Genomic DNA, 57,671 nt, shown 5'->3' with positions numbered 1-57,671 from the left:
TAGAGCATTTGCAGGTTGTGGAGTGATCGCCGCGATGGCGATTATCGGGCCGTGAAGATATGTTGAGAACTGTGTGCTTATGCATGTCCCCCGGCGCTTATATTGCTCGGGAGGAGTACGCACAGATTGAATTGTCTTTTTCCTGGCATAAAACTATACTCCCCGCACAGGGCAATAGTCCTGTGCAGTTGTATGGAAGCCCCGGTAATCTAACCTGTCGCCAAACTAGAGAGATTATCGGGGTTTTTCTTTTCTGATTTGGTCCTGCCGCCTCAGATTCCCTGCCACCTTGCGGCGTGGCCAGCCATCAATTCTAAACTTTCCGTAATCTATCACCCACTCATGCTTTGAGCAATAACGTGAATGATTCACGTACCTCTTTTACGCACGAGTTCTTCACGAATGAGCCGCTCAAGGAGTTCAGACTGTGAAATACCCTCATCCTGACAAAGACCAACGAGAGCATCTTTTACCTCGTTCTCAAGGTAGACTCTGAGCACTTTATGCGTCTCACGCATTCTTGCCTGATAAGCTTGCGTGCGTTCTTTATCGGAAGCTGGATTTTTCCGATCGCGCGAGTTTTTCTTAGCGGTGGATGATGTTACTGAATCGCGGGCGCTCATGCTCGTACCCTGCTGCAAAATAAGACTTTCCGCAGAATAGCATAAGCCAAATCAGTAATATGCCTAATTTACGCTAACAGAAAAGCCACTGGCGAAAGGCTCATCTGTAACTATGAAAAGTGAGTAATGCGGATCAGTATGGAAGTTGGTAAGTGGTACCTTCATCCCAGCGGGACTGCCAGTGCTGCAGGTAGCGGCTGGCCAGTTCCGGCATGTTTTCAATGAGCAGCGCATTTTCGCTGTTACGCCGGGCAGCTGCCCGGGTGTAGTTATAGCTGCCGGTTTCCACCGTCCGCCCGTCTGCAACGATAAACTTGTCATGCATCGCGGCGTACCGGCCGTTCAGACGAACCGGAATATCACGCGCAGTAAGCAAATTTATCGCCGCCCGGCTGCTGCGGTTCTGATTCGCTTTCTCATCGAGCACTACGCGCACATCAACGCCGCGCATTCTGGCTCTTATCAGCGCCGCGGCTACCTCAGGGGAGGTGAAGCTGTACCCGGCGAGACGGATGTCAGACTTCGCGCGATCTATGATCCCGAGAACCAGCGCTTCAGCGCCGCCCTCGGGGGAAAATCCCGCGCTGACGCCGGACGCGGCATAAGCCTCCCCTGCTGGCACAAACGTTATCAGACCGCTCAGAAACAGCGGCAGAACAAAAATTCTCATGGATTTCTCCGGGGGTCGTGAGCGTGCCGGATTCATAATCCTGGACGCGAGGGACCGGTCAACCGCAGGGCGGCAGGCCGTTAATTCAGTCAGGTTTTCCTGTCACCAGCACGTTTAAAAGGCTCAGATCCGAGTAGGTCTGCCTGACCAACTGCACGCCGGTAAAAAACACGGCGACGTTCAGAAGCGGCAGCAGGCTCAGGCTAACGTCATGCAGGGCCATACCCGCTAACGGCGGCAGGATCAGCGCGCTTACTCCAGTGGCCGCCATGACGGCCGTCAGGTTTCGCCCGCGCACGAATCGCCAGTTTTCCCGCTTCACCAGTTGTGGATGCAGTAGCAGCGTGACCGGCATCATGCCAGGGCGCGACTTCATCTCCCGCAGGCGCGACGTATCCACCTCAGGCAGCCTGTGTTCAGCCACAAAGCCGCTGATAACGTCATCCACTGCCTGACGAATTCCGGCGGAACAGTGCCCGTCGCTGCCACGGCTCCACCGGCGTAACAACAGACCCGGCTCGCGGATTTCCGACAGCCAGGCGAACAGCATCATCAGGGCAACGATCGCCGTCGCGGCGCCAAGCATTACAGTCATAGCGTTTACTCCATCGTTTTCTGGGATTTCTGGCCAAACTCCGGCTCAGGCTCGCTGCGCTCATGGCGCATCACGTTGACTTCGTCGTTCATCATTGCGCGGTCGTCCCGCTCCGGCGACAGGTCGTAGTCGCGGTAGTCGAATGTCTCCTCTTCCTGCAGTTCCGCCAGCGCCGCAGCCAGCGCGGCTTCGCGTTCGCTGTCTTTGTCCTCTAATGCCTCACGGGCTTCATCCTGCACCGCCGGCTCCGGCTCTTTCTCCTCCTGGTCCAGGGCGGCCTTAACTGCTTTCTCCAGCGCCTCGGCTTCTCGACGATCCAGCTCTTCGCCCCCGGATGCATCTGCCGTTGCCGCTGCAGCGGCGCGGCTGCTGCCCGGGCGTTCACTGTAGTCAGCAGCGAGCACAACCGGGCTTCCCGTGTTGTCCTTCATCAGCTGCAGCGCTGCCGCTAAATCTGTCGCTTCAAGCACCTTTCCGTGCTTTTCGCCGCGCTGCAGCACGATGCGGTGACCGTCCGCTGCCCCTTCATAGTGGGCGCCTGAAAAATCCACCTCCCCGCCTGAGGGCGATACCGGAACGTGGAGGTTCCCACGCTGGCGGCCGTGCTCATTGATCACCGGCCAGAGCATCTCCGGGGTCTTACCGGCCATAAAGCGCGCATCGGCCGTCAGGTCCCGGTCGACACGGTCCGCCAGGCGCGTGCCGGACACCGGCAGGCTTTTGTCCCACACCTGCATCTCGCGGTCCGCGCGCACGTCCTCCGCGCGCATCAGCACGTCATGCACCGTCTGGCGCCGCCCGCTTTTACTCTCCACCTTCGTTGCCCAGCCGGACAGGTTGTCAAAATAGGTCTGCACGTGCTCCTTTGCCCTGGAAAGCTGTACGTAGGTGCTGTCCAGCGCCGCCATCCGCCCTCTGGCACCCTCTTCGCCAAACAGGCCAATGAGGTACTTAACCGACGCGCCCTGCGAGCTGTAGGTGGTGACGGCGTAGCCATAGTCCATGTGGCGGTCGGCATAGTGCGCGGTGGGATTGAATGACAGCTGCCGGTCACCGGTGTCGAGCAGAATGGTTCCCTCCTCCGTAATGCCTGACACCACTGCCATGTCGCTGGCACGTACGTTGCGGTCACGATCCGTTGCCGTCAGGCGGATTTTCTCGCCCGGGCTGATGTCCCGCGTGACCTCCTTAAACACCGCCACGTCTTCCTTGCGCAGCTCCGCGGGTCTGATCCAGCGGTCTGGCGAGCCATCAAGCCCGGCCATGCGCACCACGCCGCTCTCCTTATCCGTTTCTCCCACCCGGAAATACTGCTCGCCCCGGCGCATCACGTTATCCACCTGCGTTTCCCAGAACGCCTGGCGGCCCAGATCCGCGTTGCTGTTGTTCACACGCACGAGCAGGGGCACCGTGACGCTGTCACCCAGCGCGCCCTGCGTCTGTAGCCGGTCGTGCACCGCGCTGTTAATAGCCTCGCGGTCGGCGTTGAGCTCCGCCACTATCAGCGTATGGTCGCGCGCCTCCGGCGTCCGGCCTGCGTAGTCATCCGCAATCATCCCGATGAGGTCTGGTTTTTCGGGTTCCCCGCCGACACTTGGCTCCCCGGCTTCCCGTGCCAGGCTGTTGCCATCGATGGTGCTGCTCTCCGGCACCCAGGCACTGTCCTGACGCGGCACGCCGAGGGGGCTCGTATCTGCCGTGATGCGCACCGCCTCGCGTACGTTCCCGGCAATAACCGCCTCCACGGCGGGCTTAAGCGCGGGGATCTGACGCACGATTTCCTTCATCACCGCGACATCGGCCGCGCTGCGCTCCAGGGCTAGCGCAAACGGCGCGCCGGACTCCAGCGACTTCAACTGGTCCCGGTCGCCGCTCAGCACCGCCCGGCCGCCGCCTTCGGCGATCACGTTCATCAGGGAGGCCATCTGGGCATTGCCGTTCATGGAGGATTCGTCGATGACGAATACGGTGTTGCGAAAGTCACGCGCCTGGCCGGCGGCCTGCCACTGGCTGCTTTCGCTGAGGAAGCTCGCGATGGTCTGCGCCGGGATACCCGCGCCAGACAGCTCGCTCACGGCGCGGTGCGTGGGCGCCAGCCCGCGAATGTCCGGGCCGTCTTCTGCGGCGGAGAGCGCTGTAGCTACGGTGCGGAACTGCGTGGTTTTCCCCACGCCGGCATAGCCCTGAATGGCGGTAAAGCGATCGCGGGTGGTCAGAATGAGGTTACCCGACTCGCGCTGCCCGTCCGTGAGACCGGCGGCTTTCTCATCGTTCAGACCGGTTGCCAGCAGCGGCTTCACGCTGTTTTTTCCTTCGGCAATGTGGCGCAGAATCGACACCTCGTTTTCGAAGTTCTCGCGTGAAATGTACTTCCCTGCTGCGCCCTGCTCCGCGCTGAGCTCAAAAATTTCACCGCGTTGCACCAGACGCGACAGCTCCGCCTGCGCACGCTCAGGCGAGACGCTGCGGTCGGCGTTGATGACGCCGGCCAGCGCCCGGACGCCCGTGAACGTCACGTCCGTACCGGTGGCGGTCTCAATGGCCAGCCGCATAGCGCGTTCCGCCTGCGACATCTTCCGTGAAGCCAGCTCGCGAAGCGCACCGGTCAGGTCACTGTCATCCGCGAGCGACTTGATGCCCTGCGTCACGCTGACCACCGGGCGGTTTTCCTCCAGACGGCGGTTGATGGTGGTCTCGTCCAGTGGGGTGAAGGCAATGACATCCGAGCCGCTTCGGCGCAGCATGTTCACGGATGCATCGTTGACCTCCTTGCCTGCCAGCACGGCTACAACGCTGCCTTCAGTACGACGGGTGGCGCCAAAGGATTCCGCGTAGGCGTAGTCCGCATAGAGCGGCGCGTTGCGGTCGAGCTTTACCTGCTCGCCCTTTGCGTTCTCCAGGGTGATGACGTCCTTAAACAGCCAGCGTCCCTCCTTCACGCCGGTAACGGTCAGCCGCTCTCCGCTGCCGGCACGGCTTCCAAGATCGGCCGTGGCACGCAGCTGCTCACCCTCGCGCAGTTCCAGTTTTTTCTCCCGAAACAGCCGGTAATGGCTGTCAATACTGCTGATGCTCACGCCCTGCGTCTGACCCTTTTCGTCTTTCAGGGTCAGCAGGTTGTGGCGCTCGCTGACGCCGGTGATGGTAAATACCCTCTTCTGACCCTGGCCCTCGTGCTGCTCCAGCACCATGCCTTCCCGGTATACGCTGCGATCGTTGCGGGTGCTGGCATCCAGCCATACCGGCACCCGGACTGTAGCCACCCCAAGCACCCGCCCGAGCTGCCCGTCATCGGTCAGGATTTCACGGGTGCGGGCCGTGAGCTGGTCGCGGGCGCGGGCATTCCCTGCCTGCAGCGACACCGGCCGCCCCTGCGCTTTTTCCTGAGCGTAATAGCGCGCCGCCACGCTGAGTCGGTCTTCAACCGTATCCTTCTGCACCATCGTCACACGCACATTTTCTGTCTTCGGTGAGGCGGTGAACTGCTTTACGCCCGCCGCGCTCAGCACCTCTGACGCAAATCCCGCCGTGCGCCGCGCGTGGGTATCGGTCACAAGCGTCGTACCGTCGTGCTGCGCCGCCGTTTTCAGTGCGTCATGGAGGCCGGAGGTGCTGAAGCGTTCGGCTTCCGCAACCAGTACCAGCGGGCGTACAGGCAGCTCAGCGGTTTTCATCTCCTCTCCCGTCAAAAGCATCACGCCCGGCCTGTCACCGAAGGTGACCACCTGACGTTTTCGCGCAGCGCCGTCGGCGGCCACGACGATCAACGGACGTTTGCTTTCGCTGGCCATCGCCATGATGCTGCGGTTGAGGTCACTCATGAACTGCGTGCCGCCGCGCACGTCAATCAGTGACACCGCGCGATCGGCGTCGGCAACCTGCGCCAGCACGCCACGCTCACCTGCCGGCGCCTTAAGCCCACCCTGCTTTTCCGCGAGCCCACCGGCCAGTTGCGTCAGGCGCGCCTCGTCACGGACGTGAGCGGCAGTAGTGAACAGCGTCTGGTTCTTGTCCACGGCGATAAGCGCACCGCGTCCGATGGCGTTATCAATGGCGCTACGCGCCTGCCCGTAGACGCCCGGGGCGACGGGCACGTGATTGAGCACGCTGGTCATCACGTCGTCGTAGGTCACGCGCACGCTTTTTGACGACAGGCGCTCGATGGCCTCACGCACTGCGCTCTCCAGCACTGGTGGTGTGGCAGCCTTTTTCTCCTGCACGGCGCTTTCGGCTTCACGCTGCTGGCGGCGTTCCGCCAGCTTCACTCTGAACGTATCAACGTCAAAGCCGGTGTCCTTCAGCACCGACTGCCAGTGCTCACGCAGCATCTCCGGATCTTCAAAATGCTTGGCCTGCCTGGAATCCAGCGCGGCCATGCTTTTTTGCTTCGCCGTAGCGTCTTCCCCCACGAGATCGATGATGTCCTGACGGCGTGAAGAAAAGGGTTTTACCGGCACACCGGTGATATCCCACTCGCCGCGCGGACCGGTGTCTTCGGTCTGGTAGCCCGCCGGTTCGATGATGGAACGGAAATGCCCCCGATACAGCACCCCGATGCTGACCTGCTCATTCCACACCACGTCCGTAAAACCCTGTTTGCCGCTGATGTCGGTGGACAGCGTTTTCCAGCCGTTTTGCGAGAGCGTGGCGTTGGCCACCACCGCGTGCGTGTGCATCTGGGGCTCCAGATTGCGGCTGGTGTCGTGCATGAAGGTCGCAATCACCAGGTTGCCGGTTTTCTCCATTTCGGTGATGCCGTCGGTCATGGTGCGCGTGGTGGCGAGCTTTTCCACCTCATCCAGCGTGCGCCGAACGGCCTCCTTGTGTGCGTCCACGAGAAAGGTGTCGCCGGTCACCAGCGCCAGCACCGAGGCACTTTTGGGCGCTGAAAAGGTCAGGTCATAGCCGGGACGGTGTTTATTGACCCCACCCTCCATGCGGCGCATGTCGGTACCGTCGGGGAGCTGGCCTTCCAGCACCGCCACGAAGGTGTCGCGGTTGACCGGCCCCTCAAGGCCCAGATTTTCAGCGCCCGTGCCGTACCACTCGGTGGACTGCTCGCCGAGAAAGTAATAGTTATCTTCGTTGGTATAGTAGGCACCGGCTTTACCGGCGCTTTTGATGGTTGAAACAGACAGCATGGGGCACCTCAGTTACGGTCCAGGCCAAAATCCGCGGATTTATGTTTCACCACGTCCATAACCTGAAGTGGCCTCTCGCTTTCGGATGGCGCTGCTGGCGCTGGCGCAGGGCTTTCCGGTGCGGCTGACGGCGTGGACTCAGGTACAGGGGGTGGGAACGCGGTAACACGACCGCCGGCTTCTTCCTGAGCTGACTGAGCGTCTGTTTTCGCTGAAGCAGGCGTTGCGGTTTCATCTGCAGGTGCCGTTGCGGGTGGTTTAGCATCCGGCTTGCTCTCTGCTGCATCCGGGGCATCCCCGCTTCCCTGTGCTTCAGCGCCTGAAGCGGCGTCACCAAATAGCCGCCCCACAATCTGGCCCGTCTGGTTGTCGCTGGTTTCGCCGGAGAGCGTTGCCTCAATGGCCGGGTCAAACACGTCGTCAACGTCTCGCGGAATGCGGCCTTCTGCGATCGCGCGGTAAGGCTTCCAGGCAAGCTTCATGCGCACTACCGGCCACTCGCCTGGCAGGGTGATGTAGCACTCAAGGTCGTTCAGGCTCTGTACGTCGGAATAGCTGACCAGGAACTCGTTGATCTCGTCCTTGGAGAACTGCACGCCGTCCCGGATGATGTCGATGCCGTAGCTGTATTGATCCTTGAACTTCTTATGTCGCTTCTCGCCGATTTCCTTCTGCACCCAGTCCGCAATCGACCCGCTGGGCGCGCGATAGAACACGCGAGTATTGAGCAGATCCCAGATGGATTTGGCCGCGTTGGTACCGTACGTCTCTTCCATCTGTGGGAAGTTCTGCAGACCGGCGACGGTGCAGCCGCCGAACTTACGCCCCTCGGCGCAGAACTCCGGCAGAATGGGCAGCTTATGCAGCGACGGAAGCTCGTCGAGAAAAATCCAGATGCGGCGGTTGCGGTCGGCTTTCAGCCCGAGGATCCCGGACATGGTCATGTAGATCCACGCGCTCAGCAGCGGCTTCAGCGCATTATGGTTCTGGCCATCGCTGGAGATGAAAATCCACGGGTTATCGCCGCTTGCATCTTCGGTATGGATCCAGTCGCGAATGTTAAACGGGCGGCGGCCGCCCTGGTCGAGCCCCTGCAGATAACGGAGCGAACGCACGTAGGTGGTAAGAATGGTGCGGATGGTCATCGCGGTTTTCTCGATGCTGCCGTCCACGAGATTTGCCGCATCCGTGCCCTCCAGGAACTGGCGCAGGTCCGCCAGGCTGATGGACATCAGCTTTTTGAGCAGCTCGCCGATGCTGCGATTTTTCTCGCGCGCCATGCGCCGGGCGGTGGCCACAAACAGCGAGCGCGCCGACAGCACCCAGAACGGATCGCTGCTGCCGCTGCTGTCGGGGAGCAGCGAAGTCGCAAAGTTTTCAAAATCCCCGATGGTCAGGCACTCTTCCCACAGGTCCCACGGGGCGCAGCGCGCGTCAAACGGGTTGAGGATGAGGTCTTTGTCCTGACGGAAGAACGTCGGGATAAAGTTGTTACCTTTGTCATAGATAATGACGCGGTCGCCGCGCGCGCGCAGCTGCGTCAGCAGGTCGTTCAGCGCGGTACTTTTGCCCGACCCCACGGTGCCGTGAAAGCCGAAGTTCTGCATCTCCGAGTCTTTCAGAATGTGCAAATCACAGATGCTGAGCGGCGACATCACGCCGGCATTTTTCAGTAACCGGTTGACGACCTTATAGCTGGTTGCCAGCACGCGACCGCCGGTGAGTTCACTCTCGCGCTGCTTCGCGCCCTTGCTGCCCAGAAACCAGGTGATGGCCATGATGGCTGCGACAAAGCTGAACGCTGAGATTCCCCAGCCGTAAAAAGCGGTGTCCTTGACGTGCTGCCCCATCAGCACAAAGTACGGGTCGTTCATCACCTGCAGCGCGGTGTGCTTGAACGCCACCACCTCGCCGTTTGGCCGCTCAAAGTGGAAGGTCCAGCCCGCCTGTGAGTGTTTGCCGGTGAGCTTTGCCAGCGGCATGATGAACCAGCTGATAAGCCAGTAGGCGCTGCCGTGAATGAACTCCTGCAGCGTGAGGCGCAGCAGCATCCAGCTGAAAAATACCAGTGCGGAAAACAGTACGACCCAGTAGGAGGCGATGTTCATGATCTGCACAAACATGCCGATCATGTATTTCATCACCTGACCGCCCTGGGTAAAGTCGCGGGCGTTGAGGCTCATTGAAATTCCTTAGTGTGGAGCAGAGACGAGCACACAGGGCTGCGGACAGGCGAAAGCCAGGCAGGTATCTGCGCGGGGTTTAATTACGGTGCGAACGTGCCGGGGTGGGCTGACGTGATGTTCCGCCTCCTCCTCCGGACGCAGGGTGCGTCAGGAAGTGCGGCGGGCGGTCTCAGCTGACTGAAACCTGAAACAGCGGCTGGTTAATCTGATTGCGGACAAACTGACTGTCGGCGTCGCTCAGCGACCGGTAATGCGCAGAGTGGAGCTGAATGCTGTTCATCAGGTCGGTGGTATTGGTGAAGAACACCGGACACGCCTGCGTGACGTCCTGCAGCACGGGCTCAATGATGTGGGTAAACGCATCTGCCAGCCCCTCCTCTTTCAGGTCATTTTCGACCATCTCCGCATACTCACTCAGCGGGCATACCGTTACGCCAGGAGAGTCATACAATACGCGTAGCGTCCCGGCGTAGTCCCGAACCTTGCAGTCAAATGCGTCTTCCAGTGACGGTAAACGGCTGTTGCTGCCCACAGGTGATAACAGGCGCTCAGGCTCCACCGTGGCGGCCGTGTAGTATTCGGTCTGCTGCCGGATAATCCCGGCCGGATCGGCGCGACGCCAGATAGCGGGCTCGCGCACGGACGGCTTGTCTCCGGCATTCACGCTCAGGCGTGGCTGACAGGAGGCGGGGATCCAGTTTCTGGCCACCGCCGGAGTTTTATCCCTGAAAGGCGTATTAAACACACCGTTCCACAGGTGAATGGCGTCCGTAGCCGCATCGTCATCGCCAACAATATGCATGTGCACCCGATGCGTTGAGACATTTCCCTGCACCGCCCAGCGGGTAATAACTGTCAGGTCAGTCACAGCCTTATCGGTATTAAGCAGAATGCCATGAACAGCTTTACGTCCCTTTTTACGGCAGACATAGTGCAGGCGTTTATTTGGGGAAGGAAACCGGACAGTAATATCTCTTTCATTCTGCAGATGCAGACCCAGCTCAGGAATTTCGACGTCGATTAGGTCTACAGAGATATTGGAATAATTCAGAAAGAAAGACGGACATAGATGGATTAACATTATCACCCTCAAAATTCGATAAAAGCGCAGCCCCGCTTATTCACGGGGGGGCATTTATAAAGAACAAAAAGAATTAGTGGCCGAGATGATTTTTCACTGCAGATGCTGTCCCAAGCAAGCCTGACAACTGAAATCGCGATAGATCTATAGTTAATATAAAAAGACCAATGAGGGTTAGTGCAAAGTTTCCGAATACAAGAGCACCGATGTTGATTTCTGTGGAAATTGCCACCATTCCCAATACAACTATGACTACAAACCATGCAAAGCTGTAGGCCTTAAGCTTTGATACTAAAACTTTCGTTAATTTCAACCCCCTTACTTCAGGGATGTTTATCATACTAAATAAATTCACATATCCAGATGAGAAAGCAAATATAAACAGCCAATTTAAGAGCCCAAAAGCTAGAACACCTAAGCCAATTAAGATATCCCCACTCATGTCAGGAAGGAAAAATGAGAGGGCAGCAAAGATAATATATACCGATAAGTGGTACCTGAGACATTTTAAAGGATAAAAGAAGGATGGAACTATCCTTTTCGAGGATAAAATAGCCTCTGCCATTACTTTTGAATCAGACTTTATTTCATCATAACTAATATTCATCTAATCACCTTTTCCTATCATCTAGATCCCTCTCTGTTTCATTTAAGAAATCTTTATAGTCCTGAGAGTCTTTTAGATTGAAACCCCTTTGTTCTTGATGTTTATCTGCTGCTTCTTTATTACGCAGATATTCGTTTGAACTAACCGTATACTCCCCCATACGAGATGCTATAGCACTGTCAGTTTCACTCTTGCCTTTATCTAGATCTCCTTGCGCATCGCTTGCTCTATTCTTGACCATACCTTGCTGAGCTTCAACATCATATTTCACATCGTTGCGAATATCGTTTTTGACCACGCCTGCTTCAATACTTTGATTCGCGTGATTGTATGCCCCCCCAAACTGAGCCTCTGCTCTATTCGTCGGGGCCCCCATCCCTTCACCCGTGCTTCCTGCATTATGCGCATAATTGCCGTCAATGCGGCCTTGTAGTTTTTCAGCAAAGAAATCCTGAACAAGCCCGTCGCGCTGTTTCTGAACGCCTTCATCTGATGTATTGGTAAGGATGGTTTCGGCATTACCTGGCGAGCGCTGCATTGCCCACTGCACAAACTGCTGCGTGTAATTATCGCGAGCCCCCGCGCTGAGCGTTTCAGTCTCAGAAGCCATTTTCTGCATCTCATGCGTATGAGCCTGGCTGGCCGTGTACTGTGCATATTTGCTGTCAGAGGTAGTGATACCGGAAGAGATTTGGTTCATCAGACCGGACGCGTTATTATTTACATGCTGACCGTTATAAGAGGTGTTGTAGTTACGCAGTACATCCATTCCCTGACTGAAGTCCTGAGATTCACGAGCCGAAATCGTCTGCGAGTTATCATTACCGCTCTGACCACCCTCCGTCGTTTGTGATGTTGAACCTGAGCGCCCTGTCGCTTCTAAGCCACCATGTACATCAATTTTGCCCGAAACCCCTGTGGCATAGGATCCTACTTTCCCCCAGAGCGATTTATTGCTGTCAAAACTGGCCTGCCCGCGCGTACCACCATTAATTGCCAGATCACGCGATTTATTTTCAAGCTCCGAATAGGCTTCACTCAGGCTGATATTGTTTCGGTTCGCATAATCCTGCGCCACGCTCTGCATTTTGTTCACACGTTCAGCATCCGTCACGGTCATGCCTGTCTGAGAGGACAGCGTGGTCGAATCACTGTTTCCAAACTGCTCATGGAACTGCTTGAGCTGCGATCCGGTTTCCTGCACCGAATGATTGTAGCCCTGCGCCGCCATCTCGGTCTGAGCCATACTGTCGCGCACCGATCGCTGCGCAGCACTTGCCAGGTTGCGGTCCAGGTGAAGGTCAACCGGCAGGCGACTGGTTGCACCGGATGAGTCGTAAACCGTCTGCCCGTCCTGCGTCATCGTACGTGTGGCGCCGTTACCCAATTGCATGGTGGCCATCCCCTCGCGGTAGGCGCGATTCAGGTCCGTTTTGTGCCCGTTGATGTTGTCCAGCTGCACGTTACCCACGCTCAGGTTGCCTGACGCCACCGCAGCCGAATCAGATGCTGAGGCGCTGCTGAGCGCGCTGCCCAGGCTTGAGCTGAGGCTCGCGAAGCCCTGACCCAGTCCGGTAAAGAGGCGGAACGCCAGGAACGGGATGGAGAGCATCAGCCAGCCCGCAATACCTGCCGTGGTGGTGCTGGTTTCCATCAGGCGGTTCATGTTGGAAAGCGTCGGTCCCGTGGCGTGGAAACTGTTCTGCGTGCTGTAGTTCACCGCAAAGTTAAAGATGGCGAACATCACCGGCCAGAGCATCAGGCTGCCCATAAAGTTCAGGTAGCTTTTGATGACGGACCAGGCAATTTCCCGTACGTACAGGGCAAGCACCATCACCGGGAAGATACAGATGCAGAACAACAACAGCACTGTGTGCAGCTGCGGCAACACTTCCGTTGCGATGGTGTAGCTGACCGCGTGCGACAGGCGCAGCTTCATCAGCGACTGCTCGGACGCGATGTCCACCATTGAAGCAGTGTCGTTCATGCCCTTCACGTAGCTGTTCAGGCCGCGACGCAGGCCCGCCACGGCGATGTTCTGCATCATGATGCTCTGGGCCGATTTGCTGCTGCCGAGGAAGTAGTCGTAAGAACCTGCAAGCTGCTCGGCATAAACCGTCTGCGGGGCGTTGTTACCCGGCAGCATGCGAACCGCGTGGGCCATAAACGTTGTACCGGTGGTGTTACTCTCCGCCGTCAGCAGGGTTTTCAGACGCGGCGCCGCGTCGCGGCAGACCATGAATGTGGTGCCCGTGGCGTCCCGCCAGTACACCGCGCGCAACGGGCTCGGGTTGCTGAAAATCTGCGCCTGCACGTCTTCGGACTCCATCACGTCCTGCATGCTGTACTTGTTGTTCAGCATGATGTCCGGCACCACGCAGTTTTTCGCGTACTCCCCCATGTTGTAGGTCAGTACCGGGTTGCGACTGTCGATGGTAAAGCTGTCCTGCATCAGCTTGCTCGCGAACAGCATCCCGGTTTTGGTGTAGGACCGCTCATCCGGGAAGTGAAAGATGTCTTCATAGGTGGTCGTGAGCGTATAGCCCACACCGGTCGCCAGGTACAGCGGCATGGCGAGCCCCACCGGCACGTTATCCACCCGTCCGATGGTGTCCGGTGCGGTCAGGTCGTTAACCACCACCGTCACCTTAGGCGTCAGCAGCAGCGCGGTGACCAGCGTGAACGTTAACCCCCAGCCGAACATCGCGGTGAGGTTGTGCGTCCGCAGGTAGGTCATCACGCAGAAGGCGATGCCGATCATTTCCGCCACCCAGATCGTGCTGCGCCAGCCGCCGTTTTCCATCACCGTGGCCACCGCGTTCAGTCCCATGGTGATCATGCCGCCGGAGCTGACCACCCAGATATCAAGCGCCATACGTTATCCCCCAAACTGGTAGTTCGACAGCACGCTGTCGGAGACGGATGAAGAGAGCTGCTGGCGCGTTTCGGACAGGCTACGGTCATACTCGGCCAGCCCGTTCTGCTGCACCTGAATGCGCTGCACGCGCGCGCTCAGCTCGTTGCGCACCTGGCGCAGGTTCTCGCGGAAGTGTTTGTTCTCTTCTTCGGTATCCAGCGTCCCCGCCGCGCCGCTCGCGGCCACGTCAATCAGCCCGTTGATGTAGGACATCACCATGTCGGCCGCGATGTACTCCGCCAGGCTGCTGACCACGCTCTGATCCATGCCCACTGACGCCGAGTCGATGGTGTAGCGCAGGATGCGCACGCGGGTGCTGTTGATGAGCGCCTTCTCGTTCTCCGTCATCGCCGTGTCGCTGCGGGCCTTGTCAAAGATGTCGTTGAGCATGTCCCGCACCCGGCCGGTCATCCCCTCGTCCTCGCTGAGCGTCAGGTCCGCAATGGTCGGGGACAGGCAGGTGGTGTTGTCGTTGCAGCGGTAAATCTTCTCGGTCCCGCCGTTCAGCAGCGTGTTGAACATCGACTCGCTGCCGCCGCGCGGCTGCAGAAACGTCGGGTTGCCGTTGGCGTCATAAATCACCGTGCCCACCATCGACATGATGAACTCCTTGAGCGCCCGATCGTTGCTGAAGAACTGGTTGAGCTTCGTGAAGGTGTCCCATGTCAGGTTGCGGTTGCGCGGAATGCGCTTTTTCTCGTCGTCGGTCGCCTTGTTAAACACGCTGTTGGTTTCGCCACCGACGCCGCAGCCCTGACGCGACGCCGCCCAGTCAGAGAACACGTCGTGCTTGGTACCGAGGTCCTGACAAATCTGCGAGCTGGCCGCCTGCGTTTTGGGCCACAAACCACCGACGATGGACTGCGCCGCCTGGCAGGTCGAGATGTTCATGTTGTTGGTGTCGGCCGCGAGCTTCTGCAGGTAGTCCTTCACCGCCTTACACTGCGGGCAGATGGTTTCCAGCCCGAGGTCGAAGGCGTAGCCCGCCGCGTTGCTCAGTATCTGCTTGCCCATGATTTTAATGCTGTCGCTGTTGATGAAGCTGAACGAGCCAAGGTAGGCATCGATACCGCCGCAGCCTGACTTGATGTCCGGGAGCGTCACGGAAATCAGCTGGATGTTGCGCACCGGTGCGCGAATGAAGAGATTCCCCCCGGTCAGATAGCCCGCCGACTGCCCTTTCCAGGCGGCCCCCTGCGTATAATTTCCCCCGCCGCCGCCCATGTCGTTAAAGAACTTGTTGATGTCGTTCTGAACGTCAGCATTTGTGGCAGTGGAGAACAGCAGGCCGGCTACAAGGCCCGCACTTAGCAAGAACTTACTCATCACAGCACCCCCAGACGCACGGCCAGCGCAAACGACTCATCCAGACGCTGCTTCAGCGCCTCCTCGCTCATTTCTCCCTGCGACAGCGGGATAGTGACCAGCGACTGCGTGTTGATGATGAAGTCGGTGGGCGTTGCCTGCGGCAGCTCCGCAAAGAAGTCCTTCAGGATGCCGTCGTTCACCGGCATCACCGTCGGGAAGACCGCGTCGCCCTTGCCGTCAAAGCTGTAAACGAAAATACCGATGCCGGTCTGTTCTGAAACCGACTTCAGGGTCGGGTTGAAGCGGTGGCAGTACGGGCAGTCGGAGCGGACAAAGTGCACGATCTGCCAGTGCCCCACGTCCAGGCGGCGACCATCGCTCAGGTGGTACCATACTGGTCTGACGGGTGCGGGCTGCTCTGCTGGCGCGGGCGTTTCTTTTTGTGGCTGGGATTCGACTGGCGCATCCGCGCCCCCTTTCGCCTGCTCCAGGCGGGCAATGTCGTCAATCGTGCTGGCGCTGGCCATAACCGGCGCGAGCATCAGCAGCGCGGCAAAAAGTTTCGCAATCATGTTTAATCCTCGGGCTGGAAGTCGGTAACGATGTTGAGCATGCGGCGCGCCAGGTCATCCTGGGTGATGAAGCCGTACGCCAGCGGCTGGTACTGCTTCGTGCGCGGCTCCACCAGGTAGATGGCCGGGAAGTGGTCAATTTTCATTTTCTCTGCCTGACCGGCGTTCTGCCGGGTGTCCGGCAGGTCCGGGCTTGCGCGTCCGTCCACGGTCACGGGGATGACGGTGAGGCCGTATTGCTCGCTGAACTCCTTCACCACCCCGCCGAGCCGGTTGTCCAGCGGCTCGTTGCCGCGATAGAAGAAGAACACGCCGTAGCGCTGGTTCACGTAGCGGATGGCCGCCTGCTGCTTCTGGCGCTGCTCGGTGTACTGGATGTTCGCAGTGCCGTTGTAGAACGGGTGTTTCAGGCTGTAGTCGAGCTCCGGGTTGTCCAGCAGCACCTTTTCCCAGCGCGAGGCGAAGAGGCTCGCCTGATTCACCATCCAGTCCTGAACGACCTTATAGCGCCGGATATTCTCTGTGGAGGGGTGCAGCATCGCTTCGTTCATCAGGTTGTCGCGAAACGCCTGCAGCCGCTTCATCTTCTGCGTGGGCGATTCCTGTGGGGGTGCGGCAGGTTGCGCCGGCTGTTCCTCCTCTTCTTTTTTGACCGGCTCGTTGTACCAGTACCAGCCCACGGCCGGGTCGTAGTGGTAGCCGTCAGGCTGTTTGTCTTCCGCTGCGTACAGCGGCATCGCCGCCAGCAGCAGCGACAGGCAGAGGTGTTTTTTCACGGCTGGTCTCCTGACTTCAGGCTGTTCTGGATGTCCGACTGGATGCGATCCGTGAGCGCCCCTTCATCGGGCAGCTTCACGTTGCTGTTGAGGTCGTCGTAGAAATCGCTGAAGTCGATGTGATCAAACTTAATGCCCTGCAGTTCGGCAATTTTGATGCCCCGGCAGTCGGGGCTGCTGGCATCCCCAAAGCTGATGCCCAGCTGGTCGCGGCGGCCCTGCTCCTGCACGATGCGGGCAAGCTTGCTGTCAAACACGCAGTAGCCCTCTTTCTTCTGCAGGCAGACGCCGAGCACCTTGCGCGAGCAGTAAGAGCCAACCTTTACGACGAGCTTCTTCTCCTTGCCGGTGCCGATTTCTTTCTCTTCGGTGTTGCACTGCGCGAGGCCCGCGTCCTGACCCCAGCCGCCGCTTTTGCAGCAGTTGCTGAAGCCCGCCGCGCTCTGTCGGCAGGACATGCCCTTGCCGGTAAACGCGGTGACCTGATTCGGATCGATGCCTTCCACGTTCTCGCCGTAGGCGGCGAGCGCGGCCAGCTGCGATACGGCCTGCTCGAAGTTCTGGTTTTCACCCGCCTGCATGGCCGAACAGCTGCCGTCCGAGCAGTAGAACTCGGAGCCGCAGAGGTAGCCGGTGCTCTTTACGGTGTGCGCGCACTGATAAGTGAGCTTATTGAAGACGCAGAAGTTGCCAGTTTTCTGCGTGCAGGTGCGGGTGCCTTCGCTGCAGTTAGGGTCGTCGATGTACGTCTGGCAGGTGTTGGTGTCGTCTTCATACAGGTTCCACTGCGTGGTGTAGCCCCAGCAGTCGCTGTAAAGGCTGTAGGCCTGACCGCCAACGGTCACCGAGCGGGTTTCACCGGGCTCGCTGCACACCTCGCTCATTTTCACGGCGTCGCCCATGTCCGCCGGGCAGCTGCTGGTCCACTGAAGATCGGCTTTAACCGTGTCGCGCACGCCCTGCATCGGCAGGGTAATGCGGAAAATGTTGGTGCCCGCCACAATGGTGCGAACGAGACCGTCGCGCGCAGCAGAGTAATGCCCGTCGGTGTCATAGCGGATGAACAGGGAAACGATCTGGCCTTTCGTCACGTTCTGGGTGGGAATCGAAAACGTGCCGTTGCGGTTGGGTTTTCCTTTTACTGTGGTGCCTAGCGCCTGAATGGAGTACCAGAGGCGGTTAGCCGACTCACCGTGGTATGAAGGGTCGCGCGGAAACAGAAATTCCCACGTACCGCTGCTGATGGTGCCGTCCTCCGGTACCGTGAAGTCAAAGCGGATCCAGTAATTATCGAGCAGCACCGGCGAGGCGCTACCGGCATTGAGCACCAACTGGGTGCTGTAGGCCTCGCGCGACCCGGTGGTCACGATGGTCGCCTTGCGGGTACAGGACTGCGTCAGGCTGTTGGCCAGCTCGCAGGCGTGCGTGGTGTAGGTGGTCTTGTTCAGCTCCTGCGCCACGCACTGGCTGCCGTTCACGCCGGTAATGGCGTTCGCGTTTTCACGTATCTCGTCACTGTACTTCATCATGTCCGAGTCGTAGCTGAGCTTGTCCGCCGGGTTATTCACGTACGATTCGCGCGCCGTCTGCCCGAGGTCGGACTCCGAGAGCGCTTTCTGACCCTGCACGTCGATGTCGCTCGACGTCTGCGTCGGGTCGCTGTAAAGGTCGCGCTGCGGCGCGTCCGCGCTGTAGTTGTCGAAATAACTCTCCGGATCGGCGCTGGTCGTGCCGTTTGCGGATTTACCGGCGCTGATGCCTTCCTGGTTCGACGCATCCATGGATGCCGCCTGAACGCTTGCGGACAGGCAGGCCAGCAGCAGTCCCTGAAGCCAGGCGCGTGTGGGTGTGTTCATCTGGGTTTTCCGTAAGCGTGAAAGGTTGCCCGCCGCAGCGGGCAGATCGTCAGGGGTTGGCCCGGCAGTCGCCGCGCTGGCCGATCATGTCCAGCGCCTGACTCAGCGCGACGTTGCCGTACACGATGTCAAAGTGGTCGCCGCACTTCTTCACCAGCGCCGGAACCTGCTTCACGCCGTAGCGCGCAAAGCGCACCGGATCTATCTGCACGCCACGCACCTTGTAGGTGGTGATGAGGTTCAGCATGTACTTCGCCGTCTGATCCATGTTGTCGTTGATAAGCCCCCGGAAGTAGACGGGGATGTTTTTCGCCTCCGCCGCCTTCATCAGGATGGCCAGCTCCTTATCCGGCAGGGAGGACGACAGGAAGTACGCCGTCTCGTTTTCCGTACTGGTCACCTGCGTGCCGTCTTCCGCCAGCACCGGCAGGCTACCGGTCAGGCAGGCGCTGAGGAGCAGCGCCGCGTTCAGTCGTTTCATGTGTGCCTCGCTTACATCACGCAGTTGCGCTTTTTCCAGATGAGGTAGCCGTAGTTCTTTTTGCTGGTCGGCATCTCCTTGCCCGTCTGCCACAGCATGACGTTGCGCCCCAGCGGGTGGCAGGACGCCACGTCCGGGATGGTGTTCACCATCTGGTAGCGGTAGCGGCTTTTCGGCAGGATCACCGACGGATACTCGTAGCAGACCGCCACGTCGTACGGCACGGTGTCGAGGATGAGCCCCTCGCGGTGCAGCTTGAAGTCCATGCGCTCGGAGAGCAGCACCGAGCTGTTTAGGCCGCTCGACTCGTTGACGATGTTGCCGGTAAACGGGTACATCGAGCCGTGGGAGCCGGCGCACCAGAACAGCGCGTCAATCGGGCGGCTCACGCCGGAGGCCACCGCGTCGGCCGCGCAGGCCATCTGCGCAATCGGGTTAGCAAACAGCATTACCTCGGGGTTCAGGAACAGCGCCAGGTTGTCGTTCTGCCAGGTCGGGTCCAGCTCCGACAGGTAGCCGATGTCGTACTCGCCGCCCTGCAGGCACATCTCGGAGGTGATAATGCTGAGCCAGGAAATCAGCGGGTACTTGTACCAGTGAACGTGATAGAAGGTGCCCGGGTGCTCGTTCGCCGTTTTGGTGCCGACGCCCGTGCCGGTGTTCGGAATGTCGATGTTGAAGCCGCCCATGTTCACCATGCACCCCGGCGAGCGGGTTACGTCGGTCATCGCAAACGGTTCCCAGTAGCCCACTGCGACGCCGGTACGCTCGAAAATCGGCGGCGGTACCGGGCAAATCTGAATGGGTGACGCCGGGTTGTCGGTGTCGGGAAGCGTCCCTGCAGAGACCTGCACGCTTCCCACGCTCATCGGGAATATGCACTCCCAGCAGACGTCGGTGATGGGATTGACCCAGCGCCCCTCGCAGGTCAGGGACGTGTTACCGTTGCTGCCACCGGAGTCGGCGGCCCAGGCGGGCTGACAGAACCAGACCGCCAGCGCCAGTAAAGCCGTGCGCCAGACCATGTCAGCCCCCTTTCTGCAGGCCGACGCGCGCTTTTGCCACCGCCGCCTGCAGCGCCTCAAGGCTGGTTGCGCCCGGGATCACGCTCACGTTGTCAGCGGTCGCGCCTTTCACCGGCATAACGAAGAAGGCGGGCGTACCCTGAATGCCCAGGCGCTTCGCCAGCGCGTTGTTGGCTTCCAGCACCGCGCCCATCGCTTCCACTTCGGCTTTTGGCGTCGACGTCACGCCCGCTTTCACCGCCGCCTCGCGAATGTCCGCGTCCAGCAGTTTGCCCTCGTTGTGGCCGGTGGCGTACAGCGCGGCGTGATAACGGTGATACACCTCTGCACCGCCTGTTTTGTACAGGGACAGTCCAACTTTCGCCGCCTGAATAGAGGCAGGCCAGCGGCTGCCGAAGATCGGCCACTCCTTATAGATGAAGCGTACGTCAGGGTTGTGGCTGATGAACTGCTCCACGGTCGGGGCGACCTTGGCGCAGTAAATGCACTGGTAGTCGAAGAACTGAATGACCGCGACGTCGCCTTGTGGATGGAGTACTGGCGAGGTTGGGTCGTTCAGCAGCGTGTCCTGATTTTCCAGCGCCGCTCCTGCCGCTGACGCCATCTGCTTGTTCTGTGCCTGCGCCTGCAGCTTCTGGCTCATCTCGATCAGGATCTCCGGGTGCTCGCGCAGGTAGTCTGCCGCCACTTCCCCTATCTGCGTTTTCTGCGCGGCGCTGAACGGCGCTTCAGCGGCGAAGGCGTGACCTGTCAGGATCAGCGTCAGGATGGTGGTGAGTATGTGCTTTTTCATGTCGGGCTCCGTTAGCGGTCGGGAAGACCAAATTCAGTAATCAGGAAGCGTTTTTGTCCGGGCGCCTGCTTCACTTGTGCAGGCACCTGCGTGATGCCGAACTTTTTTGTGATGCTGCCGGTCTGGTCGAAGTAAACGCGGCTGCCGAGCGCAGTCGCACCGTCGCGCACGTTGCCGTTCACCAGGATGACGCGGGAGGACGTGGTGTGCGGCACCTGCTGCTTCATCCAGGCAATCTGGCGATCGTCGTCGGCGTCGATGAAGTAGAGGGTCTCGTCGAACACCGGAATAACGTCGAACGGGTTCACCCTGTCTCCCTTGTGCGCAAACACCACGCCATTCTGGTCGGCGATATCGCGCTGCACGGTGAATGACGGGTCAAACAGGCGGCTGCGCGTCTCGCGCGCGGTGGTGATGCCCTCCACCGGTGGCGGTCGCATCGCCTGGCCTTCCGCCTTTTTCTGCATCTCCTGCTCAATCTGCGCCTGCGATTTTCCGGCGAGATGCTGTTCCAGGTTCTTTTTCAGCACGGTAATGAGGTCGTGTTCGCGGATGTCCCAGGTATCACCAAAGGTGCCGATATCTGCGGCGCTGGCCTGCAGGCTCAGGGCGGCGAACAGCGCGCCGGCGGCAACGCGCGTCAGCGGGGTAATGTGTTTCATCGGGAAGCTCCCGGTTTAGGGTGATCGGGTGGAGTTATTTCGCTGAGCCGGCCTTCATCAGCTCGGCCAGTCGGGCCTGTATCTCCGGCGTCGCGTCAGGCAGGCCGGTTACTACGGCAGGGCTCACCAGAATGGCGGCGCCGTGTGAGGCCGCGTATTCCCCTGTTGCAGTGGTGACGCTCTGGTCAAAGCGCGTCAGCAGCGCGCGGCGCTGATCGTCATTCAGGTCCAGCTTTGCGCTCTGGCGGATCAGCGCGTTGGTCGTGCCCTTCATGTCGAAGGTGACCAGGGCAGGCGGCTTCAGCCAGACGAACCAGGCCGCCGCACACGCGCCCACGCTGAGCAAGATGGATGCTGCGACACAGGCCGCGCTCTGTTTTAAGTCCATTTGAGACTCCTTTGCAGGGAATAGATGGAGATGGGTGCCCGGTTAATCCAGGCAGTGCAACAGGAGGACAATGCCCACCATAACCAGATAAATAATCACGTATTTCATGAATTTAGGGTTCAAATCTGCATCTCCTTCAGCATATGTATGATGTCGCGCTTGTGCGCGTCGTTGTCGGCCATCTCAAACAGGATGTCCTTGATGTCGGCCCCCTCGCGCAGGCGCTTCTCGCGGTAGGTAAAGTCCTCGCCTTTCGAGGAGAACAGGCCGTCGCTCAGCGGATCGAGAATAAGGCGGTGGAAGCTGGAGAACTCCCCGACGCTCAGAAGAAACGAGCTGTAGCGCGCCTTTTTTGCCGGCGGGAACTTGCGGATCATTTCCCACTCCAGCTCGTTGAACGCGTGCGGCTCCTCCTTCTGGAAGGTGGTGAACGACTTGGCGTCCTGCATACAGGTGAACTTGAACGAGCTGTTGTCGTAGGCCGCGAGCGCCGCCGTGGACAGGTTTTTATCGCGTATTGCCTGCGTCACCGTGCCGTAAGAGCCGTTGTGGCGGCGGACGGTACGGTAGCCCTCTTCAATGAAGTCCTTGATCTTGGTGCTGGAGCCGCCGAGCAGCTTCCACCCCTCGTCGATGATGTTCATCTTCCGCATGCTGCGCGGCGTGGTGTACATCATGTTCTCGTTCCAGATCATGATGCTGAACAGCACCGCCGACAGCAGGTCCTGCTGCTTGCGCAGGTCCCCCAGTTCGGTGACCACGAACTGCAGGTCAGGCCTGAGCGTGGGCTCGGATGAGTTGAAGAACCTGCCGTAAATACCGCCGGTGCTGTACTTACTGAGCAGCGTGGTGATTTCATCAATGCGTCCGCCAATCTGCGAGGAGTACTCGCGGCTGACGGCGGCCTGCCTTTTCTTCAGATAGGCAATGACGTGATCGATGCGCATGTCCTGCTGATACTGCGGCCACGATTCGGTAATGGCCTCCAGGATCATGGATTCGTGCACCTCATCCAGCAGGCCATTGGGGCTCGCGAGAATACACAGCTGATCGCGGATGCGCTCGGCGGCGAGCGTGATGTCGGTGACGTTGGCAAACGGGTTAAAGCGCAGCGAGTCGCCGTTGATGTAGGTGCCGCCCAGGCTGCTGCAGGCCGCCTTGTAGGAGTCGCCAATGTCTTGCACCGCCACCGTCCCGCCCTTGTCGAGCACCGAGCGGGCGATGGAGTTGGCCAGCACCGACTTGCCCGCGCCCGAGGTGCCCGACATAAACCAGTTAAAGTTGGTGTTGGGCAGGCTTTCGTCAAACACGTCGATAAACGCCACCTGGTTGCGGTAGCTCGGAATGAGAATGCCCGAGGCGCACAGCTTGTTATCGCCAATCACCGGCATCAGGTTCACCGCGTGAAAGGACTCTGAGCGCTGAATGCCGCCGGTCTTGCGACAGTCGTCGCGCAGCTTTTTATTCACCATCGCAAAGGGCAGCGTGGCCATCAGGTTGCGCAGCTGCATAAAGTCGGCGCGCACGAAGCGCAGGCCCTGTGCCGCGAAGGCGTTGCGTGCCTTTTCGGTGTAGCGGGACGTCAGGTCGTCGTCGTCCGGGCAGAACAGCGTGATGCCGTAGAAGTAGCTGGTGAGCGACGTCTGGTTCGACAGCAGACGCGCTCGGGCGTCCTTCCACTCGGCGTGCTGGCGCGTGGTGGACGGAATGTACTTGGCGTAACTGGTGTTCACGCGCGAGTCCAGCGACAGAAAGCGGCTGTTGGCCTCGCCCTGGCTTTTCATCTGTTCTTCGGTGGTCAGCACCATCGTGCAGATAAACGGACACGGTATGCCGTTGGTCGGTGACATCAGATCCTGAATGATGTTGCCGTTCTGCCACAGATAGTGCTCCTGCGGGTTGCGGTCGAGGTTCAGGTTCACCATGCGTGCCGCAAATGGCTTGTTTTTCGCGTCACTGCCCTCGATGCGGATGTGTGAGGGTTTTACCCGCCAGGACGTGGTGCGATCCACGAACTGCGTGCCGAGATCGGCCGCCGGATCGTATTCGCTGTCGTAGCGCTCAAGCCGGGCCGGGTCATGGTTGAAGAACTCGCGGAGCACGCTGCTGAACTCTGAAACCCCGATGGCAGACGACCAGAGGTCGGCGGCGTTGAGGGCGTTCAGCAGGTTACGGCGCACGTCGCGCACGCGGATCATATCGGTTTCGCTGAGGTTTCTGACCGGTGTTGCCCAGATAAAGAACAGGCGGTAGTCACGCAGGGTCAGCGGATGATCGAGGCCGTTATTGTAGGTGTAGCGCGCGCCGTTCAGGAAAAAGCGCGCGGTCACGTCGTTACATTCGTCCGCGCGGTGTCCCTTCCAGGCGAAGTTTTTCAGCCCCTGCTCCACCTGTTCTTTCACGGCGCGGGTGGAAACCAGCATCACCTGCAGCGGGATATCGCGGGGGGCCACGTCGCGCAGCAGGTATTCCAGGCTTTCGGCAAGCTTCTCGTTGGCGCCAATCAGCGGCTGACACTCCACCACAAACCCCACCGATTCCTTGTTCACCCAAATCTGACTTTCGGTGTCGTAGTCCTTATAGGGCAGCAGGTCGCGGATGTGGGGATAATCCATGTCCTGCAGCTTCTGGCGCGTCTCGTTCGTGGTGTCACGCTCGCCCAGAATGCCCGCCACCGTGTCCACCACGTTCAGCGGATCAAAGCGAAAGCCTTTGAAAAATTTCATGCGGGCCTCACATCAGGATGCCGTTCCAGTCGCCGTGACTGGAAACGCTGTAAATGACTTCCCCCATGTGGACGCTGTTGTCGGGGGAGACGTAAGGGGCGATCCAGATGCGTGCCACGCCGTCCGGGCGCCGGAACGCGGCGGCGGGCTCCGGAAAGCAGTGCGCGGCGCTGCAGTACGCGGTCTGATTAGTGGTGGTGTGCAGCACGCCGTTTTCCCGCGTGAATGGCCGGACCTCACCCGAGGCGCCCAGACGCAGCGGTATACTTCCCCGGTCACCACTGCGACCGCCGGGAGTTTCAGCCTGCGGGTCAAGGCGGATGGTGCCGGTATCGATCAGGCGATAGTCATCGAGGCGGATGCCCGCGCCGGTAAATCCGGTTGTACCCGATGCGGCAGCGGGCGCGTTGCCGCTGCTGCCTGCGGACATGTCGTCGGCCTGGGACATCCAGACGCCGGTATCTTTTGCCGGCTTGTCGAACTCAAAGTCGCTGTTCATGCCTGCGCAGCCGCCAAGCATCATGGCCAGCGCGCAAACGGTCAGGGCGTGTTTCTTAGTCATGGGGCTCTCCGTTGAAGTCAGAAATTTCGGTAAAGTCGATCCAGAGATAGCCGTTCCTGCCGTGGGTGCCGAGACGGGACAGCATGCTCATGGCGAAGGCGTCACCGGGGGCCACCTCCAGCAGGCGGCGCAGCGTCTCCCCGAACAGCGCGACGTAACCGTCGTCCGGTATGAGGCCGGGCTTGCAGTAGAGCTTTTTGACGCTGTAGCCCAGCGCCTGCAGCCCCGGGATACGCGCGTCGGCGTCGCGCCCGAAGCAGCTCACCGTCCGTTCGGTAAACACCATCCAGCCGCAGTGCTCGGCGTGACGAAGCCGGATTTTTGCCTCCGTCATTGCGTGACGCCCTGCGGGGTCATGTTCTTCGTCTGCCCGCCTGACGGCGTGACGAAGTCATTCATGTTGAGCTTTGTCGCGTCGCCGAGTTTACCCACCAGATCCGGCGGCAGGCCGCTGTTGCCTCTGGCCTGCGTCTGCGTGTCCTGCTGCTGCGTGCCGTTGCGCTTCTCTTCTTTCACGAGCTTCGCCGCCTCTTCATCCTCAATGAACTTCGCCCGGAAGCCCTCGATAAACACCACCTCTACGCGGTTCGCCGCGCCAATCGGGATGATCGGGTGATACTGCTCGGCGCGCTCAATGTAGTAGTCGGCCAGCTTGTCCGCCGCTTTGCCCACGCCGCCGCCCACGGCGCTGCGCGCCACGTCACCCCCGCTGACGGAACTGGTGGCGCCAATGCCGGTGACGGTCTGACCCACCTGTGAGGCGCTCTGCCCGAGCCCGCCCAGCGCACCGGCGGTAAACGCCAGTCCGAGAATTTTGCCGTTGCGCATGACCGGCACACCCTTGATGCCGTTTTTGCCGTAGAAGGCCACGTGCCCCTTCACGGCCTGGTCGATGTGCTTGCCGTCGATGATGCAGGACAGCCGCTGGAGCTGAACGATGGCGCGCTCGCTGGAGATGTCGCCGTAGGCCGCCGCCGTCACGAAGCAGTTGTCGAGGTGCACAAGCTTGTTGTTGCCCGGCAGGTGCGCCCTGCCCTTGAGCTTGAACTGCATGGGGACCAGGTTGTTCTCGCCGCGCACCGAAGCGTTGGCGTCCGCCCCCTCAATGATGATGGCGTCGGAGAAGGTCCCAGTTGGTACCCAGAACGAGGTATCCACGGCTTTTGGTTCAAACTGCGAGTAGTCGAAGGTCTGGTTATCAATCTGCCCGGTCTGCACCGGCGCGGGCGCAAAGGCGTATTCCGAACGCGGTGGCGTGTAACCTGTCCTCTGCTTCGCGCCCTGCGATGCACCCGCGTCAGCCGGTGAAGATTTCTGCTGATTCTTCAGCTGGTCCATCAGGTCGCTCACGTTCTGCTGCAGCGACTTGTTGTTGTTCATCACGTCAGACATCTGGTCTTTCAGTGACTTGAAGTCCTTCTGCATTGAAGAGAGCTGCTCGCGCGCTTCCTTCTCGCGGTTCTGCGCGCTCACCAGCAGCGAGCCCTGCCCGGAACCGTCAAAGGCGTTAACCACGCCCCCGCCGGTCAGATCCGGCTCAGCGGCGGCCTTATCCGGCTTGCTTTCATGACTCCCGGTTTTGCCGGCGGCGCCCCGGTTGGCCAGATACAGCCCGCCGATAACCACGGCGGCAGCGGCCAGGATGATGCCAAACAGGCGGCGCTGCTTACTGCGGACCAGGCTGTTAAGGTTCATCCGGGCCTCCCTTCGTGCGGAACACGGTGATGACAGACACTTTCGCGCCCGGCTCCAGCACGTCGAGCTGCGGATGGAACGCCACCGCCATCAAGCCCGGGCTCCAGAAGTAGCGCTCGCTCAGGCGGATGCGCTGCGAAGACAGGCTGGTGAGGTCGGTGCGCACGATGCGCACGCGGTCGCCCTGCCAGGCGGTTACCGGGCGAAGCGCAAACGAGCTCTTTGCTGCGTCGCTGACCGGCACGTCGGTGTTTTTACTGAACACGTAGCCGTCAGGTTTGCGGTTGGCTAGGAAGCGGCCAACCAGCGTGCTGATGAGTGCGCTGTACGTGTCTTGGTTCTGCTCAAAGGTTCTGGCCTCCTCCGTGCCCTGCACTTCGCGGTTATCGACGGTGAGGCTCAGTCCCGCGCGTTTGCCGGGTGTGGCCTGCACCGAGAAGGCAAAGCCCGACGCGGTCTGCACAAACATCGTGAACGGCTTGTCGGCAACGGTGGAAAACACAATCGCGCCTTCCGGGGTGGGCGATTTAGCGCTCAGTATGCCCTGCGCCGCCTGCACGCTGAGGATGCGGTCATCACTCACGCGCAGATAGTTGGGGTTGATGTTGCTCACCGCCGCGTTCACGCGCGCGCCGGGATTGAGGGTCAGCTGCTCGGCGCGGGTAGTCATCGCGGTCAGCAACGCCACGGCACTGATCAGGAGATGTTTACGCATCGGGAACCTCCAGGAATGCGTTCCAGCAGAGACGGTTGTTGCGGGTATCAGTGCGCAGGCGGTAGTGCTTCTTCACCGGCCTGCCGTCGTGCAGCCCGTAGCTCAGCTGCAGATCGCCGGTAACGTCGACGATGCCCCTGTCCGGCCAGACGCTGACGTCTTTCGGGTAGAACACCGAGCCGCCGCTGTTGCCTTTCACGCGTGAGGCCTCATCCGCCAGCACACCCTTAATGGATTTCTCCGCGCCGTCGCAGGCGCCCGCCAGCAGCATTTCGTGGCTGGCCTCGGCGTTTTTGTCAGAGATGTTCAGGCGAAGGTTGAGCCACGCCAGCGCCATCAGTCGCAGGTAGCGGGCGTCGCCGCGCTCGCCGGTAAAGCTGAACGGCGTGTCAGCGCCGTAGGGAACGATGATGGTCTGACGGTTATTAAGGAGCTGATTCATCAGCGCGCGGTTATCACCGTAAAGGCGCCAGCACAAAGCCAGCGCGAGGATCGCGATAACGAGCAACACCAGAATCGCCACGGCCATGTTGCGGTTACCCGCCGAACGCAGCTTTAATTCCATGATGTCTCCGGAGAGGGTCAGGCGACCCAGTGCCGTTTGTAGCTGTCGGGCAGGATGCTGATAAAGAAGCGCATCACTGAGGTGGGCAGGCACCAGTACGCAAGGTTGAGAAGATACTGAGATCCGCGGCCTTTCTTGAGGTGACGTATTCCAACCACGGCGGCTAAGAGCGTGGGGCCAAAAATCCACATGTTGAGAAAGATGGCCAGCAGTGCCAGTGGCACGTACAGGCAGAACTCATCAGGTGGCAGCCCCACGAACCGCTTTTGCTCGGAAAACGTAGCCGCACAGGTATACCGGTCACGTTTATCCATAAGCAGCCTTTAAGCCGGAATGACGTTGAAAGCGACGTTCACAAACACCAGCAGCGCCGCGATGCTGCCGAACAGCGCCAGATTTTTGGTTTTGATGTACGTGAAAGCTATGAAAGCAATCTCAATCACATAAAGGATATACACGACAGCGGAGTTACCGCCGAACGTATCCGTAACATCAGTTTTGGCCCCGGCGAAGTAGTCCTGGGCGTGGGCGGGCATCACAGAAACAGCCAGGATCGCCAGTGCAGAAAGCAGCGCGGTGGTACTCAGCTTTTTCCACGCTACCGCCCCTGCCTTGCGGCAGTAAGTTACAGACGAAGAGAGAGAGCCCTTCATAGGTTTTTTCCTCAGTTAGGGATATAATGATCAGTCGGTTGAACTATCGTTTATCACTGTCCTGACGGACTTAAGTCAAATTTTGTTCTTTCTGGTTACGCCTCCTTTACATATCTGTGGGATTGAAACAGAACCTTACGGTTTCTTAACTGGCTGACGTTTTTTTACGCTCACCGATCGCTCACTTCAATATAAGTTATTGATCTTACTGATCAATTTCATTTATCGTCAGGGTGGGGAATTTCACTTAAGTCACTAACTGATTGAATGGAAATGAGAAATCATGGCTGATGTTGCCGATTTGGTTGTGCATATCGCCGATCCGGCGGGCGTTACCGCTAAGATTTTTAGGACAAATGATGAGGTGGCCTTAAGTAATCTTCTGGACGAGGCGCTCCTGCGCTTTATGCGCGATCCCGGCTGGATTGAGGTCAACACATCGGAAGGCGGCTACTACGCCTGCCAGCTCGTCACCTATCCCTTCATCTCCGTGCTCAGTAAATATGCCCACTCCTCTCAGGTGCAGACCCTTGCAGAACGCGTCGGGAAGATTATTTATCCCTATTATTCAGACGCGGTGGTGCCGGACGCCTGGATACTGATAAACCGGGATTTGGTCACTCCACTACGCCGCCCCACGGTTAACCTCTGGCTCGCACGTAAATTAAATAACAGCCTGAATAAATCGGTGTTCATCGAACCGGGTACAGTGCCGGAAAATAAACATGACGCCCTTCCGGTAATAACATCAACATCTGTTCCGGCAGTAAAGGACACACCGCCTTCAAAGCCTAAAAAAAGAAAAGGTGGGCCGGACCCGGATAAAGTCATGGCGCGCGTCACGCTGGGCTGGCGCGTCAGGGATATCTGCGAAGAACAGAAATGTTCTGAGGGCTACGTTTACAACCTGATTAAATCCCGCAAGGGAACGTCGGCGATGGATTTGCGCTGGAAACAGTGGGAGTTAATCTCGGCCATGTATCACGCGGAGCCGAAAATAACTGTTGAGGAAATCGAAAAGACCTTCGATATCACCCGGCACGCGGTCTATTCTGCGGTTAGAAAAATAGCGGAACGTGACGGAAAAGCTTTGATGCCCCGTGAGCGTGAAAAAAAACTTACGCCCGCTGATGCCGAAGACATTAAGCGAAAATTAAGCGAGGGTGCGCTCAGAAAAGATATTCTCGCCGAATACGGTATTACCGCAGAGACGCTGATTAAGCACATCGGTACACGCGAGGATTACCGACCCGTTCCGGCAGAATTAAAAGAACAAGTCATTCGGCTGCGCGTGCAGGGAAAAACGCTGCAGCAGACGGCAGATATTCTTGGAGTAACGGTATCCACGGTGAAAGACGCCTGGAAGGAAAAGAAGCATTCGCCGGACATTCAGGATAAGCGGGTTAAATACGATAACCGAAACCCTCTTTCTAAACGCGACCGCGATCAGGCCGTCAATGCCGTGTTAATCGACGGGCACACGCGAAAACAGATTTACACCCAGTACGGCATTAATGCACTGACCCTGCGCCGCTATATACGGGAAGCACAGAAGAGGGAACTCAAAGCGCTACAGGAAAAGGATGACTATTCGAAAGACAGTGATAATAACTGAGTAATCAAGTCTGGAGCCGGAGAGAAAGCACCAGACACAATAAAGGTTTATTTAAAATACTCCTGCAACTTTCCGGCAACGCGTTCGTTCACAGCCTTAACCCATTCCGGATCAAGAACCATTTCATTTTTAATAACCTTACTGGCATCGACCGTTTCCTTCTGGACGCCGAAGATAGCGTCAGTGATAAAACCGCTGACGAGAACGTTTTTAGCAATGAATTCCAGCTTCTGGTCCAGCGTTTTCTCTGAAGCATCTTTGTTGATTTTATTTTCATAAACCCGAAGGCCGAGCTTGAACATTTCCATCACGAATGCCGATCGATTCGCTGTATCGCGCGACTCACCGTCTTCCAGCTTTTTTTCCACGTGCCCGTCTATCTTTTCCAGCAGTGAAAACGGGATCGTAAGATTTACTCGGTTGCGCTTACCTGAATTCTCGTCATTCATATTTAATTCTCACACTCATTTTTATTTAGGCTTGAAAAAAGCACGTCAGACCAGTGCGTCTGGCAGGAATCACATCGGATTTTTTGGGTAACCATCAGGTAACAACCCCTCTTAAAGTGGGTAACCATGTGGAAACCACTTTGCGTATTATTAGCCTAACCTATTGATATAAATATAACAAACCTTTTGGTTACCTTTAAAAAACCTTCTGGAATCCAGAGGGTTACCATCTGGTAAGTGACCATCAGCCTAAATTTTCTACAAAATATAGCTAACTCACTGTTATTAAATGAATAACCAGACAAATATAAATTTGCGAGTGGTGTGTAAAAATCACTTTCTTATGATATTATTGAGAGCAACAACCTACCCGACCTTTTCAAAACCGGAGCCGCAATGCGACTATTTTGGTACGCTGCTGCCCTGCTGGTTACAGGCATTATCCCGACCAGCGTGAAAGCGGACTGTTTTATTAAAGCAGGTGAATGGTATTCCATTGATCCGGATTATCTTCGGGCTATCGCCTGGCAGGAATCACACTACAACCCGACGGCTATTAATACCAACAAGTCTGATGACGGGAAGCCGGGAAGTAGTGATTACGGTATCATGCAGATTAACTCGGTAACCATGCGAAGATTACAGAAAGAATATCCGGGACTGAGCAAAGAAAAGCTGCTTTCAGATCCGTGCCTGAATATTTACATCGGGGCGATGCTGCTGCGGCGCAACTTCAATCAGTACGGCACCACGTGGCTGGCGGTCGGAATGTACAATGCCGGAATGAAGAATATTCCGGTAACGATCAAGAATCGCTATAACTACGCGATGATCATCGACGGACATTATAAAGGCATCAAGGCAGGGAAAATCCCTCGCGTGCCTGTGGGATGATGCCAGTTATTTCGTTGTCATGAAGACGAGAGAACAGTTAACCACTTCTGCGCGCCGGTTAATCCTCAGACAACACTGAACCTCACCGCGCAGAATTGCCCGTACCGGTTCAATACCGGAGAAGGGCAACCCGTGATACAAAATAAAAATTCAAAAATTCTTTAAGCAACAGTTTCGGTGTAATTAACTATACCTGGGCTTCTCAGAATTTATATCATAGCGTTCAGGTTAAAAAAAGGAGCCTTTCGGCTCCTCCAAAATTAAGCAGTAGTTACCGCCAGTATCTTATTTATTTCGCCCTGAATGCCATGACCGTGACCAAAGTAATCCGGGCGGATACGATACAGTTCGCCAGAGTTGTAACGGGCAACAGATACCTCTTCCCCATCAAGCAGGTGATCGTACTTAATTTTAAGGATCCCGATAGCCTGTTGTTTCATCGCGTCCGAGTAATCGCGGTCAACAAATACATAGCCCACGCCGCCATAAATTTCATTGAATGGAGACGAACAGGAAACAGACATATCCTGCATGCCGTCAAAATAACTGTCGCGGTATTTCTTCGTAATCTCTTTAACCATCTCTTCCGTCGGCCCGTCGGTCCAGTTAACGCTGACGCTGTCATAACCGCGTTTGCGAACAGAAAACTTAACACCCGGAAATTTCGCCTTCAGTTCTTTACGAATATTCCCTGTTACCTGCACCGCTCCTTTTTTATCCTGCGACAATCCTGAATATTCCGGTGCTGTTTTCAGGCGTTCACATTCAGCACGATATTCCCTTTCCTCTGCCTCGCGTTCCTGTGTCTCCCGGATCTCTTCTGACTGCGCATGTTCAACGATGCGAATAACTTCTTCAGCCGTTTTTATTTCCGGGAATATGCTCCACTGTTTGCCGTGCAGAATGCTTTCAGGCAACCCCCGGGATATTTTCCCGCTCTCGAAAGCAATATCAAAGGTGGCATTTCCACCAAACGTAATAACGTCCGAAATCGATCCCACTGAGGCCGGTTTCTGCTCCCCGTGGATGGCAAACACCACCCCACGACCGCGATTGTAAAGCACCGTACTGACAACCTGACCGATGACCACTGCCTGCGTATTTTGCATTTTCATTTCAGTTTTCCTTAAGTAGGTAATGATGAAAGCGCGCCCCGTTAAGGCAGGCCGCCGCACGGTTTCAGAAAGGGATCTCGTTAAGTCCGGCATCATCGCCGCTGGCAGTTTCCTGATTTCCACGCTCAGGATTCAGGGCTTTTTCAAGCGTGATAAAACCGCGCGCAACGTCACTGGCCTGGTAATGGTCAAGCCCTGCCTCCATTGCCGCGTCGAAGGCCGCCAAAAACTTCTGCACTTCCTCATTCCGCACCTCAGCAGCCCGGCGGATATACTCCCGACAGACCTTCTGAAAAGAGTCCGTGCGAGAAAAGACCTGGCCACGACTGGCAATGAGATAACGCCCGGCAGCGTTATCTCCCATGTCGTACAGCGCCGTCATGCCGCCCTCTGAACCCGCCAGACGTGGCAGCGCCCTGTGCCCCGCCTCAATCAGCGCGTTCACCTCGTTTTCATCAAGCATCAGCGCATCAACGCCATAGCTGCCGTTACGCGTCGGGAAGTGCTTCCCTTCAGCAGGCGTGACGTTTACGTCGCCTTCCCCTCTGGCATGCCAGCGCGTGCGCAGGTCGTTTGCACTGACGCAGATTTTTTGGCCGTTAACCCATGTTTTGGAAGATTCTGAAGCGGCGACGTTGACGTTGTTTGTGTGCATGCTGCATCTCCTGTCAGGTGGTTAATTCATGTTTCGGTGAGTTCCTCGCGGCAAAGGGCTGAGAAGTACAGGCAGGCGGCAGTGACCAGGGCGCCCCCGGCGTGCATTTCACCCTGGTGACTGACGAATGACTGTGCTTGGATTCGCCCGCCGCGTGGAAGCTACCGCAACATGACCACCGCACCGGTAATGAGCAGGCACACACCCGACCGCAAGGCGGGCGTCCTTAGCGGCCACGTCTTTTTGTGGCCAGTGAATGCGCTGGCGAGAGCCAGCTGCAGGAGTTGGATTGGCCGTTGCCATCAGACCCTAGCCGTCAGGCCCGAAACGCCGCTTCTGGCGGTTCGGCGGAGCTTACCGGCTTGCCGGTTAGCGCAGTCGGGCTCGACGACCCGGCCTGCCGGGGAGCCGAAGGGGGCCATCCGTTTGTTGATGTTTTGAGATTTAATGACCAGGAAACCGGAGAAGCAGCGGCTGCACACTACAAGACTTAACCGCTACAGAAAGCAGAGAGAGAAGTAAGAGAAATGAAAGAGATAAGCGACAACGTAGAGACAGCGCCCCGCACAGAGAAAGCGCAGGCGATGGGGGATGACCGGTGCGTCAGCACCGGTGTTCTCCGGCCCGCAGGGCCGCCCGCTTTTGAGAGCGCCTGAAGCGGGCAGGATTTCCCCCCGCCCCGCTCCCGGCTGACCTCATATTAGTGAGCAAGTCTGTTTTCATACAGGTTAGAGACAAGAGAATCCTTTATGTCTTCCCAGACCATTTCTCCATTATCACCAAACAGCTCAGTGACAATCTCTCTCGTCAGAAGCCAGGCACTGATCACCGCCGCCGGAATCTTCGGGCAACGGAGTGACCAGTCTGTGACTGATTGGCTCACGTGCCCGGCAATGCTCAATGCCACGCTGTGCAGCGCTTCAAAACGATCGCTACGGGATAACTGCGAAGTGCGGTCGCTCAGTGCAATCAGAGACGTCATATCAGCCGCCATAAACGGCGATAAACCACGGGTGTTAAGCCGAGCACCCCACGTTTTGTGCTCGGGACGGACAAAGGCAGCGAGCGCCGCATTAACGTCTGAGTTGCCCAGCCAGGACGCATCAACAACCGGTGCACCTAATTTATCTGCCTGTACGCGAAGCTGACGGGCTGTTTCAAAGTTGTCCCAGCCTGATTCCATTGCGGCTTCCTCGCGAAGCGCCTGCTGCTCTGCTGCGATACGGGTAATTTCGACAGGATCGGTTACGTGCGCATACCAGGTCATCTTTCTCGCATCCCCGGTCAGCACTCTGCGGCGCTCGCTGTCATGGATGATGATCATGCGCGGAGAAAAACTGACCGGCCCCATATCGCGCCCGAAATCGCTGTCGTAATAGTCGTGATCCTCTTTGCGCGGATCCCATTCATCTTCAAGCCAGGCTGCGGCAGCGATAGCCATGGCCTCAGCAACACTCCATGCGCGTCCCAGATGCAGGATACTGTCCCGCCAGTAGGTACCATAAATCGGGTCGTCTTCCGGGTACTCTGTACGGCCTTCCACGTCCACACTGAATGGCTTCTGTTTCTCCGTTTCAGCGGCAACAAAATTTTCGCGTCCATCAGCTGCCTGTTCTAAAAACGTTTGCAGACCCGGCAGCGTGCGCGGATGGATATCCCACCAGAATATGCGCCCGCAGTTTATCGCCAGCGCCTCAACGGACTTGACCATTTCATACACCGCCTCAGAGTTCACCGCGCCTATTTCTGACAGGCTTTCCACGGTGATGGCAGCCTCACGCGCGCAGTAAAGCAGATCGTTCTCTTCATCCCACTCAACGCCCATGCGATCCAGCGAATCGAACATCAGCAGCTCCCCCTCAATCCCGGCGAGTTGAAACAGCAGATCATTTTTACGCTCAAGCCAGAGCGCTGACGGGGTTTTCACCCATGTTTTGGGAGATTCTGGCGTGGCGGTTTTGACGTTGATGTTGTGTGTGTTCATGGCATTTCTCCTGTCTCTGTGAGGGTTCATGTTTCGGTCGATCCAGTCGCGGCGAAGGGCAAAGGAGCAATGACAGGCAGGCAGTACAAGGGCGCCTCTGGCGTGCATTTCACCCTTGTACTGAATGAATGGCAGTGCTACGAAAAGCCCTCCGCGCCTGGGTTGACCGGAACAGCCTCACCAAACGGGAAGCGGGCATGAACACACCCCGGACGGCTTTGCCGGACCGGGCCTTAGCGGCCACGTCTGTCTGTGGCCAGTGAACGCGCGGGCGCACGCCCGCTGCAGGGGTTGATTTGGCCGTTGCCATCAGACCCTAGCCGGACGGCCCGGAACGCTACGCGGTCCGGCGGAGCTTACCGGCCTGCCGGTTAGCGGAGTGGGGCTTGACGACCCGGCAAGGCCGGGGAGCCGAAGGGGGCCATTGCCATTAACATGCCGTTAAACTCACGGAGTGACAGACCGGACAGGATGGGTGACCTGCTGTATGACCTGAGCAAGAGAGGTAGCAGAGGGAAGACATAGAGACAATTCGCCGATGTGAGTATGCGCAGGCGGAGGGAGATGACCGGTGCGTCAGCACCGGCTTTCTCTGGCCCACAGGGCCGCCCGCTTTAGTCCCGGGCACCCAGCCGCACAGCAGCTGACTCCCGGCACCCTTTCACAGGGTATAAGCGATGCGTTTTCCGTCAGGCAGCTTCACATCGATACTCAGTTCACCACCGAGGGCTTTGACATAACGCTGTAGCGTAGAGAGCCGCGGGTCATTGTCAGGCTGCTCCATGCGATTAACCGCGGGCTGGCTGACCCCCATCGCCGCCGCCAGCGCCGTCTGTGACACGTTAAGCGCTTCCCGCAGCTGCACCAGGGCAATATTTATGCTTTCAGCTTCAACGCGGGCGGCTACGCGAGCCTGCATTTCTGGGCTTTCTTTCGCCAGCAGTTCTTTATAACTTGCCATCTTATTTCTCCCGTTTTGCCAGATGCTGCCGGTACTCACTGTCAGCCTGCGCGATCATTTTTTTATAGAATCGCTTTTCATTCAGCCCCGTTTTATCACCCGCACACAACACAATCGCGTTCCGCTCAGGATCAAAGGCGAAAAATGCACGCACCGGATCGCCCGAATGCTGGATGCGCAATTCTTTCATGTTTGGAAACGCGGAGCCGTGAAGCGTATCCACGTAAGGACGACCGAGCCCGGGGCCAAACTTTTCAAGCAGTCCCATTGCCGCATAGACTGACTCTCTTAACGCATCGCTTTGTGACAAAAACCAGTGGTCAAAAGCGTCAGTTGTATTCACCTGCCACATAGCACACCTATAATGAATACGTTATAGCAGATTATAACGTAATCGTTATAGCCTGCCAACTCATCCGAATGTTCACAGCCCGCTCAACAATGCCCACAGAAATGTTGTTTTATGGGCACTGTTCCGGGCTCCCTTGTCAGGGATGGGCATAACCCACAATCAGCATGTTTTTCAGTTCACGGACGGCATCAGCCCAGAGGCGTGGCCCCCAGTCAGCGCAATAGCTGATGACAATCTCATGCACCAGCAACCAGGCTGCCACGACCGTTGCCGGAATACGCGGACGCGGTTCAGACCAGTCGGCCACGGCATTGCACACCCCTTCAGTAATAGCCTTCACACAGCCGAGGATCAGCTCCCAGCGCTCCTCCACCAGCATTTCCGTGCTGCCGTTACACAGGGAAATCAGAAACGTTATGTCTTCAGCGAGCCAGGCTGAGAGCCCGTTGGTGTTTAGCCTTTCAGACCATGTTTTGGAAGATTCTGAAGCGGCGGTGTTGATGTTCTGTGTGTGCATGCTGCATCTCCTGTCTGGTGGTTAATTCATGTTTCGGTGAGTTCCTCGCGGCAAAGGGCTGAGAAGTACGGGCAGTTGGCAGTGACCAGGGCGCCTCTGGCGTGCACTTCACCCTGGTTTCTGACGAATGACTGTGCTTGGATTCGCCCGCCGCGTGGGACCAACCGCAACATGACCACCGCACCGGTAATGAGCAGGCACACACCCGACCGCAAGGCGGGCGTCCTTAGCGGCCACGTCTGTCTGTGGCCAGTGAACGCGCGGGCGCACGCCCGATGCAGGGGTTGATTTGGCCGTTGCCATCAGACCCCAGCCGCCAGGCCCGAAACGCATCTTTTCGCGGTTCGGCGAAGCTTACCGGCCTGTCGGTTAGCGCAGTCGGGCTGACGACCCGGCTTGCCGGGGAGCCGAAGGGGGCCATGTGTCTTGAGTTATGACTGACAATGAGACAGGAAGGCATAACCAGAACCAGGGGAATGCGCCAGCGATATCTCTTAAAACGGCGTTGAAGCGGTAATAAGGAAAAGAGAGCAAATATGAAAGAACAGGCTGCCGGGATAAGGAAGCTGCGGAGAGGGATGCGCGGTGCGTCAGCACCGCCTTTCTCTGGGCCCGAAGGCCCGCAAGATTTCAACGGCGGCGGAACATCTGCACAGCCATCAGCAGCAGGCAGACACCCAACGCCGCAAAATCGATCATAGCGGCTGAATCATACGTAACGGTACGGCATAAGCCTAAGCACCGGCCTCTGATATCCTGTATTCATTGTCCGAAAAAGCCGCCGCTCTCCCGTTCGGATTTGGTGTGCCGGGGACAAACTCCCGAACACGCAGGCGGCAACACATAATGAGCGCCATCAACGCAAAGGCGAGCCCTCCTGTTCTTCGCTGATAAGCACAAAATAGCGGTGCCGCTGATCCAGCAGGTATTCACGCGTCTGTTCGCTTATCCATGGTCGCGCCGCTTCTGCGGTATAAAGGTTGTAAGAACGGCATTCCGCTTCGGTCATGACGTGACCGGTCCAGGTCACATAGCCTGCTTTGAGCGGATTCTTTAGCGCCTCCGCCAGTCGTTTCTGCGTAGTCATGGCTGTCTCCCGTTGCCCCCTCAGCGCACCGCGGGGGATCGCTGTTTACCCTTGCAGGCGTGAATAATGCCAGTGGCAGAACGGGCTCCGTTCATCCGCTTCAGGCAGGTTCGCCCGTGCATATTTTTCCAGGCCATCATGCTCTGACCAGAACAGCTCCAGCGCGCTCACGGTTAACACGCCGCTGACCTGATAGACATTGGTGGTCTGAAACTCGCGGTTTTCCGGGTATGCCTCTTCGCTGAGGGGATTGGCAGAATGCACGATCCGCGTTTGATAGGCATCGGGTGCGGCTCCCGCCTTGGAGGCGAAAACCGTGACGGTGACCTGTAGCTGCTCCAGCGGCTTAATCAGCAGCAGATCGGTTGAGGACGCATACTGACCCGTGTCAAAAATCGCTTTGTCACGCGTAAACGTGGCGGCTGCCAGGTATTCAAGGTGCATAGCAAAATCGGTGCGCAGCGCGGCGCTGTTGACGTTAAAATCGGGCCGGTTAATAACGAAAAGATGGCGGCGCAGGCTGCGACGAATGGCATCAAAATCAACACCGCTGGGCTGAGTCTCTTTTATAGGCATAACGGGAGCTGTCATGGTGAAATCCTTCATGTGGTTTGCTCAATAAAGGGCGCAACCGCGCCCCTGCTGCGTTCAGTTCTGGTGCCAGCGATGGGCGATCATGCCTGGCATCAGTCGGTATCCCACGTCGTACTCCAGCACCGCGACGGGCCAGTTATCGCGCAGGTAAATCCGCAGCCCTTCCGGCTCGTCGGTGGGTTCATGGATAACACTGCACATGCCGAGTTCTTCCCACGGCACGGCGCTGAATCCGGCAAAGGTTCCCGCTTCGCAGATGTACGCATACAAATCCGCAAACTGCGCCGCTGTCAGTCCATGGAACGGCTCCTGCCCTGTCCCACTGGCAGGCAGGTTTACATCCTGTGTCGGCTGTGCGACGATTCGGTTATCAAACATGTCGTTACTCCTTCGTGGTTGATGTGACCGATAAGAGTTGCCGCTCGAACCGGTCGTTGAGAGAGCAGGCTTATGCCTGCTTTTTTAATGCGCGTTTTCCGCCGCCATCGCCAGCACGGCACCCAGCACCAGATCCGCATGTTTTTTCCAGGCATAGTCCCGGCACTCGAAATAGCGTCCGCGGATATGCGCAAAAATGTGCGTCACCCTGCCCGAATACATTTCGCTGCATTTGAACGTCTCGCCTGCGGGTGAGGATTGCCAGTCCAGCGGCGGCAGCACGGTTAACTGATCCATCCAGCGCGCTTCGCTCACCTCCTCCCACGGTCTAAACAGACGCGTACAGAACAGGGCATCCGCGTCGGATTCGGTCATCAGCGCCATGTCGGCGTACTGCACCTGCAACTCCTCCAGGGTTTCAAAACTGATACGGACACGCTGCTCCCGTCGTTTAGCGTGATCGCCTCGCTGAAAATTTTGCCGGTATCGATGCGCACGAATACCCGCTCCTCAGCCTGTGTGCGCCTGCCCTTAACCCATGTTTTGGAAGATTCTGAAGCGGCGACGTTGATGTTCTGTGCGTGCATGCTGGTGCTCCTGTCAGATGGTTAATTCATGTTTCGGTGAGTTCCTCGCGGCAAAGGGCTGAGAAGCACGGGCAGGCGGCTGTGACCAGGGCGCCTCCGGCGTGCATTTCACCCTGGTGACTGACGAATGACTGTGCTTGGATTCGCCCGCCGCGTGGACCGACCGCAACATGACCACCGCATCAGAGATGAGCAGGCACACACCCGACCGCAAGGCGGGCGCCCTTAGCGGCCACGTCTGTTTGTGGCCAGTGAACGCGTGGGCGCACGCCCGCTGCAGGGGTTGTTCTGGCCGTTGCCATCAGACCCCAGCCGCAGGCCCGAAACGCGCCTGTGCGGTTCGGCGAAGCTTACCGGCCTGCCGGTTAGCGCAGTCGGGCTGACGACCCGGCCTGCCGGGGAGCCGAAGGGGGCCATACGACATGGCAGGTTTGATCATCGGTGAACCAGACCACGCACAGAGTGAGAGAAGAGAGACGGAAAGAAAGGTAAAAAAAGAAGCTAAACCAGCACGCGATAAGTTTGTACTCACGATAACGGCTATACAGTTACGGGCATTACCGTCAGCAGTCTCTATAGTTAATAGAGATGATCCAACCGAAATCCCATACAGAGAGAGCAAGCATGGAGCCTTCCTATTACTGCTACCTGACCCCGACCAGCTCGGGAGGTGCCATGCTTCACATGAAGGGATGCGCAAAACTCGACAATAAAGAACCCCGTATTTTCCTGGGATCCGTGTACAAATCCTATCAGGCGCTCAGCCTGGCAAGACGTCACACTCTTGATGTATCTATGTGCCCGTATTGCATGGTCAAATAACTGCACCATCCGTCCGATACCAGCCCGAATGTGCTTAGCATATCCGTCAGGGATACGCGCATTCTGAGCCCTGCCAACTCCGGACCGTAGCTGCAGAAAACGCGCTTAACCACCTATACGCTGCAGACGATTCAGGGTGACAAACGCTGTGCCGGAAAAGGCGGTATGTTGTCCTCCGCGTTTTTTACGGTAGCGTCCCATGACCACCATCCGTCAGCGCCGAACTCCTTGTTATAGATTTCGGTTTTCACAGCACGCCGCGCACTGTATTCGTCCGTGTTCATGCCAAACACTTCCATCGGCACGGACTCTTTGCCATCCACATCCGTCAGGACAAAATCCGGCAAGGTGTCTTCCTCAGCATCAAAGCGTAGAGGCTTGATAAAGCTTCGTTCCTCTTCACACAGGCGGGCTTCGATAATCGCCTCGTAACCTGAGTCAACCGGGATAAAGCGCGGTGTAACGCGCATAAGCGCGATCCCGATGACCTCGGCTTCCGTGATGGGAACATTGCGACCATTTATCCTTTCATAACGACGCGTGGGTGGCTCCGTTTCAACAATAGCGACCACTTTATGGCCCGCCTTCCAGGCACTGAGTTCGTTTCCAAAGCTACGCTCGCAGGCTCTGAAGACATTGGGGGACACATTAAGCTTCGGGAAGCCCAGCGGGCTGGAAAGGATCAGGCGCCCTGCCTGCATCTCGGCATAACCCTGCTCTGCATCTGCTTTGAGCAGTGCGATGGCCAGCATACGTTTTTGATTGTCCTTCGAATAACTGACCCTTTGCTGGTTTGCCTGCTTCTGACTCCCTTCACCCGCAGCGCTGACGAGCAGCACGTCGGCAAGCGTCAGCCTGCTAACGCGTATGTTCTGCGCCATGCCGTTGATCCGGCTGGCCAGCCACAGCGCATTGCGCGGCCGGTTCTTCACGTACTGCGGCTTCCAGGTATTGATTTCAGCCTGCTGCCAGATAAAGTGCCCCAGCCCCAGCAGGCTCATGGAGGGTTTGGCTTTGCCCGTGCGCGGGTGTCTTGCCGGATTCACATCAGATACGGGTTTGTCGGTACCGTTTTGCCGCGAAAGCCCGACCGGCAGCGTGATGCTGAACGTGCCGTCATCATTCACCCTGACTACGCTCGATGAGTAAGCACCCGCTGAAGCTTCATCGGGCCAGACCGAGTAAAAGCGACAGTCATGCCGATGCTGGCCGCCACTGTGTTTCCAGCCTGAAAGGCTGAAGCGATCAGATTCTTTCAGGTAGCGCACAACCAGCCGGCGAAGGGTCAGATCGTCTGGCTTGCCTTTGCAGAGGCAGGTCACTCTGGCTTCCACTTTATTCGCGTACGCATCCCCGAGCTTCTTGCGCCAGTCGCTGTCGTAATCGAGCTGCTCATGAGGCTGAAAAATCCCACCCTGTGGCAACCCGGTAATTTGTGCACTGAAAGTTTTCCCCTTGGCCATCCTGTCCCTCCTTCATTAATGCCCTGATAAGGTTAACCTGTTTTATGTTTGAAGTGGGCCAGACGCAAACGTTAATGCTCAGGCAGACCACATGACTGCCCCACCACCGTCACGTTGCCTGTCGCCATCAGACCCCAGCCGTCAGGCCCGAAACGCAGCCCCTTGCGGTTCGGCGAAGCTTGCCGGTTTACCGGTTAGCACAGTCGGGCTGACGACCCGGCCTGCCGGGGAGCCGGAGGGGGCCAACCATCCCATCCGTTTAAACACGCTCATCACGCAATGCCCACAAAAAAACACGCAAAAACCGGGAAAACAGACCACCTGCCACATTCCCTTAACCTCTCAAGGGGCCGTGCTGCCGGTTCAGCTAACCACTGAAAAGAGCGCATGCTCTACATAGTGGATAGTGACTCAGCAGGTTACAGGGCGGCGTACGGAAACGGCCGGTGCGTCAGCACCGGGCACTCCCCGGCCCGCAGGGCCGCCCGACTTTCCGGCGCACACGCAGACCGCTGCGGGGCCAGACCGGGCCCCCGCGTCCTTACAGTTCGATGTTCTCATCAAGCTCGGCGAGATAATGCCTCTCCTCCATGCCCACCAGCGAGGCAAACGTCACTTCACCGCCAGTTATCTCCTCCTGCTCACACAGGTGCATCAGATTGGCAATCAGATCCTGAACGGCGGTAAACGCATCATCGCCCCGGCCATCGAGCCCGACGCGTCGGGCAAAGACCCAGAGCGCTTCAGCGGCGACCGTGGCCCGGTCGGTGTTGCCCCAGATTAGCGCCGGACGTTCGGTGCCTTCCGCCATCGCGGCAATCTGCTCGATGACATCCATGCACACCGGCTCGCGGGTATCGGGCAGTGCGGGGTTTGTCTCGTTATCCAGTGGTAAGATTTGCGCTGTAGACATGTTGATCTTCTCCTGGTTGATCGATGTTCAGTGAGGCCCCGGCTTCGTCGTGGAAAACAGGGGCGGAGAATGGCAGGGCTTACACCCTGCTTTTTTCTGTGCTTTATTCGGGCTTATAAGCCACCAGGCGCACTACGCTTACCCCCGCTCCGGCAAACATGTCCTTGTGAATACCCGACCAGCTACAGCTCCAGTCCTTGAGCACATCCTTAAACAGCATCCCCGCAGGCAGGATAGCGGCGAGTCGCCCGCCGGGTTTTACCAGGTCAGCCGCCGCATTCAGATGCGCCAGTGCGCGGCCTTCGCTGTAGGGCGGATTCATCACCACCACGTCAAAGCGCTCGCGCGTCTCCTGCGCCCACTGTAAAAAATCCCCTTCAATCACGTTAAAACCTTTGGCCTCCAGCACGCGGCAGTGCAGCGGCGAAATCTCCACGCAGGTGGTCTGCGCCATCGGCATCAGGTCAGCAAGCCCGCCCATGCCTGCGCTCGGCTCCAGGCACTTGTCCCCCTCCTGGATGGCCACCTCATCAAGCAGCAGTGAGGCAAGCACCTCGGGCGTCGGGTAAAACTGGTGTGTTTTCTGATCCGGCAGCGCCCCGCTGAGCTGAATATCCTGAATCGCCGTGGTCGGGTCGTAATCGAACTCATACCAGGTCAGCGCATTGATGTTCTTCTTCACGCCGCCCAGGCTCATCAGCACCTTTTCCGCATCTGCACGCGCGGCCTTGTCTCCGTCCCGGTAACCTTTAAAGCGGCGGTTATACGGATTTGTCGTAATGGGTTCGCGTGGTTCATCCCAGCGGTTAGGCTGAAATGGTGTGGTGCGCTCGATCTCCAGCTCGCTCAGCTCCGCCAGCACGGAGAACGGCAGCAGGTTGGATTGCAGCGCAAAGCTTTTTGCCTTAGTGCGCGGCTTCTGACGGTGCTCTGGCGGGATCGCCGCCGGATGCAGGAAGGCCAGAATGTCATTGAGGCGCCAGGCCATATCCGGGTGAATTTCGAGATGTGCTGTACCCTTCAGGAAGGCTTTCACGCGCAGCGCACCACCATCGAGCGTGAGCCACTCCCCGGCTCGGCTTCGCGCAATCTGCAAAATTTTGTCGGTGGTGCGGTAGCTGGTCGGGTCGCGTCCCATGAATTTGGCGATCACCTGACGCAGGTCATCAATGTAGCCGGTGCGCTGGTAGTTATTGCCACCCCACTCGTCATAAACGCGCGCCATGATCATGCGCTTGCCGAAGCCTTCCGGGCGGTTGGTGACGTGCTCCCCTGACAGGTTGCGAAAGATGCCGTCCACGCGCTCAGAGAAAAACTTTTCACGCGAAAACAGCAGCTCGGAAAGCGTGGACCGCACGGTAGCCTCTTCAAAGTCCGGCGCTTTCATCTCGCGGATCTGCTCGTTCCATTCATTGCGGCGATCGTTGGGCATGTACTCGTACACGTCCGTCAGGTTTAACGCCTCCTGCCAGTACGCCGCATTCAGCGACGCGACAGCGCCCGTGACGTTAAACACCTCCCCCACGGAGAAACCGTAACCGCCCCGACGTCCGCTCAGGTTGCCGCTGATAAAATGCGCCACCGCTGGCGTGTTCTCATGGCTTGTCACTGCGCCTGCGATTTCCCCGATGATCGCGCGCGTGTGCTGGTAACGCCCCAGCAGGGAATCCACCAGATCGGACTCGACCGGGGCAAAGAACCCTTCCCCCAGCACCTCACCCGCCTGGCTTAAATCGCCCTGGCCTTTAAAAACCGATGATTCTTTAGATTCTGAAGCCGTGAAGTTGACGTTCTGCTGTGACATGTTGTTTCTCCTGCTTGCGTTTAAGTGATGTTTCTCTGAGTTCCTCGCCGTGAGGGCAGAACTGGCGCGCGGGCATCAGGCAGAACGCAGGGGAAAACGACAAAGCCGCAGCCCGCAGGGACCGGGTGCAGACGTCTAGCCAGGCGACCCTTGCGTGAGGCCGCCCGTGTGGCAGGTTTCTGCACGGCGAAGGGGCTTAAGAGAACGAAACAGGAAGGTAGGAATTAAACAGGGCACAGCCCCGGAACGGCACATCACGGTGCCGGTCCGGTCCTCAGCGGCCACGTTTTTTGTGGCCAGTGAACACGATGGCGCAAGCCAGCTGCAGGGGGGTGAATCTGACGTTACCATCAGACCCTAGCCTTAAGGCCCAGAACGCCATGCGGTCCGGTGGAGCTTTCCGGCTTTGCCGGTTAGCGTTATGGGGCTTGACGATCCGGCTACGCCAGGGAGCCGGAGGTGGCTAATAAATCAGTGATTAAATTATACCGTTCATCTGTGCGGCTTTCGGAAAGGTGGCTGGACCTAACATAGCTAACATTACGCTTTTTTCATGAATGGGTAACAGATCTAGACCAAAGAAAACCGAGTAACACACTGATTTTGAATCACCTGCCCAAAGGTTCAATCAGTGGGCCGCATCCATTAATTAATTTCACAACCACTAGTGGGAATTTCAGTTAGTAGTCATTTTTTAAACGACCAAGAGTGGATCAACCTCATTGATAAACACCCCCTAATCTTAGTAATGTCGCTATCTGTGACGTTAAGGAATTCACATAAAAAAGAGCGGGATATGACAAAGAAAAAAATTTGCACAGAATTTGAAGCAGCATGCATCACGGGGATGTCTCCAACGCTGTTACGGTGGCTGTCATCTTATGCGCCAAAACATAAGGAGAACAGAAAACTCAAAGTTGCAGAGAAGCGTGGAGACATTTACTACTTTGAGGTGGACGAACTCCATGCTTTTAACGCGTGGCTGAAAGCTCCCTGGCCGTTAATATCGGGAAAGCGCCCGCATATACCGACTGCAATACGCAATGAAATAAAGAATGAAGCAAATGGCGAGTGCGCTATATGCCATGGACACAAAGATACCTGCGAAGCCGCTCATCTTGATCCTGTATCTCAATCTCGCAACAACCACCCGGAAAATCTTCTCTGGCTGTGTAGAAACCACCATAAGGCTTACGATGAAGAACTGTTTGGACCAAATGAAGAAAACATAGAATTTGTGAGTAACTTTAAGCAGGTCCTTCATCGATACAATATTTTTCTGTGGCGCACGCAACATGAAATCAGTCATAAGCTCTTAACGGTCCTGGGTGATTGTGAAGGACTGGCCAAGCAACTTAAGATGGCCAAGACCCCATCGCAAATCAAGGCCGTTGAAACGATTGCTAAAGCTACCCTGGATAATCTGCCAGCTTTAGCCCCTGTCTCTAAAAGCGACCCAAAATATCAAGAGTTTAAACTCATCAAAAAAGGACTCTCGCTGGCTAAAGATAATAAGAGCAGTGTTGAGAAACGATTAGACGAAGCTCATGTGATAAGAAACCAGTACATTGCTGCTTACGGCTTTGTCGCTTGCCCTTTGTGTAGCGGTGAGGGACGGCATGATGGCTCGGATTGCCCTGTGTGCAATGGAGACAGAGAAGTTGAAAAAGACATCGCTAACCAAATAGATGTTAGCCGGTTTGAGAAGGTGGACTGCACTCTCTGTGAGGGAGCAGGACGTTACTACGGCGATGATTGCCCTGCATGTTGGGGAAATTCGCAGCTTGAAAAACGTTATGCTGAAACCATCGATATTAAAGATTTTCAGAACGTTGATTGCCCGCTTTGTGACGGAAGTGCAAATTACCAAGGCAATGATTGTCCCGCATGCGAAGGTAATGGGCAGATGAACAGGAGACATGCAGTAAATATTGATCTCAGAGAATATGAAGAGGTCGATTGCCCACTGTGTGATGGAGCTGGAAGGTATGAGGGCAATGATTGTCCTGAATGTGCCGGAGAACGAAGACTGCAACGTAGGTTAGCGGCTCAGATCGATATTGGCTCCTATGATGAAGTTGAGTGCCCCATTTGTGAAGGTCGCGGAACAAGAAACGGAGATGACTGCCCAGTATGCAATGGTGAGGCGAGGATCCGAAAACGCGATTCATATCAGATAGATGCCCGAGACTATCAGCCTGTTAAATGCCCTCTGTGCAAAGGAAAACGTCATTATCAAGGTGACGATTGCAGGAAGTGCGGTGGTGAGGGTGAAATAGAACGCCGTTTTACCTGAAGCACTCTTCAAGTTGTAGATAATCCAGGTACAGTGTTACGGAGCATCAGTGAATAAAAGGCGTGGCGCTCCGCAATTATGAAAGACCAGGTTAGTCATCAACTCTGGTCTCTGACCACTGATAAGCCTGGTCGTTTGAAGCCGACGATCAGGCAATCTGACCATCTGCGCTGTTGGTAGGGTTTCACCCTGCAAAAGGATGCGTACCACGGCTACAACTCAATATACAAAAATGGGGACAGCCCCAGCTCATCCGGGAACCGTTCGCCATCGGAGCAGATTTACGCGGTAGTGCATCAGACGAACAGCTGGCGGTGATAAACGTGAGAACAGCGCCGCTGATGCCGTCGTTTTACGGCTGGTACGACAGCAATTGATACACCTCTCATAGCTCAGCGTCAATCCGACACGGCTTTTGCTTGAAGACATTAAATATGACAGACCAAAAAGTGCCTGGAACAAACCTCGGCGAGCATTATTTTTCAGTAACACCATGATTTTTCTCTAATCTTACATCAGTGCCATTGATTATTTTTTTATCGAGCCATCCGAGATGCATGTAAAATTTTGCCGCACGACTATTTTTATCCGTTTCTAGCCACGCAGTCTTATGACGTTTGAATAGCTCGTGCTCAGCAAGTTCAACCAGGCTACGACCAATACCTCTGCCTACATATTCAGGTAATACAAACGCAGCAAAAAGACAGCCTTCATCCGGCAAAATCATTGAGAAGCCAATGACCTTGTCGTTGAGGGTTGCAACCCATGCGCACTGGCTTTGCTCAATCATCTCTGCAACAACGCTTTCGTTAATCCCCATTTCTTGCATTTGTTCGCGGCTCAGATGATTTTCAACAACTGAGGTTCTCACATCGAAAATAGAATCGACATCAGAAGGTTGGGCTGAAGTGGAATACTAAATCTGGCCACCTGAATAGAGGTGATATCATCGCCTCATAGTCAAAACAGGTGACATTATGACCGGACGTAACAGACGTAATTTTAGCCCCGAGTTTCGCCTCGAAGCTGCCCAGCTTGTACTCGATCAGCACTACACCGTTGCCGCCGCTGCAACGGCAATGAATGTCGGTAAATCCACGATGGATAAATGGGTTCGCCAGCTTAAAGAAGAACGCGCAGGGAAATCCCCAAAGGCCTCTCCGATGACGCCTGAGCAACTTCGCATTCGTGAATTAGAAAAACGACTGCAACGTGTTGAAATGGAAAACGATATATTAAAAAAGGCTACCGCGCTCTTGATGTCAGACTCCCTGAACAATTCTCGTTAGTTGAGAAACTCAGGACGCGGTTTCCTGTTGCCTTTATATGCAATGTGTTCGGGATCCATCGCAGTAGCTATCGGTACTGGCTAAGCCGACCGCAGAAACCTGATGCAAAACACATCATTATACTAAGCCTGGTTCGTGAAGTTTATCATGCCAGTAATGGCTCTGCGGGGGCCCGGAGCATTGCCGATATGGTCAGCGCAAAAGGTGTTCCGTTGAGTCGCTGGCGGGCCAGTAAGATAATGAAAGAGCTGAATATTGTTAGTTGCCAGCAACCGGATCATCGCTACAAAAAAGCCACAAAAGAGCATGTGGATATCCCTAATCATCTGGATCGCCAGTTTGCAGTAACGAAACCTAATCAGACCTGGTGCGGCGACGTGACCTACATCTGGACGGGCAAACGCTGGGCTTATCTGGCGGTTGTTCTGGATTTATTTTCCCGCAAGCCAATAGGCTGGGCGATGTCGTTTTCTCCGGACTCAGGTCTGACAGGAAAAGCATTAACGATGGCCTGGGAAGCCAGGGGGAAACCGGCTGACGTTATGTATCATTCTGACCAGGGGAGTCACTATACCAGCAGGGAATTCAGACGGTTACTGTGGCGTTATCGTATAAAGCAAAGCATGAGTCGCCGTGGAAACTGCTGGGACAACAGCCCAATGGAACGATTTTTTCGCAGCCTGAAATCAGAATGGGTACCGAACTGTGGATACGCTAATTTTAGCGAAGCAAATAGATCAATAACAAATTACATCATTAGTTATTACAGCCAGCTCAGACCCCACCAATATAACGGTGGCTTAACACCCAATGAGTCAGAGCGATTGTTCTGGAAAAACTCTAAAACTGTGGCCAGTTTTTGTTGACCACTTCAATATTGTTTCGGCGGACTTTTTCCATCTGGGATTCAGTGATTACGCGTCGGTTATGGTGCCGGTCAACGTTGCTTCAGTGCTGGCGACGCTCATTATGCTGCACCTGTTTTTCCGAGAGGAAATCCCGGCAAAGTATGACGAGGCGAAGCTCAAAGCGCCACTCGACGCCATACGTGATATCAACACGTTTCGCACCGGGTGGGTGGTACTCATTTTGCTGCTGGCTGGCTTCTTTGCGCTCGAACCGCTTGGCGTGCCGGTGAGCCTGGTCGCGGCTGTCGGCGCACTGATCCTCTGGCTGGTCGCGCGGCGCGGCCACGTGATTGATACCCGCAAGGTGCTGCGCAATGCGCCCTGGCAGATAGTGGTGTTTTCACTGGGCATGTACCTGGTGGTCTATGGGCTGCGTAATGCAGGTCTGACGGCGTATCTGACCATGCTGCTCAACGATTTCTCCGCTTCGGGCGTCTGGGGGGCGGCGATGGGAACCGGGTATCTCACGGCCCTCCTCTCATCCGTCATGAACAACATGCCCACGGTGCTGATTGGCGCGCTTTCCATTGATGCCAGTTCGGCACAGGGTATCGTGCGTGAGGCCATGATCTACGCCAACATTATCGGCTGCGATCTTGGGCCAAAAATCACGCCAATTGGCAGCCTGGCAACACTCCTGTGGCTGCACGTGCTGTCACAGAAAAACATCCGTATCAACTGGGGTTACTACTTCCGGGTCGGCATCGTTATGACGCTGCCAGTGCTGACCGTTACGCTTGCCGCGCTCGCGCTGCGTCTGTCGATCTGACGATAATCCGGGGCGGCGCATACGGCCCCTTACACGAGGTTTTACCATGTCTGACATTACCATTTATCACAATCCCGCCTGCGGCACTTCGCGTAATACGCTGGCGCTGATCCGCAACAGCGGTGCAGAACCCGTCGTGATCCATTACCTGGAAACCCCGCCGACGCGTGAAACGCTCGAGGCGCTGATTGAAGCGATGGGTACCGGCGTACGGGCGCTGCTGCGTAAAAATACTGACCCGTATGAACAGCTGGGCCTCGCCAACGACAGTTTCTCTGATGAACAGCTGCTGGATGCCATGCTGGCTCACCCGATCCTGATTAATCGCCCGATAGTGGTCACGCCGCTGGGAACGAAGCTTTGCCGCCCTTCAGAGGTAGTCCTGGACATCCTGCCAGACCCACAACAGGGCCCGTTCACAAAAGAGGATGGTGAAGTGATAATCGATACGTTGGGCGGTCGTTTGATTAAATGACAGACACTGTCGTCTTCCATGACAACGTTTAGTTTCAGCTGAAGCTGTCATCCTCATGTAAAATGGCTGAACAGACTCCCCGTTAAACCAGATGCAGCCATCGCCAGGCTGCTCCAGAAACTCACACGGATTACACTGCGAAAAACAGGTGCCCCACCCGCTTTGGCAGACAGGGCTCCCAGTAATACAAGAGAAAGCATTGCTGTAATGACAATACGCATAATGCTTACTGGACCAGAAATAAGTATGACGGAACTCAGTGGCAGAAGCGCGCCGACCATAAAACTTCCCGCAGAAAACAGTGCCGCCATTAAAGGTCTGGCGGTGCTGAATTCAGTTATTCCAAGTTCATCACGGGCATGAGCATTGAGCGCATCGTGTTTCATCAATGCCACCGCTACCTGCCGGGCAAGATCCGGATTGAGACCCCGGTGAACATAAATGGCCGTGAGTTCGTGCATTTCACCCGTGAAGTTTTGATCCAGTTCCCTCTGCTCCTCAACAAGCGCAGCCCTTTCGGTATCGGCCTGGGACGAAACTGAAACATACTCACCTGTAGCCATTGACATCGCACCGGCCACAACACCTGCAACACCAGCCAGTAAAACACTATTGTGGCTGCCACCGCCCGCGACGACGCCAGTCAGAATGCTGGCAGTAGATACAATACCGTCGTTAGCCCCCATAACAGCAGCACGGAGAACACTAGAACGGGAAATCTTATGAGATTCATCATGGCCCATGATTGGCTCTTCATTAGGTTTACACTGACAGGAATTCAACACTTTATCTTTATTTCTCAGTAACGTTAATCATCTGATATGTAACGGTAAAAAGTCAGGTTAACAACCAGAAGCCTTGAATTAATCCTCCCAACTGAGAAGCATATGTAGCAGTCCCATGGCTCCGTGTGCGTAAAAATAAATTTCAATAAACGTTGTCAGAAATTTGTGCCAGTGGAGATAGTATCTGGCCGTCTCGGCGGGCAACCCCAGTAGACTATTGGCCATGAACCACATGCCACCAGAGACAGCAACCAGAAGCAGAGAGATAACACCAAGGCCCTGAATTGTCGCAGCGATCCCCCCTTTGGCGGCTTCGGGCAGTTTCAACCGGGCCAGTTGTAACAGATCAGTTTTAATACCGCTTAAATCTAAAGTCACCCAGGCAAAGTACCATCTGAAACCGCGTTGCGTCAGCATCCATACCAGCAGAGTTATGCCGAGTAAAATCAACATAAAACCAGAAATGATATGGAACCAGGTGACCAGTGAGACAAAGCTGTGCTCACTCAGCGCCTCACGTTCAGTCAGGTTGGAATTGACAATCTGGGACAGAATCAGCAGGGCTATAGTAATGTGAAGAGCCCGAAAAAAGGGCGCATAGTCATGCGGGAGTAATGCCAAAATTTTGTTTTTCATGATTTCACCATGAGCAAAGGAATTAAGGCTATTTTTTTCCTTCAAGATTAAAACAACCTTAGCTCATTCATAATTTCATATAAAACAAGATGATAATGAGTTCCATTATTACTTAATGCGCCGTTTAAGAAATTATCCGTTGGTATCAATATTAAATATCTGGTTCGACACTTCTGCATTTTATCGTACAAGCGCCCTTATCTTTCTCCTTCTAACTTCTGTATCTTCACTGCACCAGATAAGCATGTTAAAGCTGCATTAGAACGTCATATCACATACAGTTAAGCAGCTAAGTTACGCTAGAATTTCCATTCCACATAAACCACTCAATGAGCACCCGTGTAATGTCCTGCATTGAGGAGATGGTCCCCCGCCTGGAAGTTTATTCTGTGGATGAAGGGTTTTGTGACTGCCGGGGTATGGATCTGGCAATGACTCATGAAAATTTTGGCAGAATGATCCGTGCCCACGTCCTTCTGTGCACCGGCCTGAGTGTGGGCTGCAGCCTGGCACCGACGAAAACGCTCGCAAAATCTGCACAGTGGGCAAGTAAGGAGTGGCCACAGTTTCGTGGCGTGCTGGCTTTAACAGCCGATAATCCCGAACGAATTGAGGCGATGCTCTCCCGGCAGCCGGTAGAAGAAATCTGGGGCGTAGGACCAAGGATAGCCACGCGGCTAAACCTTCTAGGTATCAAAACTGCGCTTGACCTTGCACGCACCTCCCCTGTATTCATCCGTAAAAACTTCAGCGTCGTGCTGGAGCGCACGGTACGGCAACTCAACGGAGAAGCCTGCATTGAGATGGAGGATGCTCCCCCACCTAAACAACAGATTGTTGTCAGCCGCAGCTTCGGAGAGCGCATCACGACTTATGATTCTATGAGACAGGCCATCTGTACCTATGCAGACCGCGTCGGTGAGAAACTGCGTGAGGACCGGCAGTTCTGCCACCATGTCTCAGTGTTTTTCCGCACGTCACCCTTTGATACTGGACAGCCCGGTTACGGCAACACAGCCTTTGTCAGATTACGTGTCGGTACGACACCCGCGATATTATTGAAGCGGCAGTCAAGTCGCTTGATACTATTTGGCGTCCCGGCTTCAGATACGCAAAAGCCGGAATTATGCTGGATGATCTGAGACCAAACGGCGATGTACAACTCAATCTCTTCGATGAAGAGACACCGAGACCCGGTAGTGAAGTACTAATGAGCCTAATGGACAAAATTAACCGCTCAGGGCGGTCCAGCCTTGGATTTGCCGGTAAAGGTATTCAGCCAGAATGGAGGATGAAGCGTGAGATGCTAAGTCCATCATGGACAACAAGTTGGAAAGATATTCCGTTAGCGTATTTATGTTGTATACGAAGTACAAATATCTCATCTGTCTTGGTTCGTCAGATGCAGTGGTTACCCTTACATTCCAATCCAGTCAGATTTTTAAGCTTTTAATTCAAAGTTACAAATGCCAATTGTAAGGAGATGGAAGGGAGTGCTATTTCGGGAAAATGGTATTCCTTGAAGAGATCAGGTTTCCGGGGAAGTCTTCAAACATCCAGGTTATTCATTCATATGGTCCCCGAAAATACGCATCAACCCCAGTAATCGTGATTGGATTTGATGGTCGCGATATGCTCCTCGGTCTTATCTTTTACTTAACCTATCCCGGTGAAAGTTATCTTAATAGAGTGTTCAGCAAGTATGCATTGGCCGTTGGGATCCCATGACTTGATGTTGGTCAATGATTTCTCAATCGTGGAGTAAATTATTATAAATAACAGAGTCTTTTCTCTGCCCAGTTCGTCATAAGTGTATTCAGAGACTTCAGTTGCTGACCGCTTAGTTTTCAAAAGGCTCTTATAATCATATTTATAGATGGTCTTAGCATTGTCATAGCGGATGTTGCTGGTACACGTACATTCGTTAACCGCAGATTGCTATCAAGTGTGAAGACAGTATCAGCAATACCCACATTCTGGAGGAAATCCGTCTTCATTTCTGAATGTTCACTGAATTTGCTGATAACGCCATTTTGATTCAGCAGAAAGACACCATCAATATGCTGCTCAAATACTCTCCTTTTCTGCGGAGTGGTGTTTTTGGTATCAAACATTTCAAAATGTTGTCTGTAATCCAAGCCATCCTCCTGCTGATCCAGCGAGTATTTGAAAGTACACGCCAGAACACCTTTTGTACTCCTGAACTTCTTTTCCTGAACCACTAAGCCGTTCATGAGTTCTCCACATCGGCTAAAACGCACAATTGATTTGTCTTGGATATATCCAACTTTGCGTTCTTTGCTCATATCAACTGTTTTGTGATTTTTATCACAGTATTAAGAACAAAGAGAATGCGTGATTTGACCTCATTGTTTCGCTTTTCTTTATCAGTTTATTCCGCACCATATGCCTTGGAGATACAGATAGAGAAAAGAAAGAGTAGGGTGATCACTTCTCCAGTAACCATAATGACATCCCTTAATCGCCTTTTTGGCAGCACGCATCATACTGTGTTCTGACCGAATAAAATCGTACAGTCATGTGAAGCAGAACTTCCCTCTATGTTAAAACTGTGTCTTACTCTTAAAACAACTTTCTGAGTGATTACCCAGATGACATTTTGTATGTCGACTTGGAATCTGGCTATTATCGATTAAGCATACTTCAAGTCTGCTGCTATGCTCCGGTGCTCCAGTCTGGGAATTTCACCTTGAAAAAAATCCATTTATTCGTTTAATATCAACATCTTAATATTGAAATTAACTTGGGGGATTTCAGCAGTTTTCTGGAGCTTATCTCACTCCGAAAAAGTCGATGGGGTAGGGAAGGGGAACATAGATTCAAAAATCTGTGAATTAAGTATCGACCCTTCAGTAAGGAATCAAACGCATGATCAACATAAATCTTTGCGTACAAACATTTTGTGAATTTACCTAAAAAGTTGCACTAGCAATTTTTTTACGTACACTGACGTCATTGATTGCCAACGGAGCGGATGAATGAAAAGTAATTATGGCGGGTTAGACGAAACCGCGCGCAGAGCAAATGCTATGCTGCGCAGTATGAGTGATGACATTACTGTCAGACGAAATGAGTTTGGCCTCGATCAGTATTATCAGACGTTCACCCGTAATTCGGTGGCAAACCTTCCCAAACTTAGCCGCCGTGCCGTTGAGCAGGCCATAGATGAAATGGAAGAGCAGGGTCACGTCTTTGGTAAGAAAGACGCAGGCAACGCTAAGCACTATGCCTTGACTATTCAGGACGTCGTAGACATCTATGCCCACCGCAAGGTACCCAAATATCGCGACCTGCACGCAGGGGAGGGACCATTTGTCGTATTCGTCGTAAACCTGAAAGGAGGGGTTTCGAAGACCGTCAGTACCGTTACGCTGGCACATGGTTTACGGGTGCATCAGGACCTGTTGCAACATGATCTGCGAATCCTTGTTATTGATCTGGACCCACAGGCCTCCAGCACCATGTTTCTCAATCATGCCAACAGCATCGGTTCCATTATGGAAACAGCGGCGCAGGCAATGCTGAATGACCTGGATGCCGAGCAGTTAAAAGAAGACATCATTAAGCCCACCATCATTCCTGGTGTGGATGTAATACCAGCCTCAATTGATGACGGCTTTATTGCCAGCCAATGGAATGACCTTGTCAGCCAACATTTGCCTGACATGCTGCCTTCCGAAGTACTACGTCGCACCATCATTGACCGGGTTAGCAAAGACTACGACTTCATCTTTATTGATACCGGACCGCATCTGGATGCATTCATGCTTAATGCACTGGCAGCCAGCGATCTGCTCCTGACACCGACCCCACCAGCGCAGGTTGACTTCCATTCGACGCTCAAATACCTCACCCGTCTGCCAGAAATGATTGAGCAACTGGAGGAAGAGGGGATTACTCCGCAGATTAAGGGCAATATCGGCTTCATGTCGAAAATGACCTCAAAACGCGATCACGAGATGACACACGGTCTGGCCCGTGATGTGTTTACCTCACACATTCTCGACGCGACATTGCCGCGACTTGATGGATTTGAGCGTTGCGGTGAGAGCTTTGACACTATCGTCAGCGCCGACCCCAGCTCCTATCCGGGCAGCTCCGAAGCCCTTAAGAATGCAAAACGCGAGGCGGAACGTTTTACCCAAGCGGTATTTAAGCGAATTGAATTTGTAAGGGGAATCAAATGAAGAAGGAAATGGTCAAGCTGGGTCGCCAGCTGGGAAACTCAAGCTTCTCAAAGATGATGAGCGAGTCTGAAAGCGAACGTGTCTTTACCCTGAAATCAGGCGCCGAAGCGCGCTTTACGCTGACTAAGATTCTGCATGACGACATTGAGTCGCAGACGTTTGTGGATGCTTCAGTCAATGGTCGGGACCAGAGCTTCCTGACCGAAGAGTCAGTCAGCGATATAGCCCGTACAATCAAGCTGCAACAGTTTTTCCCGGCCATCGGCAGAGAGGTAGAAGGGCGCATAGAGATACTTGATGGCTCGCGACGCCGTGCCGCCTGCATCTTTAACGACACGCCGTTTGAAGTTCTTGTCACGCGCGATGCATTGTCACTGACTGACGCACGCCAGCTGGCTGTAGACATTCAGACAGCCCGCGAGCATACCCTCCGTGAGCTGGGTAAAAGGCTGAAGCTGATGTATCCGGAGGAGATGAAGCAGGGTGACATCGCCGCAGCGGAAGGGCTTTCTGCGGCAAAAGTCACACGTGCTTTCCAGGCAGCAGCGGTGCCCGATGAAATAATCGCCGTATTCCCTTCAATAAACGAGCTGTCGATAAGTGACTATCAGACGCTGCTTGATGTTGCAGAGAAAGCCAATGCCAAAAATATCAGCGCTGAGGAGTTGGCCGACAGTGTCCGTGAACACCTGAGCAATGAAACCCTCACAGAACATGACGACTCTTCGCTGAAGGCGAAGATCATCAGCCTTTTCCGTTCAGAAAGCGCGGATGCCCGAAATGCCCGGGGTGGCAAAAAAATTGTCACTGAGAAGATTGCAGACTTTGCGGACAAAAAGCAGTTTGCACGTAAGAAGGTCGACGCTGATAAGCGTCTGGTCACATATGAGTTCTCACGCCTCCCTGCAGCCTATCAGGCGGAGCTGGATGAAGCGGTGAAAGCCCTATTAGCGCGCATGAAAGCGGATAACAGTAAACACTGATTCCCAGCACAGAGAACCTATCCGGGCCTGAAGACATCCTCATCCTCATCTTCAGGCTTTTTTAAATGTCACCACGTATTAAACCATTCAATATTACCCATCCAAATTCGCATGTAAGTTCATGTAATACATGTATAAATGCTATAAATTTCAGTTTGAAATTCCCCTCATCAATGATTCTGTGTATGCCGGGCGTCTTTAGAATGGCCTCAGTAACAAACTTGGCAGTGTTAATCGCAAACAGATTCTGTACGTCACTCTTCTATAATGGTGACAGGTTCACTGACGATGAAAATCTGTCATATGCTTAATAAGGCATCTTCGTACTTCGAGACTTTCTAACGAATTAGAAAATCATTTTCATGCAGATCGTAGTGAAGATGACTGAGGTTCAGAGCACATGAGCGCTGATATGAAAAAGGAGTTCGAGACACTGCTTGGCAATCGGATTCGTATGTTCAGTTGCCCTGAAATAGTGGATATGAAAGTTTGTCAGAAAAATTAAAGCACCTTTAACCACATCGCATGCAACCGA

At 55.7% G+C, this 57,671-nt stretch carries 52 protein-coding genes and 2 pseudogenes (1 of these 54 running past the window's edge); 10 read left to right on the top strand and 44 right to left on the bottom strand.

Translation table 11 applies throughout. The features are described 5' to 3' along the window. From repA to ACXIZX_RS00145, 26 genes are all read right to left on the bottom strand, one after another. Positions 1 to 85: the 5' end (the start) of a plasmid replication initiator RepA gene (gene repA / locus ACXIZX_RS00270; protein ID WP_479403366.1), read on the bottom strand. 848 nt of this gene lie to the left of the window's left edge; the window shows 85 of its 933 coding nt (coding positions 1-85); its start codon is at positions 83 to 85; the stop codon falls past the left edge of the window. 283 nt (positions 86 to 368) lie between these two features. Then, entirely contained in the window at positions 369 to 641 is a 273-nt protein-coding gene (locus ACXIZX_RS00265; protein WP_479403365.1) for a carboxysome distribution maintenance protein McdB, read from the bottom strand. Positions 642 to 756: 115 nt separating this feature from the next. Further along, complete coding sequence (locus ACXIZX_RS00260; RefSeq protein ID WP_479403364.1) at positions 757 to 1,293, bottom strand: phospholipase D family nuclease; 537 nt, start codon at positions 1,291 to 1,293, stop codon at positions 757 to 759. An 85-nt stretch (positions 1,294 to 1,378) separates the two neighbouring features. After that, positions 1,379 to 1,888, bottom strand: a complete 510-nt coding sequence (locus ACXIZX_RS00255) for a hypothetical protein (protein ID WP_479403363.1) — start codon at positions 1,886 to 1,888, stop codon at positions 1,379 to 1,381. 5 nt (positions 1,889 to 1,893) lie between these two features. Beyond that, positions 1,894 to 7,029 carry a conjugative transfer relaxase/helicase TraI gene (gene traI / locus ACXIZX_RS00250; RefSeq protein WP_479403362.1) on the bottom strand — a complete coding sequence of 1,712 codons (5,136 nt, stop codon included), beginning with the start codon at positions 7,027 to 7,029 and terminating at the stop codon, positions 1,894 to 1,896. Between the two features lie 8 nt (positions 7,030 to 7,037). Continuing rightward, complete coding sequence (traD, locus tag ACXIZX_RS00245) at positions 7,038 to 9,212, bottom strand: type IV conjugative transfer system coupling protein TraD (protein WP_479403361.1); 2,175 nt, start codon at positions 9,210 to 9,212, stop codon at positions 7,038 to 7,040. A 172-nt stretch (positions 9,213 to 9,384) separates the two neighbouring features. Then, a complete protein-coding gene (locus ACXIZX_RS00240) occupies positions 9,385 to 10,296 on the bottom strand; it encodes a DUF6012 family protein (protein WP_479403360.1) in 912 nt (303 codons plus the stop codon). 73 nt (positions 10,297 to 10,369) lie between these two features. Then, positions 10,370 to 10,903 carry a hypothetical protein gene (locus ACXIZX_RS00235; protein ID WP_479403359.1) on the bottom strand — a complete coding sequence of 178 codons (534 nt, stop codon included), beginning with the start codon at positions 10,901 to 10,903 and terminating at the stop codon, positions 10,370 to 10,372. A 4-nt stretch (positions 10,904 to 10,907) separates the two neighbouring features. After that, a complete protein-coding gene (gene traG, locus ACXIZX_RS00230) occupies positions 10,908 to 13,778 on the bottom strand; it encodes a conjugal transfer mating-pair stabilization protein TraG (RefSeq protein ID WP_479403358.1) in 2,871 nt (956 codons plus the stop codon). A 3-nt stretch (positions 13,779 to 13,781) separates the two neighbouring features. Further along, entirely contained in the window at positions 13,782 to 15,146 is a 1,365-nt protein-coding gene (locus tag ACXIZX_RS00225) for a conjugal transfer protein TraH (protein WP_479403357.1), read from the bottom strand. Further along, positions 15,146 to 15,700, bottom strand: a complete 555-nt coding sequence (trbB, locus tag ACXIZX_RS00220) for a type-F conjugative transfer system pilin assembly thiol-disulfide isomerase TrbB (protein ID WP_479403356.1) — start codon at positions 15,698 to 15,700, stop codon at positions 15,146 to 15,148. The genes ACXIZX_RS00225 and trbB overlap by 1 nt, the downstream gene beginning before the upstream one ends. Positions 15,701 to 15,702: 2 nt before the next feature. Next, entirely contained in the window at positions 15,703 to 16,476 is a 774-nt protein-coding gene (gene traF / locus ACXIZX_RS00215) for a type-F conjugative transfer system pilin assembly protein TraF (protein WP_479403355.1), read from the bottom strand. Next, on the bottom strand, positions 16,473 to 18,332 hold the full coding sequence (locus ACXIZX_RS00210; RefSeq protein WP_479403354.1) for a conjugal transfer protein TraN: 1,860 nt from the start codon (positions 18,330 to 18,332) through the stop codon (positions 16,473 to 16,475). The genes traF and ACXIZX_RS00210 overlap by 4 nt, the downstream gene beginning before the upstream one ends. A gap of 49 nt (positions 18,333 to 18,381) precedes the next feature. Beyond that, positions 18,382 to 18,813 (bottom strand): type-F conjugative transfer system pilin assembly protein TrbC, encoded by a 432-nt coding sequence (gene trbC / locus ACXIZX_RS00205; protein WP_479403353.1) that lies wholly within the window; start codon positions 18,811 to 18,813, stop codon positions 18,382 to 18,384. Between the two features lie 11 nt (positions 18,814 to 18,824). After that, on the bottom strand, positions 18,825 to 19,838 hold the full coding sequence (traU, locus tag ACXIZX_RS00200; RefSeq protein WP_479403352.1) for a conjugal transfer pilus assembly protein TraU: 1,014 nt from the start codon (positions 19,836 to 19,838) through the stop codon (positions 18,825 to 18,827). Position 19,839: 1 nt separating this feature from the next. Then, positions 19,840 to 20,631 carry a DsbA family protein gene (locus ACXIZX_RS00195; RefSeq protein ID WP_479403351.1) on the bottom strand — a complete coding sequence of 264 codons (792 nt, stop codon included), beginning with the start codon at positions 20,629 to 20,631 and terminating at the stop codon, positions 19,840 to 19,842. 11 nt (positions 20,632 to 20,642) lie between these two features. After that, on the bottom strand, positions 20,643 to 21,293 hold the full coding sequence (gene traW, locus ACXIZX_RS00190) for a type-F conjugative transfer system protein TraW (protein WP_479403350.1): 651 nt from the start codon (positions 21,291 to 21,293) through the stop codon (positions 20,643 to 20,645). A gap of 34 nt (positions 21,294 to 21,327) precedes the next feature. Then, positions 21,328 to 21,681 carry a TrbI F-type domain-containing protein gene (locus ACXIZX_RS00185; protein WP_479403349.1) on the bottom strand — a complete coding sequence of 118 codons (354 nt, stop codon included), beginning with the start codon at positions 21,679 to 21,681 and terminating at the stop codon, positions 21,328 to 21,330. A gap of 119 nt (positions 21,682 to 21,800) precedes the next feature. Beyond that, positions 21,801 to 24,407, bottom strand: coding sequence for a type IV secretion system protein TraC (gene traC / locus ACXIZX_RS00180; RefSeq protein WP_479403348.1), 2,607 nt, complete (start codon positions 24,405 to 24,407; stop codon positions 21,801 to 21,803). Between the two features lie 7 nt (positions 24,408 to 24,414). Next, positions 24,415 to 24,969: a TraV family lipoprotein gene (locus tag ACXIZX_RS00175; protein WP_479403347.1), complete on the bottom strand. Its 555-nt coding sequence runs from the start codon at positions 24,967 to 24,969 to the stop codon at positions 24,415 to 24,417. Then, positions 24,962 to 25,303, bottom strand: a complete 342-nt coding sequence (locus ACXIZX_RS00170) for a hypothetical protein (protein WP_479403346.1) — start codon at positions 25,301 to 25,303, stop codon at positions 24,962 to 24,964. Before ACXIZX_RS00170 ends, ACXIZX_RS00175 begins: the two co-directional genes overlap by 8 nt. Continuing rightward, a complete protein-coding gene (locus tag ACXIZX_RS00165) occupies positions 25,300 to 26,664 on the bottom strand; it encodes a TrbI/VirB10 family protein (RefSeq protein ID WP_479403345.1) in 1,365 nt (454 codons plus the stop codon). The genes ACXIZX_RS00170 and ACXIZX_RS00165 overlap by 4 nt, the downstream gene beginning before the upstream one ends. Beyond that, positions 26,654 to 27,379, bottom strand: a complete 726-nt coding sequence (locus ACXIZX_RS00160) for a TraK domain-containing protein (RefSeq protein WP_479403344.1) — start codon at positions 27,377 to 27,379, stop codon at positions 26,654 to 26,656. Before ACXIZX_RS00160 ends, ACXIZX_RS00165 begins: the two co-directional genes overlap by 11 nt. After that, complete coding sequence (locus ACXIZX_RS00155) at positions 27,372 to 27,944, bottom strand: TraE/TraK family type IV conjugative transfer system protein (protein ID WP_479403343.1); 573 nt, start codon at positions 27,942 to 27,944, stop codon at positions 27,372 to 27,374. Before ACXIZX_RS00155 ends, ACXIZX_RS00160 begins: the two co-directional genes overlap by 8 nt. Before the next feature lie 17 nt (positions 27,945 to 27,961). Next, a complete protein-coding gene (gene traL / locus ACXIZX_RS00150) occupies positions 27,962 to 28,258 on the bottom strand; it encodes a type IV conjugative transfer system protein TraL (RefSeq protein WP_217550230.1) in 297 nt (98 codons plus the stop codon). Positions 28,259 to 28,267: 9 nt separating this feature from the next. Next, positions 28,268 to 28,597 (bottom strand): type IV conjugative transfer system pilin TraA, encoded by a 330-nt coding sequence (locus tag ACXIZX_RS00145; RefSeq protein ID WP_182058953.1) that lies wholly within the window; start codon positions 28,595 to 28,597, stop codon positions 28,268 to 28,270. Between the two features lie 283 nt (positions 28,598 to 28,880). Between ACXIZX_RS00145 and ACXIZX_RS00140 the strand changes: the two genes are divergently transcribed. Continuing rightward, the gene (locus ACXIZX_RS00140) at positions 28,881 to 30,212 is read left to right on the top strand and encodes a hypothetical protein (RefSeq protein WP_479403342.1); all 1,332 of its coding nucleotides are present in this window, start codon (positions 28,881 to 28,883) and stop codon (positions 30,210 to 30,212) included. 47 nt (positions 30,213 to 30,259) lie between these two features. Here ACXIZX_RS00140 and ACXIZX_RS00135 read toward each other — a convergent pair whose 3' ends face one another. Then, positions 30,260 to 30,661, bottom strand: a complete 402-nt coding sequence (locus tag ACXIZX_RS00135; protein WP_479403341.1) for a relaxosome protein TraM — start codon at positions 30,659 to 30,661, stop codon at positions 30,260 to 30,262. Positions 30,662 to 31,057: 396 nt separating this feature from the next. On the opposite strand from ACXIZX_RS00135, the gene ACXIZX_RS00130 reads away from it, so the two are divergent. Further along, positions 31,058 to 31,555 (top strand): lytic transglycosylase domain-containing protein, encoded by a 498-nt coding sequence (locus tag ACXIZX_RS00130; protein ID WP_182058950.1) that lies wholly within the window; start codon positions 31,058 to 31,060, stop codon positions 31,553 to 31,555. Positions 31,556 to 31,815: 260 nt separating this feature from the next. On the opposite strand, the gene ACXIZX_RS00125 is transcribed toward ACXIZX_RS00130, so the two are convergent. From ACXIZX_RS00125 to ACXIZX_RS00100, 6 genes are all read right to left on the bottom strand, one after another. Continuing rightward, positions 31,816 to 32,670 (bottom strand): LPD29 domain-containing protein, encoded by an 855-nt coding sequence (locus tag ACXIZX_RS00125; protein WP_479403340.1) that lies wholly within the window; start codon positions 32,668 to 32,670, stop codon positions 31,816 to 31,818. Positions 32,671 to 32,734: 64 nt separating this feature from the next. Continuing rightward, a complete protein-coding gene (locus tag ACXIZX_RS00120) occupies positions 32,735 to 33,325 on the bottom strand; it encodes a hypothetical protein (protein ID WP_479403339.1) in 591 nt (196 codons plus the stop codon). 700 nt (positions 33,326 to 34,025) lie between these two features. After that, positions 34,026 to 35,309: a hypothetical protein gene (locus ACXIZX_RS00115; protein WP_479403338.1), complete on the bottom strand. Its 1,284-nt coding sequence runs from the start codon at positions 35,307 to 35,309 to the stop codon at positions 34,026 to 34,028. Between the two features lie 661 nt (positions 35,310 to 35,970). Continuing rightward, a complete protein-coding gene (locus ACXIZX_RS00110; protein WP_479403337.1) occupies positions 35,971 to 36,270 on the bottom strand; it encodes a helix-turn-helix domain-containing protein in 300 nt (99 codons plus the stop codon). Between the two features lies 1 nt (position 36,271). Further along, positions 36,272 to 36,622, bottom strand: coding sequence for a type II toxin-antitoxin system RelE/ParE family toxin (locus tag ACXIZX_RS00105; RefSeq protein WP_182059174.1), 351 nt, complete (start codon positions 36,620 to 36,622; stop codon positions 36,272 to 36,274). Positions 36,623 to 36,758: 136 nt separating this feature from the next. Further along, positions 36,759 to 37,139 (bottom strand): hypothetical protein, encoded by a 381-nt coding sequence (locus ACXIZX_RS00100; protein WP_479403336.1) that lies wholly within the window; start codon positions 37,137 to 37,139, stop codon positions 36,759 to 36,761. 585 nt (positions 37,140 to 37,724) lie between these two features. On the opposite strand from ACXIZX_RS00100, the gene ACXIZX_RS00095 reads away from it, so the two are divergent. Then, a complete protein-coding gene (locus ACXIZX_RS00095) occupies positions 37,725 to 37,847 on the top strand; it encodes a hypothetical protein (protein ID WP_255433277.1) in 123 nt (40 codons plus the stop codon). A 148-nt stretch (positions 37,848 to 37,995) separates the two neighbouring features. On the opposite strand, the gene ACXIZX_RS00090 is transcribed toward ACXIZX_RS00095, so the two are convergent. The 7 genes from ACXIZX_RS00090 to ACXIZX_RS00060 all read right to left on the bottom strand — a co-directional run bounded on the left by ACXIZX_RS00090 (position 37,996) and on the right by ACXIZX_RS00060 (position 44,787). Continuing rightward, positions 37,996 to 38,226 carry a hypothetical protein gene (locus ACXIZX_RS00090; protein ID WP_031378068.1) on the bottom strand — a complete coding sequence of 77 codons (231 nt, stop codon included), beginning with the start codon at positions 38,224 to 38,226 and terminating at the stop codon, positions 37,996 to 37,998. A gap of 45 nt (positions 38,227 to 38,271) precedes the next feature. After that, entirely contained in the window at positions 38,272 to 38,832 is a 561-nt protein-coding gene (locus tag ACXIZX_RS00085; protein WP_479403335.1) for a hypothetical protein, read from the bottom strand. Positions 38,833 to 38,874: 42 nt separating this feature from the next. After that, positions 38,875 to 39,198, bottom strand: a complete 324-nt coding sequence (locus ACXIZX_RS00080) for a hypothetical protein (protein WP_479403334.1) — start codon at positions 39,196 to 39,198, stop codon at positions 38,875 to 38,877. Positions 39,199 to 39,282: 84 nt separating this feature from the next. Then, on the bottom strand, positions 39,283 to 39,597 hold the full coding sequence (locus tag ACXIZX_RS00075; protein ID WP_479403333.1) for a hypothetical protein: 315 nt from the start codon (positions 39,595 to 39,597) through the stop codon (positions 39,283 to 39,285). Positions 39,598 to 40,738: 1,141 nt separating this feature from the next. After that, positions 40,739 to 42,070, bottom strand: coding sequence for a DUF1173 family protein (locus ACXIZX_RS00070; RefSeq protein WP_479403332.1), 1,332 nt, complete (start codon positions 42,068 to 42,070; stop codon positions 40,739 to 40,741). 541 nt (positions 42,071 to 42,611) lie between these two features. Further along, positions 42,612 to 42,983 (bottom strand): hypothetical protein, encoded by a 372-nt coding sequence (locus ACXIZX_RS00065; RefSeq protein WP_479403331.1) that lies wholly within the window; start codon positions 42,981 to 42,983, stop codon positions 42,612 to 42,614. A 103-nt stretch (positions 42,984 to 43,086) separates the two neighbouring features. Continuing rightward, positions 43,087 to 44,787 carry a DUF4942 domain-containing protein gene (locus tag ACXIZX_RS00060; RefSeq protein WP_479403330.1) on the bottom strand — a complete coding sequence of 567 codons (1,701 nt, stop codon included), beginning with the start codon at positions 44,785 to 44,787 and terminating at the stop codon, positions 43,087 to 43,089. 796 nt (positions 44,788 to 45,583) lie between these two features. On the opposite strand from ACXIZX_RS00060, the gene ACXIZX_RS00055 reads away from it, so the two are divergent. Beyond that, on the top strand, positions 45,584 to 47,083 hold the full coding sequence (locus ACXIZX_RS00055; protein WP_479403329.1) for a zinc finger domain-containing protein: 1,500 nt from the start codon (positions 45,584 to 45,586) through the stop codon (positions 47,081 to 47,083). Between the two features lie 475 nt (positions 47,084 to 47,558). Here the strand turns inward: ACXIZX_RS00055 and ACXIZX_RS00050 are convergent, their stop codons facing one another. Next, a complete protein-coding gene (locus ACXIZX_RS00050; RefSeq protein WP_479403328.1) occupies positions 47,559 to 47,954 on the bottom strand; it encodes a GNAT family N-acetyltransferase in 396 nt (131 codons plus the stop codon). 106 nt (positions 47,955 to 48,060) lie between these two features. Here ACXIZX_RS00050 and ACXIZX_RS00045 point away from each other — a divergent pair. The 3 genes and pseudogenes from ACXIZX_RS00045 (at position 48,061) to arsC (ending at position 50,524) form a co-directional block, all read left to right on the top strand. Then, positions 48,061 to 49,238, top strand: a protein-coding gene (locus tag ACXIZX_RS00045; protein WP_479403327.1) for an IS3 family transposase whose coding sequence is annotated in 2 segments (ribosomal slippage) — positions 48,061 to 48,319 and positions 48,319 to 49,238 — 1,179 coding nt in all. Because the reading frame shifts where the segments join, the coding sequence is not laid out codon by codon here. 4 nt (positions 49,239 to 49,242) lie between these two features. Next, positions 49,243 to 50,049: pseudogene (gene arsB, locus ACXIZX_RS00040) on the top strand (arsenite/antimonite efflux transporter); the annotation flags it as partial. Between the two features lie 46 nt (positions 50,050 to 50,095). After that, positions 50,096 to 50,524 (top strand): glutaredoxin-dependent arsenate reductase, encoded by a 429-nt coding sequence (arsC, locus tag ACXIZX_RS00035; RefSeq protein ID WP_479403326.1) that lies wholly within the window; start codon positions 50,096 to 50,098, stop codon positions 50,522 to 50,524. Between the two features lie 53 nt (positions 50,525 to 50,577). Here arsC and ACXIZX_RS00030 read toward each other — a convergent pair whose 3' ends face one another. Continuing rightward, a complete protein-coding gene (locus ACXIZX_RS00030) occupies positions 50,578 to 51,267 on the bottom strand; it encodes a VIT1/CCC1 transporter family protein (RefSeq protein ID WP_479403325.1) in 690 nt (229 codons plus the stop codon). 120 nt (positions 51,268 to 51,387) lie between these two features. Further along, entirely contained in the window at positions 51,388 to 51,945 is a 558-nt protein-coding gene (locus ACXIZX_RS00025) for a cytochrome b/b6 domain-containing protein (RefSeq protein WP_479403324.1), read from the bottom strand. Between the two features lie 311 nt (positions 51,946 to 52,256). Between ACXIZX_RS00025 and umuC the strand changes: the two are divergent. Continuing rightward, a pseudogene (umuC, locus tag ACXIZX_RS00020) lies at positions 52,257 to 53,302 on the top strand (translesion error-prone DNA polymerase V subunit UmuC); the annotation flags it as partial. A 490-nt stretch (positions 53,303 to 53,792) separates the two neighbouring features. Here umuC and ACXIZX_RS00015 read toward each other — a convergent pair. After that, entirely contained in the window at positions 53,793 to 54,251 is a 459-nt protein-coding gene (locus ACXIZX_RS00015; protein ID WP_479403323.1) for a hypothetical protein, read from the bottom strand. 693 nt (positions 54,252 to 54,944) lie between these two features. Here ACXIZX_RS00015 and ACXIZX_RS00010 point away from each other — a divergent pair. Continuing rightward, positions 54,945 to 56,153: an AAA family ATPase gene (locus ACXIZX_RS00010; protein WP_479403322.1), complete on the top strand. Its 1,209-nt coding sequence runs from the start codon at positions 54,945 to 54,947 to the stop codon at positions 56,151 to 56,153. Further along, the gene (locus tag ACXIZX_RS00005; protein ID WP_479403321.1) at positions 56,150 to 57,136 is read left to right on the top strand and encodes a ParB/RepB/Spo0J family partition protein; all 987 of its coding nucleotides are present in this window, start codon (positions 56,150 to 56,152) and stop codon (positions 57,134 to 57,136) included. Before ACXIZX_RS00010 ends, ACXIZX_RS00005 begins: the two co-directional genes overlap by 4 nt. The last annotated feature ends 535 nt before the right edge of the window (positions 57,137 to 57,671 follow it).

This window comes from Candidatus Pantoea symbiotica, assembly GCF_056491525.1.
This window is presented reverse-complemented; position numbering and strand designations above follow the sequence as displayed.

Excerpts from the sequence above, each read along its gene's own strand:
- ACXIZX_RS00010 (WP_479403322.1), top strand. The coding sequence starts at position 54,945 with ATGAAAAGTAATTATGGCGGGTTAGACGAAACCGCGCGCAGAGCAAAT.
- ACXIZX_RS00110 (WP_479403337.1), bottom strand. The coding sequence starts at position 36,270 with ATGGCAAGTTATAAAGAACTGCTGGCGAAAGAAAGCCCAGAAATGCAG.
- ACXIZX_RS00080 (WP_479403334.1), bottom strand. The coding sequence starts at position 39,198 with ATGTTTGATAACCGAATCGTCGCACAGCCGACACAGGATGTAAACCTG.
- traC (WP_479403348.1), bottom strand. The coding sequence starts at position 24,407 with ATGAAATTTTTCAAAGGCTTTCGCTTTGATCCGCTGAACGTGGTGGAC.
- ACXIZX_RS00065 (WP_479403331.1), bottom strand. The coding sequence starts at position 42,983 with ATGTCTACAGCGCAAATCTTACCACTGGATAACGAGACAAACCCCGCA.
- ACXIZX_RS00100 (WP_479403336.1), bottom strand. The coding sequence starts at position 37,139 with ATGCACACACAGAACATCAACACCGCCGCTTCAGAATCTTCCAAAACA.
- ACXIZX_RS00260 (WP_479403364.1), bottom strand. The coding sequence starts at position 1,293 with ATGAGAATTTTTGTTCTGCCGCTGTTTCTGAGCGGTCTGATAACGTTT.
- ACXIZX_RS00130 (WP_182058950.1), top strand. The coding sequence starts at position 31,058 with ATGCGACTATTTTGGTACGCTGCTGCCCTGCTGGTTACAGGCATTATC.
- ACXIZX_RS00155 (WP_479403343.1), bottom strand. The coding sequence starts at position 27,944 with ATGGAATTAAAGCTGCGTTCGGCGGGTAACCGCAACATGGCCGTGGCG.
- ACXIZX_RS00185 (WP_479403349.1), bottom strand. The coding sequence starts at position 21,681 with ATGGACTTAAAACAGAGCGCGGCCTGTGTCGCAGCATCCATCTTGCTC.
- ACXIZX_RS00115 (WP_479403338.1), bottom strand. The coding sequence starts at position 35,309 with ATGAACACACACAACATCAACGTCAAAACCGCCACGCCAGAATCTCCC.
- ACXIZX_RS00160 (WP_479403344.1), bottom strand. The coding sequence starts at position 27,379 with ATGCGTAAACATCTCCTGATCAGTGCCGTGGCGTTGCTGACCGCGATG.
- ACXIZX_RS00015 (WP_479403323.1), bottom strand. The coding sequence starts at position 54,251 with ATGAGCAAAGAACGCAAAGTTGGATATATCCAAGACAAATCAATTGTG.
- traL (WP_217550230.1), bottom strand. The coding sequence starts at position 28,258 with ATGGATAAACGTGACCGGTATACCTGTGCGGCTACGTTTTCCGAGCAA.
- ACXIZX_RS00125 (WP_479403340.1), bottom strand. The coding sequence starts at position 32,670 with ATGAAAATGCAAAATACGCAGGCAGTGGTCATCGGTCAGGTTGTCAGT.
- traI (WP_479403362.1), bottom strand. The coding sequence starts at position 7,029 with ATGCTGTCTGTTTCAACCATCAAAAGCGCCGGTAAAGCCGGTGCCTAC.
- traG (WP_479403358.1), bottom strand. The coding sequence starts at position 13,778 with ATGGCGCTTGATATCTGGGTGGTCAGCTCCGGCGGCATGATCACCATG.
- trbC (WP_479403353.1), bottom strand. The coding sequence starts at position 18,813 with ATGAAACGACTGAACGCGGCGCTGCTCCTCAGCGCCTGCCTGACCGGT.
- ACXIZX_RS00165 (WP_479403345.1), bottom strand. The coding sequence starts at position 26,664 with ATGAACCTTAACAGCCTGGTCCGCAGTAAGCAGCGCCGCCTGTTTGGC.
- arsC (WP_479403326.1), top strand. The coding sequence starts at position 50,096 with ATGTCTGACATTACCATTTATCACAATCCCGCCTGCGGCACTTCGCGT.
- ACXIZX_RS00105 (WP_182059174.1), bottom strand. The coding sequence starts at position 36,622 with ATGTGGCAGGTGAATACAACTGACGCTTTTGACCACTGGTTTTTGTCA.
- ACXIZX_RS00005 (WP_479403321.1), top strand. The coding sequence starts at position 56,150 with ATGAAGAAGGAAATGGTCAAGCTGGGTCGCCAGCTGGGAAACTCAAGC.
- traD (WP_479403361.1), bottom strand. The coding sequence starts at position 9,212 with ATGAGCCTCAACGCCCGCGACTTTACCCAGGGCGGTCAGGTGATGAAA.
- ACXIZX_RS00140 (WP_479403342.1), top strand. The coding sequence starts at position 28,881 with ATGGCTGATGTTGCCGATTTGGTTGTGCATATCGCCGATCCGGCGGGC.
- ACXIZX_RS00025 (WP_479403324.1), bottom strand. The coding sequence starts at position 51,945 with ATGAAAAACAAAATTTTGGCATTACTCCCGCATGACTATGCGCCCTTT.
- ACXIZX_RS00030 (WP_479403325.1), bottom strand. The coding sequence starts at position 51,267 with ATGGGCCATGATGAATCTCATAAGATTTCCCGTTCTAGTGTTCTCCGT.
- ACXIZX_RS00175 (WP_479403347.1), bottom strand. The coding sequence starts at position 24,969 with ATGACTAAGAAACACGCCCTGACCGTTTGCGCGCTGGCCATGATGCTT.
- ACXIZX_RS00070 (WP_479403332.1), bottom strand. The coding sequence starts at position 42,070 with ATGGCCAAGGGGAAAACTTTCAGTGCACAAATTACCGGGTTGCCACAG.
- ACXIZX_RS00055 (WP_479403329.1), top strand. The coding sequence starts at position 45,584 with ATGACAAAGAAAAAAATTTGCACAGAATTTGAAGCAGCATGCATCACG.
- traW (WP_479403350.1), bottom strand. The coding sequence starts at position 21,293 with ATGAAACACATTACCCCGCTGACGCGCGTTGCCGCCGGCGCGCTGTTC.
- ACXIZX_RS00060 (WP_479403330.1), bottom strand. The coding sequence starts at position 44,787 with ATGTCACAGCAGAACGTCAACTTCACGGCTTCAGAATCTAAAGAATCA.
- trbB (WP_479403356.1), bottom strand. The coding sequence starts at position 15,700 with ATGATTGCGAAACTTTTTGCCGCGCTGCTGATGCTCGCGCCGGTTATG.
- ACXIZX_RS00090 (WP_031378068.1), bottom strand. The coding sequence starts at position 38,226 with ATGACTACGCAGAAACGACTGGCGGAGGCGCTAAAGAATCCGCTCAAA.
- ACXIZX_RS00240 (WP_479403360.1), bottom strand. The coding sequence starts at position 10,296 with ATGTTAATCCATCTATGTCCGTCTTTCTTTCTGAATTATTCCAATATC.
- ACXIZX_RS00255 (WP_479403363.1), bottom strand. The coding sequence starts at position 1,888 with ATGACTGTAATGCTTGGCGCCGCGACGGCGATCGTTGCCCTGATGATG.
- ACXIZX_RS00195 (WP_479403351.1), bottom strand. The coding sequence starts at position 20,631 with ATGAAAAAGCACATACTCACCACCATCCTGACGCTGATCCTGACAGGT.
- ACXIZX_RS00145 (WP_182058953.1), bottom strand. The coding sequence starts at position 28,597 with ATGAAGGGCTCTCTCTCTTCGTCTGTAACTTACTGCCGCAAGGCAGGG.
- ACXIZX_RS00135 (WP_479403341.1), bottom strand. The coding sequence starts at position 30,661 with ATGAATGACGAGAATTCAGGTAAGCGCAACCGAGTAAATCTTACGATC.
- traU (WP_479403352.1), bottom strand. The coding sequence starts at position 19,838 with ATGGTCTGGCGCACGGCTTTACTGGCGCTGGCGGTCTGGTTCTGTCAG.
- ACXIZX_RS00085 (WP_479403335.1), bottom strand. The coding sequence starts at position 38,832 with ATGAAGGATTTCACCATGACAGCTCCCGTTATGCCTATAAAAGAGACT.
- ACXIZX_RS00225 (WP_479403357.1), bottom strand. The coding sequence starts at position 15,146 with ATGAGTAAGTTCTTGCTAAGTGCGGGCCTTGTAGCCGGCCTGCTGTTC.
- ACXIZX_RS00235 (WP_479403359.1), bottom strand. The coding sequence starts at position 10,903 with ATGAATATTAGTTATGATGAAATAAAGTCTGATTCAAAAGTAATGGCA.
- ACXIZX_RS00120 (WP_479403339.1), bottom strand. The coding sequence starts at position 33,325 with ATGCACACAAACAACGTCAACGTCGCCGCTTCAGAATCTTCCAAAACA.
- ACXIZX_RS00210 (WP_479403354.1), bottom strand. The coding sequence starts at position 18,332 with ATGAACACACCCACACGCGCCTGGCTTCAGGGACTGCTGCTGGCCTGC.
- ACXIZX_RS00170 (WP_479403346.1), bottom strand. The coding sequence starts at position 25,303 with ATGACGGAGGCAAAAATCCGGCTTCGTCACGCCGAGCACTGCGGCTGG.